39 protein-coding genes and 1 tRNA gene (2 of these 40 running past the window's edge) are annotated in these 57,671 nt (G+C 73.3%); 17 read left to right on the top strand and 23 right to left on the bottom strand.

Annotated features, from left to right (window positions below):
- The 5 genes in view from WME76_RS03890 to WME76_RS03870 are tightly spaced (at most 41 nt apart) and all read right to left on the bottom strand, a layout consistent with a single transcriptional unit that may run on beyond the window.
- Window positions 1–1,438 carry the 5' portion of a hypothetical protein gene (locus WME76_RS03890; protein WP_437958869.1) on the bottom strand. Its footprint begins 182 nt before the window's first position, so the window shows 1,438 of its 1,620 coding nt (coding positions 1–1,438); the start codon lies at window positions 1,436–1,438; its stop codon lies off the left edge, out of view.
- Between the two features lie 20 nt (window positions 1,439–1,458).
- Complete coding sequence (locus WME76_RS03885) at window positions 1,459–2,550, bottom strand: PEGA domain-containing protein (RefSeq protein ID WP_437958868.1); 1,092 nt, start codon at window positions 2,548–2,550, stop codon at window positions 1,459–1,461.
- A gap of 41 nt (window positions 2,551–2,591) precedes the next feature.
- A complete protein-coding gene (locus WME76_RS03880) occupies window positions 2,592–3,683 on the bottom strand; it encodes a hypothetical protein (protein ID WP_437958867.1) in 1,092 nt (363 codons plus the stop codon).
- 23 nt (window positions 3,684–3,706) lie between these two features.
- Window positions 3,707–6,100 (bottom strand): protein kinase domain-containing protein, encoded by a 2,394-nt coding sequence (locus WME76_RS03875; RefSeq protein WP_437962069.1) that lies wholly within the window; start codon window positions 6,098–6,100, stop codon window positions 3,707–3,709.
- On the bottom strand, window positions 6,100–7,299 hold the full coding sequence (locus WME76_RS03870; RefSeq protein WP_437958866.1) for a serine/threonine-protein kinase: 1,200 nt from the start codon (window positions 7,297–7,299) through the stop codon (window positions 6,100–6,102). Before WME76_RS03870 ends, WME76_RS03875 begins: the two co-directional genes overlap by 1 nt.
- A 295-nt stretch (window positions 7,300–7,594) precedes the next feature.
- Between WME76_RS03870 and WME76_RS03865 the strand changes: the two genes are divergently transcribed.
- Together WME76_RS03865 and WME76_RS03860 are read left to right on the top strand one after the other, a co-directional pair.
- Entirely contained in the window at window positions 7,595–7,897 is a 303-nt protein-coding gene (locus WME76_RS03865; protein ID WP_437958865.1) for a hypothetical protein, read from the top strand.
- A gap of 62 nt (window positions 7,898–7,959) precedes the next feature.
- Window positions 7,960–8,583 (top strand): sigma-70 family RNA polymerase sigma factor, encoded by a 624-nt coding sequence (locus WME76_RS03860; RefSeq protein WP_437958864.1) that lies wholly within the window; start codon window positions 7,960–7,962, stop codon window positions 8,581–8,583.
- A gap of 7 nt (window positions 8,584–8,590) precedes the next feature.
- On the opposite strand, the gene WME76_RS03855 is transcribed toward WME76_RS03860, so the two are convergent.
- Window positions 8,591–10,534, bottom strand: coding sequence for an ATP-dependent nuclease (locus tag WME76_RS03855; protein WP_437958863.1), 1,944 nt, complete (start codon window positions 10,532–10,534; stop codon window positions 8,591–8,593).
- Between the two features lie 477 nt (window positions 10,535–11,011).
- Between WME76_RS03855 and WME76_RS03850 the strand changes: the two genes are divergently transcribed.
- The 4 genes from WME76_RS03850 (at window position 11,012) to WME76_RS03835 (ending at window position 17,261) form a co-directional block, all read left to right on the top strand.
- Entirely contained in the window at window positions 11,012–11,836 is an 825-nt protein-coding gene (locus tag WME76_RS03850) for a hypothetical protein (RefSeq protein WP_437958862.1), read from the top strand.
- Window positions 11,837–12,426: 590 nt separating this feature from the next.
- A complete protein-coding gene (locus WME76_RS03845; protein WP_437958861.1) occupies window positions 12,427–13,254 on the top strand; it encodes an electron transfer flavoprotein subunit beta/FixA family protein in 828 nt (275 codons plus the stop codon).
- Window positions 13,255–13,346: 92 nt separating this feature from the next.
- Window positions 13,347–14,318 (top strand): electron transfer flavoprotein subunit alpha/FixB family protein, encoded by a 972-nt coding sequence (locus WME76_RS03840; protein ID WP_437958860.1) that lies wholly within the window; start codon window positions 13,347–13,349, stop codon window positions 14,316–14,318.
- A 195-nt stretch (window positions 14,319–14,513) separates the two neighbouring features.
- Complete coding sequence (locus tag WME76_RS03835; RefSeq protein WP_437958859.1) at window positions 14,514–17,261, top strand: ATP-binding protein; 2,748 nt, start codon at window positions 14,514–14,516, stop codon at window positions 17,259–17,261.
- A gap of 372 nt (window positions 17,262–17,633) precedes the next feature.
- Here the strand turns inward: WME76_RS03835 and WME76_RS03830 are convergent.
- Window positions 17,634–17,707 (bottom strand) — tRNA-Pro (locus WME76_RS03830).
- A gap of 446 nt (window positions 17,708–18,153) precedes the next feature.
- Between WME76_RS03830 and WME76_RS03825 the strand changes: the two genes are divergently transcribed.
- A complete protein-coding gene (locus WME76_RS03825) occupies window positions 18,154–18,762 on the top strand; it encodes a response regulator (protein ID WP_020732843.1) in 609 nt (202 codons plus the stop codon).
- Window positions 18,763–18,865: 103 nt separating this feature from the next.
- On the opposite strand, the gene WME76_RS03820 is transcribed toward WME76_RS03825, so the two are convergent.
- Window positions 18,866–19,540 carry a TlpA family protein disulfide reductase gene (locus WME76_RS03820; RefSeq protein WP_437958858.1) on the bottom strand — a complete coding sequence of 225 codons (675 nt, stop codon included), beginning with the start codon at window positions 19,538–19,540 and terminating at the stop codon, window positions 18,866–18,868.
- Between the two features lie 77 nt (window positions 19,541–19,617).
- Here WME76_RS03820 and WME76_RS03815 point away from each other — a divergent pair, with 77 nt between their 5' ends.
- Entirely contained in the window at window positions 19,618–20,868 is a 1,251-nt protein-coding gene (locus WME76_RS03815) for a chorismate-binding protein (protein ID WP_437958857.1), read from the top strand.
- A gap of 82 nt (window positions 20,869–20,950) precedes the next feature.
- Here the strand turns inward: WME76_RS03815 and WME76_RS03810 are convergent, their stop codons facing one another.
- The 4 genes from WME76_RS03810 to cysS all read right to left on the bottom strand — a co-directional run bounded on the left by WME76_RS03810 (window position 20,951) and on the right by cysS (window position 26,543).
- Window positions 20,951–22,417, bottom strand: coding sequence for a protein kinase domain-containing protein (locus tag WME76_RS03810; protein WP_437958856.1), 1,467 nt, complete (start codon window positions 22,415–22,417; stop codon window positions 20,951–20,953).
- A gap of 155 nt (window positions 22,418–22,572) precedes the next feature.
- Complete coding sequence (locus WME76_RS03805; protein ID WP_437958855.1) at window positions 22,573–23,541, bottom strand: AgmX/PglI C-terminal domain-containing protein; 969 nt, start codon at window positions 23,539–23,541, stop codon at window positions 22,573–22,575.
- Window positions 23,542–23,861: 320 nt separating this feature from the next.
- Window positions 23,862–24,836, bottom strand: coding sequence for a DnaJ C-terminal domain-containing protein (locus WME76_RS03800; RefSeq protein ID WP_437958854.1), 975 nt, complete (start codon window positions 24,834–24,836; stop codon window positions 23,862–23,864).
- 150 nt (window positions 24,837–24,986) lie between these two features.
- On the bottom strand, window positions 24,987–26,543 hold the full coding sequence (gene cysS / locus WME76_RS03795; RefSeq protein WP_437958853.1) for a cysteine--tRNA ligase: 1,557 nt from the start codon (window positions 26,541–26,543) through the stop codon (window positions 24,987–24,989).
- 62 nt (window positions 26,544–26,605) lie between these two features.
- On the opposite strand from cysS, the gene WME76_RS03790 reads away from it, so the two are divergent.
- The 5 genes from WME76_RS03790 to WME76_RS03770 all read left to right on the top strand — a co-directional run bounded on the left by WME76_RS03790 (window position 26,606) and on the right by WME76_RS03770 (window position 31,230).
- Complete coding sequence (locus WME76_RS03790) at window positions 26,606–27,388, top strand: rhomboid family intramembrane serine protease (protein WP_437958852.1); 783 nt, start codon at window positions 26,606–26,608, stop codon at window positions 27,386–27,388.
- 136 nt (window positions 27,389–27,524) lie between these two features.
- The gene (locus WME76_RS03785; protein ID WP_437958851.1) at window positions 27,525–28,085 is read left to right on the top strand and encodes a hypothetical protein; all 561 of its coding nucleotides are present in this window, start codon (window positions 27,525–27,527) and stop codon (window positions 28,083–28,085) included.
- Window positions 28,075–28,974: an MlaE family ABC transporter permease gene (locus tag WME76_RS03780; protein ID WP_437958850.1), complete on the top strand. Its 900-nt coding sequence runs from the start codon at window positions 28,075–28,077 to the stop codon at window positions 28,972–28,974. The genes WME76_RS03785 and WME76_RS03780 overlap by 11 nt, the downstream gene beginning before the upstream one ends.
- A gap of 26 nt (window positions 28,975–29,000) precedes the next feature.
- Window positions 29,001–29,438 carry a hypothetical protein gene (locus WME76_RS03775; RefSeq protein ID WP_437958849.1) on the top strand — a complete coding sequence of 146 codons (438 nt, stop codon included), beginning with the start codon at window positions 29,001–29,003 and terminating at the stop codon, window positions 29,436–29,438.
- A 127-nt stretch (window positions 29,439–29,565) separates the two neighbouring features.
- Window positions 29,566–31,230, top strand: coding sequence for a phytoene desaturase family protein (locus tag WME76_RS03770; RefSeq protein WP_437958848.1), 1,665 nt, complete (start codon window positions 29,566–29,568; stop codon window positions 31,228–31,230).
- A 19-nt stretch (window positions 31,231–31,249) separates the two neighbouring features.
- Here the strand turns inward: WME76_RS03770 and WME76_RS03765 are convergent, their stop codons facing one another.
- The 5 genes from WME76_RS03765 to WME76_RS03745 all read right to left on the bottom strand — a co-directional run bounded on the left by WME76_RS03765 (window position 31,250) and on the right by WME76_RS03745 (window position 43,792).
- On the bottom strand, window positions 31,250–31,666 hold the full coding sequence (locus WME76_RS03765) for a YkgJ family cysteine cluster protein (protein WP_433933364.1): 417 nt from the start codon (window positions 31,664–31,666) through the stop codon (window positions 31,250–31,252).
- 164 nt (window positions 31,667–31,830) lie between these two features.
- Window positions 31,831–37,674: a hypothetical protein gene (locus tag WME76_RS03760; protein ID WP_437958847.1), complete on the bottom strand. Its 5,844-nt coding sequence runs from the start codon at window positions 37,672–37,674 to the stop codon at window positions 31,831–31,833.
- The gene (locus tag WME76_RS03755; RefSeq protein ID WP_437958846.1) at window positions 37,671–42,404 is read right to left on the bottom strand and encodes a hypothetical protein; all 4,734 of its coding nucleotides are present in this window, start codon (window positions 42,402–42,404) and stop codon (window positions 37,671–37,673) included. Before WME76_RS03755 ends, WME76_RS03760 begins: the two co-directional genes overlap by 4 nt.
- A gap of 436 nt (window positions 42,405–42,840) precedes the next feature.
- Window positions 42,841–43,137, bottom strand: coding sequence for a polyhydroxyalkanoic acid system family protein (locus WME76_RS03750; RefSeq protein ID WP_061616980.1), 297 nt, complete (start codon window positions 43,135–43,137; stop codon window positions 42,841–42,843).
- 55 nt (window positions 43,138–43,192) lie between these two features.
- A complete protein-coding gene (locus WME76_RS03745) occupies window positions 43,193–43,792 on the bottom strand; it encodes a peptidyl-prolyl cis-trans isomerase (protein ID WP_437958845.1) in 600 nt (199 codons plus the stop codon).
- A gap of 385 nt (window positions 43,793–44,177) precedes the next feature.
- Here WME76_RS03745 and WME76_RS03740 point away from each other — a divergent pair, with 385 nt between their 5' ends.
- Window positions 44,178–48,533 (top strand): tetratricopeptide repeat protein, encoded by a 4,356-nt coding sequence (locus WME76_RS03740; protein ID WP_437958844.1) that lies wholly within the window; start codon window positions 44,178–44,180, stop codon window positions 48,531–48,533.
- Window positions 48,534–48,617: 84 nt separating this feature from the next.
- Window positions 48,618–49,106, top strand: coding sequence for an N-acetyltransferase family protein (locus tag WME76_RS03735; protein WP_437958843.1), 489 nt, complete (start codon window positions 48,618–48,620; stop codon window positions 49,104–49,106).
- 147 nt (window positions 49,107–49,253) lie between these two features.
- Here the strand turns inward: WME76_RS03735 and WME76_RS03730 are convergent, their stop codons facing one another.
- The 6 genes from WME76_RS03730 to WME76_RS03705 form a co-directional block, all read right to left on the bottom strand.
- Window positions 49,254–51,386 (bottom strand): DUF4082 domain-containing protein, encoded by a 2,133-nt coding sequence (locus tag WME76_RS03730; RefSeq protein WP_437958842.1) that lies wholly within the window; start codon window positions 51,384–51,386, stop codon window positions 49,254–49,256.
- A gap of 113 nt (window positions 51,387–51,499) precedes the next feature.
- Window positions 51,500–52,546 (bottom strand): glycoside hydrolase family 26 protein, encoded by a 1,047-nt coding sequence (locus WME76_RS03725; RefSeq protein ID WP_437958841.1) that lies wholly within the window; start codon window positions 52,544–52,546, stop codon window positions 51,500–51,502.
- Window positions 52,543–53,418 (bottom strand): hypothetical protein, encoded by an 876-nt coding sequence (locus WME76_RS03720; protein ID WP_437958840.1) that lies wholly within the window; start codon window positions 53,416–53,418, stop codon window positions 52,543–52,545. The genes WME76_RS03725 and WME76_RS03720 overlap by 4 nt, the downstream gene beginning before the upstream one ends.
- On the bottom strand, window positions 53,415–54,005 hold the full coding sequence (locus WME76_RS03715; protein WP_437958839.1) for an RNA polymerase sigma factor: 591 nt from the start codon (window positions 54,003–54,005) through the stop codon (window positions 53,415–53,417). Before WME76_RS03715 ends, WME76_RS03720 begins: the two co-directional genes overlap by 4 nt.
- A 160-nt stretch (window positions 54,006–54,165) precedes the next feature.
- Entirely contained in the window at window positions 54,166–55,203 is a 1,038-nt protein-coding gene (locus tag WME76_RS03710) for a hypothetical protein (protein WP_437958838.1), read from the bottom strand.
- Window positions 55,204–55,269: 66 nt separating this feature from the next.
- Entirely contained in the window at window positions 55,270–55,845 is a 576-nt protein-coding gene (locus WME76_RS03705; RefSeq protein WP_437958837.1) for a GNAT family N-acetyltransferase, read from the bottom strand.
- A gap of 978 nt (window positions 55,846–56,823) precedes the next feature.
- On the opposite strand from WME76_RS03705, the gene WME76_RS03700 reads away from it, so the two are divergent.
- A complete protein-coding gene (locus WME76_RS03700) occupies window positions 56,824–57,492 on the top strand; it encodes a glutathione S-transferase family protein (protein WP_437958836.1) in 669 nt (222 codons plus the stop codon).
- A 23-nt stretch (window positions 57,493–57,515) separates the two neighbouring features.
- Window positions 57,516–57,671, top strand: partial view of a glutathione S-transferase family protein gene (locus WME76_RS03695; RefSeq protein ID WP_061616136.1) — the beginning only. The gene runs 465 nt beyond the window's last position; 156 of the gene's 621 nt are visible here — the first part of the coding sequence; it begins with the start codon at window positions 57,516–57,518; its stop codon lies beyond the right edge, outside the window.

Raw genomic sequence — 57,671 nt, 5'->3', positions numbered from 1 at the left:
CCGCCGCGTACGCGAGCCCCACCGCATGACCGCCTCGGCCGCCGGCTCCGGGGCCGCCCATGCCTCCTTGACCCCCTCGTCCGCCATCGCAGCCGGCCGAGCCGCCATTGGGCGACGGCGTTCCGCCCGTCGCGCCGCTGCCGCCGAGCGCTCCGCCTCGACCGCCGGCTCCGTTGCCCCCCTTGCCCGCCTTGCCCACTGCGACGGTCACCTCCGTCAGCACAAGCTTCGTCCCAAGGCTCACGATCCCGATGCTCGACCCGCCGGCCTTCCCGCCTCCGCCTCCCTTGCCGCCGCACCCGCCCGCACCGCCTCCGCCTCCGCTCGCGCCGGGGCCCGCCACGGTGTTCGCGCCCGCCACGCAGAACAGGCCAGCCTTCGCACCGCCGCCGCCACCTCCCCCTTGACCTCGCTTCCCGGTTGTGCCGCTGCCTCCGTCGCCGCCCTCGATACCGGCCAGTGTCAGCAGCGTACCATTGCCGGGGTCACCGGCTTTACCAGCATCGCCGCTCTTGCCGTTCGCACCGGCCTCGCATTCGCCAGCGGCATCCGTTTGCCCCGTGCCTCCGATCCCCCTGTTGTTCGGGTTCGGCTCCGGCATCGGCGCACCATCTGCTCCCTTCAGCCCGTTGCCCTCCTCAGTCCCCGTGATCCCGCCGAGCCCTCCGGCGCCCCCGCGTGTCTCGCCGTCCTCGCACGCCGTCACGCCGGGATCGCCACCGTATACGAGCTCGTCCCGTGCACACGCCGCCGATGCACTCGTCATCGGCGCGCCCGCCCCGACCTGCGGTGCCTCCGTCGGCGTCTCGCCGTTCACGCCGGCCATTCCATCGCCCGCGGTCACATCCACCTGCGTCAGCTCCGCCTCGACGTCCGCGACTGCCACGCCGATCGACGACCCGCCCGGGTCCGTTGCGCTCGCCGCGGTCACCGCGAAGCTCCTCACCTTCGCTCCGCTCGCAGCTTCGCCTAGCGTGAGCGCGATCTGGTTCGCGGGCGCCTCGATCCCGCTCCGCGCCTCCTCGCTCCACGTCCACTCCGCCCCGCAGTCGAAGCCGCCGATCACCTCGATTCCCGCGGCAATCGTCACGCTCTCCGCGAACGGCTCGGTCGCGCACGCAAGCACCCTCTTACCGTTCGCGTTCGCCACCGCCTCCCCGAGCGACGCGTACGGCTTCGCCTTCGTCCCGTCTCCCCCCGCTTCCGCCGTCGCGCTCGCGAACACCGCGCACTCGTCCGTCACCGTGCTCGCGTTCTTCGTCGGATCTGCCTCGCATGCGGGGTTCGGCGTGCTGCCACCTGTACCGTCGAGAAAATGAGGACACGTGAGCAGGAACTCGCAGTCGTTGTCGAGCCCGATCGATAGATAGTCGCAGCCGCTCGCAATCACCGATGCGGCGCTCCAGCTCATCAACCACGTCAGCCGCCTGTTCTTCATTGTGCTCACCATCACCCCGCTCACCACGCTCCCACAACGACGACACCGCCCCCGCCGACGTTCGTCTGGGGCAACACGCGCACCCCGTGCGCCGCCGGAGCGGCACGTCGAGGCCAGAGCGCATAGGTGACCGCAGCGACCGCCAGCGCCCCCGACGCCGCGTAGCCGACAACCGACACGGTGCCGAATCGCGCTGCGCTCACCGCCTCGCTCTCCACGTCGCGGCACGTGCCGATCAATTCGATCGGCGGCTCGATGCACCGTCCGTTCGCCTGCCGGATCTGCTCTCGATATCCCTCCGCGTCGCTCCGCGCATTTCTCGACAGCACCGTCGACGTGATGCCCACCGCCAACCCCACCGCGCTCGCCGCCCCCAGCGCGATCACAGGCACCCAGCTCCTCTTCTCCGGCAGCGGCTGCGGCTCAACCGGCCCCTCAGGCGGCTGCCCCACCACCGGCCCACCGGCACCCGCCCCCGCCGCGCTCCCGCCCCCCTCCGCCGTCGTTCCTGCCGCCGTCGGCCCCTCGCTCTTCGCCAGCGCCAGCGCCAGCTTCACCTCCACCGCCCCGCCCTTCGCCACCGTCACCGTCTGGCTCGCCGGTGCATACCCCGCCTGCCGCGCCTCCAGCTCGTGCTCGCCTGGCTCCACGAACACCTCTCCTCCCAGCGGCGCCCGGCCCACCGACTTGCCGTCCACCAGCACCTCCGCTCCCGCGACTCCCACCGTCACCGCAACGCCACCCACCTGCGCTCGCGACTCCGCAAACCGCTGCTCTGCTGTCGGCTTCAGCTTCGCCACCGTCTTCACGAGCGGCCAGTTCCTCAGCGCGAACGAAAGGTACGTCGCTGCTTCCCGGTGCTTCTTCAGCTGGTACTTCGTGTTCCCCAGGTTGTACGCCACGTCGAACGTCGGGTTCAGCTCCCACGCCGACTCGAGCTCCTTCTCCGCCTCCACGTACTTCTTGTCCGAGTAGAGGCGCAGCCCGTGTCGATAGAACGCATCAGCGCGCGTCACCGCATCGCCGGCGCTGGCGGGCGCTTCCTGCGGCGCGGCGGGCTGCGCGCTGGCGACATCCGCGGCGGCCATCACGGTCGCGGCAGTGAACAACACAGCAAGGCTTCGGCAGTTCATCATCATGGCTCCACGCGGTTTCACTCCATCACGTCATCGGCGAGCTGATTCTGGTGGGTGGGCGCAGGCGCCACCGGCGTCTGCGGTCGATGCGGCGCAGGGCGTGCCGGCCGCGCGGGCGCCTGCGGCGCCGGGGCATGCGGCGCCGTGGCCTCGGGCGCGGGCGGCTCTCTCTCGGCCGCGGTGTCGTCGAGGCTCGGCTCGACCGCCTCCGGCGGCGCCGGCGCCACCGGCGGCAACCGCTCCGAGGCCTCCGGCGGCGCCTGCGTGCTCCCTGTCGGCGTCCCGCTCGACGGCGGCGCCGGCTCCGGCGCTTTCGGCGGCGTCTCTCGCCGCAGGATCGTCGACAGCACGAACGGGCTGCTCACCGCGACGAGCGCGAGCAGCACGATCAGCCACGTCGGCATCCACGGCCGGCGCTGTCCAGTCGCCGGCGTGGCTGCCGGCGCCTTCGGCACGGCGACCGGCGGCGGCGTCACCGGCAGCAGCGACGACGGCAGCAGCGCCTTGTCGATCGGCGGCAGCGCACGGTCCGCCCACTGGCTCGGCGCCATCGCCCCCGGCTGCGCCGGCGCGCCCTGCTGCTCGACCGGCGCGCGCTGCGGCGCCGCCGCGCCCGCGTACACCGGCACACGCTGCGTCGTCGTCGCGCCCGGATGCACCGGCGCGGCTGGATGCCGCGGCGCGCCCTGCTGCTGCACCGGCGCCCCCGGCGGCGCCGCCTCGCCCGCGTACACCGGCACTCGCTGCGTCGCCATCGCGCCGTGTTGCTGCGCCGCCGCCCCCGGCGGCGCCACCGCGCCGTGCTGCGCCGCCGTCCCCGGATACGGCGGCGGCGCCGCTTGCGCCGGATACGGCGGCGGCACCGCCTGCGCCGGATACGGCGGCGGTCCCGTTCGCTCCTTGGCCAGCGCCGGCACCACCGGGAACTGGAACAGCGGCTGCCCCGTCGGCTTTTGCTGCTGCATCTCCGACAGCGCACGGTCCAGCTCCGGGTTGTTCTGCGCCTGCCGCAGCTTCCGCTCCGCCACCTCCGGGTCCGCCTCGCGCCGGATGCTCTCAAGGTCCGGCAGGTACTGCCGGATGTCGTCGCTGTCCTTGTTGCTGCCCATCGGAAGACCTCTCTCCTCAGCGACTAGAACGGCCTGCATCCCGCCGCAGGGCACGGCTTGGCTGGCTTCGCGGCCCCTTGTTGCGCTGGCGCTGCCGTCTTCGCCGGCCCCGCCTTCTTCCGCTCCTCGAGCACCCTCACAAACGACGGCTTCTGCCGCTTCGGCGTCGCGTAGATATCCTCGTCGTCCTCCGCCGCCGCCGGCGCTGCCTTCGCCGGCGCTGCCTTCGCCGCTGCCGGCGCCTTCGTCGCCTGCTCCCTCGCCGCCGCCGGTTGCTCCTTCGGAGCAGGCGCCGCGGCCTCCTCTGCCGCCGCCCCCTTCTCCGCTGCTCCGGCTTCCGCCGCCGCCTCGGCCGTGCTCGCCGCCGCGGCGCTCGCCGTCGTCGCCGGCGCGGGCGCCGCCGGGATCGCCTCGGGCGGCGGTGCCGGCGCGACCGCTGCCGGCACCGCGCTCGCCGCCGCGCCCTCGGCCGGCGCCGCCGTTGCCACCGGCTCTCCGCTCACCGCCGCCGGCGCCGTCTCGCGCGCCAAGCGGAGCCCCAGCACCGCGCCCACGCCCCCCAACGTCAGCGCCAGCGCCACCAGCGGCGCCAGCACGTACGCTCTCGGCGCGCGCCGCGGCTGCGTCAGCAGCGCCGCCGGCGCCGCCGTCCTCGGCGTCTCGTTCCGCGACGACGCCACCGGTCCGGCGCTCGGCGCCGTCACCGAGCTCGGCGCCGCTGGCCGCGCCGCCACCGGCGGCGCCGCTCCCGCTCGCTGCGTCTCCATCAACGCCAGCGGCGGCGTCGCGTACGGCACCGAAACCTCCGGCCGCGCCGGCGGCGGCGGCGCTGCTGGCGGCAGCGCCATCACCGGCCGCGGCGGCGGCGCTGCTGGCGGTGGCGGCGCTTCGGCAAACGGCGGCGTCACGTAGGGCGGCTCGACCTCTGGCCGCGACGGCGCCGCCGCGCGGTGCACCTCTCTCCACGACGGCTGCGGCGGCGCGACGTGCTGCGACTCCATCGGCCGCACCGGCAGCGGCCCCGCATACCCCTGCGCCCTCACCTCTGCCGGCGGCGGCGGCCCCGCATACCCCTGCGCCCTCACCTCTGCCGGCGGCGGCGGCCCCGCATACCCCTGCGGCATCGCCGGCGGCCCCGTCCGCTGCGCCATCTTCTCCGCCCACTTCCCTGACAGCTTCGCGGTCGACTCCAGCGGCTTCAGCGCCGGCAGCGGCTCCGTGTACCCCACCCCCCGCCCCCGCGGCACACGCGACGCCGGCGCGAACGGCAGCGCGCTCGCCGGCGCCACGAACTGCTCCAGCGGCGCCGTCTCCCCGTGCACCACCCGCCGCGCCCTCTCCTCCCCCTCCGCGCCCGCTCGCTCCATCCCGCCCTCCGGCCGCGCCTCCTCCGTCTCCTCCTCCCCCGCCACCGGCGCGCTGTCCTCCAGCTCCACCCCCGCGAACGCCGCCTGACGCTCCGCCTTCATCCGCTCCTGCGCCAGCCGCCGCGCCAGCACGTGCCCCGCCGGCACCGTGTCCCTCAGCAGCGCGCGCAGGTCGCTCGCCACATCATCGAACCTCGAATACCGCTCTTCCCGGTCGATCGCGATGCACCGCGACACGACAGGCCACACGAACTCAGGACAATCCGGCACGATCTCGTGCACAGGCTCCGGCGCCGCCACGAGGTGCCCCGTCAGCGTCTCCTCTGCCGTCGCTGCCTCGCCGTCGTCCAGGAACAGGTGCTTCCCCGTCAGCACCTCGTAAAAAATCGCTCCGAACGCGTAGATGTCCGTCCGACCGTCCGGCCTCGCCCGCTCCCCGCGCTCGGCCTTCTTCGACGTCGCGTACAGCATCTTCACCTGCTCCGGCGAGATGTACCTCACCGTCCCCACGTCCGGCAGATCATCGGTGTTCATCCCCCCGTCCGCGAACTTCGCTATCCCGAAGTCCAGCAGCCACACGTGACCCTTCGCGTCCTCCTTCGCACCCACCATGATGTTCTCGGGCTTCAGGTCACGGTGCCATATCCCCTTCGAGTGCACGAACGTCATCGCGTCCGCCACCTGCAGCATCACGTGCATCGCGCTCAAAAAATCCAGCCGGTAGGCCTTGTTCAGTAGCTTCCTCAGCGTCCTCCCCTCGAGGTAGTCCATCACGATGTACGCCACGTGCTCCGGCGACACACCCGCCTTCCTCATCCTCACGATGTTCGGGTGCTTCAGCTTCGGATAGAACTTGCACTCCTGACGGAACCGCCTCGCGAAGTCTTCTCTCTTCAGGTGTCGTGGCAGCATGCACTTGATCGCCACCACATCCTCAGAGTACTCCTCCACCGCCTTGTACACTTCGCCCATCCCGCCCGCGTCGATCACCTCCGTGATCCGGTAGTCCAGGAACACGTCCCCGGCCTTCAGCGCCTCCCGCCCCATCATCACCACGCCCCCAGCCCGCGCAGCACGAGCGCCGCGATCGCCGAGAACACCACCGTGCTCGCAAGCGTCAGCCCCGCGAACAGCCGCGCGTCCACCGGCACCGCCCCCGCCTCCGCCCTCTCGCCCCCGCCGGCTCCCGCCCCGCTGCTCCCCTCCGGCGTCGCCTCGAACCACGCCCTGCTCTGCGGCCCCCGCCCCGCCTCCGTCTCCGGCACCCGCGCCGTTCCCCACGCCCCCGCCCCGCCCGGCCCTTCCGCAAACGCCAGCTCCGCCCCGATCCGCCCGAGCTCCTCCCCGAACGCCTCCGCGCTCTGGAACCGCTCCTCCGGCCGTTTCGCCAGCGCCTTCAACACAGCGCGATCCAGCGCTGCCGGGATCCGCTGCGCCGCGCACCGCGACGGCAGGGCCGGCGTCTCCATGACGTGCGCCCGCAGCACCCCCAGCGCGTCCTCGACATGGGCGAACGGACCGTGCCCCACGACCAGCGTATACATCAGCAGCCCGACGGCATACACGTCCGCCCGCCCGTCGACCGGCTGGCACCGCGCCTGCTCCGGCGACGCCGTCCGAGGGGTCCCGACGAGCAAGCCGGCCTCGGTCGGATACGCTGGCCCGTCCAAGGGAAGGGGCGTCGGCACCCCCGCGGCGGCGCCGCCATCGAGCACCTTCGCGACCCCGAAGTCGAGCAGCTTCACGACGCGGCCGCCGCCCGGCGCCGCCCCCGGCGCGCACAGGAACACGTTGTCGAGCTTCACGTCGCGGTGAACGAGCCCGACCCGGTGCGCCGCCGACAGCCCGGCCAGCACCTGCCGCACCACGTCGATCGCCTCGGCCACCGGCAACGCGCCGCGCCGCCCGAGCTCCTCGCCGAGCGTCCTCCCTTCGAGCCGCTCCATCACGAAGTAGGGGCGGCCCGCCGGCGTCTGCCCGAGATCGAGGACCGCCACCACGTGCGGCGACGACACCGCCGCCAGCGCCTGCGCCTCGACCCGCAGCCGATCGGCGAACCGCGGGTCGTGCGCGAACGCGCGGCGGACCAGCTTCACCACGACCCGCTTCCGGAGGGCAAGGTGCTCCGCCTCGATCACCTCCCCCATGCCCCCGCGCCCGAGCGCCCGGAGCGCCCGGTACGGCGTTCCTTCCAGCGCGTCCCCGGCGACGGCGGAGGGCCCTGAGCTGTCTGACGTGCGGCGTGCCACCGGCGCGGTCTCCTGAAGTGGAAATCACGAGCGCGGGGCCGGTTCGGACAGGGAAAATGCACCGACGCTGTCGATTGTTGAAAAGCGGCGTCGATTCACGTAGTTGCCTGGCCACGAGGGCCCGGATCTCCGCCCCGGCCCGCGCCCGCCGCGGCCGCGGCCGCGGCCGCCCGGGCGGCGCAGAAAACGGCGGGGGCGTCGCTTTCCCTGTCCGAACCGGTCCGCCGATGGTGATTTGAGAAGAGGAAGGACGAAGGGCGCCGCACCGCACGCGGGGCCCGCCACGCGAGGCCCCATGACGCACGAAGCTCCCGAGCACGACCTGGACAGGACGGGCGACGTCGATCCCCTCGTCGATGCCTGTGTCGCCGACGCGCTGAGCCCCTACCTCGGGGCGCTCTCGCCCGAGGAGATCGAGGACTACCGCAGGCTCCTCGCGGTCTTCATCACGACGCACCCGGCAGCGGCGCCGCTCCACGATCGCTTGCGAGCGAGGCCTCCTGTCCTGTCCGAGAGCGGCACGGTGGCCCGTGACGGAGCGGGCGAGGGCCAGCCGGCGGCGGAGCCCGGCGACGGCACCTTCGGTGGGCGGCGGTGACAGGCAGCCAGCGTCCGCCTCCATCTCCTCCGGATCATGAGCGCGTGCTCGAGGCGCTGCCCATGGCCCGCCACGTCGCGCGGACGACCGCGCGGGTCTACGGCGTGCGCACGCGACAGGGCCTGGAGGACTGCGAGCAGGCGGCCTATCAGGCGCTCCTCGAGGCGAGCCCTGGATACGACCCGGCGCGCGGCGTCCCCTTCGGCGTCTATGCCTGGAAGAGGGTCGCGGGCGCCGTCATCCGGCTGGTCACCCGCGAGGCGTCGTTCCGGCGCGCCGGCCTCGACGCCGCGCTCGATGCGGCCGAGTCGATGCGCGACGCGAGCGACCCGTTCGGCGACGACGATACCGACGCACTGAACCAGCTCAAGGACCAGTGTCGCGCGCTCGTCTTCGCGCGCTTCGTCGCGGATACGGGCGAGCGGCTCAGGGCGCACCCGGAGGACGCCCTGACGCGCACCCGTGCCCTCGAGGCGCTCAGGACGGCGCTGCGCGGCCTCGACGAGCGGGAGGCGCGCCTCATCGAGCTCCGGTACTGGCAGGACCTCTCCTGGGCCAAGGTCGCCGCGGCGCTCGGCGTGCACGAGAAGTACGCCCTGCGCATGGACGAGCAGCTACGGAGGCGGCTCCGGTGCGATCTGCGGGCCAGCGAGGTCGATGAGCCGCCGCCGAGCGAGGAGGCCTGATCGGCGCTCAGGCCGAGCGCCCCCCGCCGGGGGCGATCATGTGCTCGAGCAAATCGCGGATTTCCGGTGGAATCAACACCTCGGGATCGCCCAGCTTATCCACCGAGGCGGCATCGATCAGGCTGGTGATGCTCCCCCGGACCTGGTTCTTGAGCGAGTTTGTCGTCAGCCGCTCGCGCACCTCCCGGAGCACGACGCGCGCGCGATCCCGGCCCTTCTGCCAGATCTCTGGCTCCGCCCGAGCCTGCGCCTTTGCGGCGTCGATGGCGTCGGCGAGCTTCATCTGATCGATCCGGATCTTGGCGAGCTGCAGGTTCTTCTCCGCGTCGTCGAGCAGCTTTTGATCCTGGTTCGCCACCTTGATGGCCTCGCTCACGTGCCGCTCGAGCTCGTCCCTGGCGACCGCCCCCTGCGCCAGCACAGCCGCGATCCATGCCGCCAGGCGCGCAGGCTCGATGAACATCGACTCGATGCTGTAGCGCGGCCAGACCAGCTCGTAGGCCTCGAAGTGGCCGCGGGTGAGCGCGTCGATCTGCCGGAACCCAGATTCTCGCTCCGTATCCCGATCCAGCACGCAGATCGCGCGCACTGGCTCCTTGGCGTCGAGAGCAGGGAACAGCGAGGGCGTGAGCACGGCCTTCAGCACCCCTTGGGCCTTCACATTGCCCACGCCCCCCAGCGATACGAGCGTCCAGCGCTTGAAGGCGGCGAGGTCCGCAGGCCGGTTCCGGAAGTAGATGGCCGCGCAGCCGGTGAGGATCTCGGCGTCGCTTGGACCCTCGTGGAACAGGATCCGGCGTGAGGCGAGGAAGTTCAGGCTGGTGAACGGCGTGAGATCGCACCACGCGGAGAGCTCCCGCACGAGCGCCGCCTCCGAGGCCAGCTCGACGGCGCGGGACGATGCCCTGTCCACCGCGAGCAGCAGCGCATCCCGCCGCTGGCCGAGCCGGTTGATCATCTCGATCGAGTGTGTGGCGATGACGAGCTGCGCCCCGAACTCGGCCGCGAGCGCGGCGAGCGCCTCGCCGATGTCTCCCTGCAGCTTCGGGTGAAGGTGAGCTTCCGGCTCGTCGAGGAGATACACGACCGGCCGGCTCCCGAGCTCGCCCTGACGCCTGTCGGAGCGGAAGTGGTACATGATCGCATAGAGCGCGATCATGTTGACCAGCCCCGCCCCTGCGGACCCGAGCTCCAGCTCGCCGTTCGTATCCTGGAAGTACACCGCGAGGTGCCGGGCGTCGTCCGCATCCTGTGCCGTCGTCCTGCGGACCAGCGTCGCGCCGATGCTGTAGCGAAGGAAGTCGCTCAGCCGGTTGAACGCATCGCTGCTCAGCCGGGCGATGAAATTGCGCACGATCCGGCTCTGGTCTCCGCCGCCGAGCAGGCGGCTGACGACCGCGCTCGTCCGGTATTCCTCCCCGTTGGTGACGCCGTAGAACGCCGGCACGAAGACCGCCTTGGGCGCGCCGCGCCGCAGCACCTCGGCGAGGCGCACGCTTCGGAATTTGGATTTCTTCGGTAGCTCCGCCGCCTCCTCGGCGGCTCGATCGCTCCGCACGCGCACGCGCAGCCTGAGCTGGTCATTGCGCGCGTACGATAGCGTCACTCCGAGCGCCTGGATCAGGTCGCTCTCCTCAAAACCGAGCTCGATCGTCATGGAGATCCCCTCCCCGACCTCCTTGTCGGTGAACAGCTCGGTCCAGTCGTCCACCGGGTGCAGCCGCGCGTGATCCCACACCAGGCCCTCGAAGACGGTGATCCACAGATCGCTGTCCAGGTGCGGCCCGCCCTCCTCGAGGCCGATGGCGAGCCCCTCCAGCGCCATCCGGATGGCGTGGAGCACCGAGGTCTTGCCCGAGCTGTTGCGCCCCACGATCGCCGTGATCTGTCGGGCGTCTACCGTGAGGCTGCGGAAGCCGCGGAAGCGGTCGAGGGTCACCTTGGTCAGCATCGGACGTTGCGAGGCTACCCAAAGCGCTCCCCGCGCGCACGCCGGATGTGAGGCGCACACGGCGCCGCCCATCCCTGCCGCGAGCGGCCGGGCGCCCCCGGCGAAGCGCGGTCCTTCCCAGCCCCCCGGCTCGCCCGTTCCCGCGCCAGCGCGAGCCCTCCGTTCATCCACGCGCGCCTGCCTGCCGCAGCGTCTCGTAGACGCCCCCGCCACGACCCCTGCTCGGTGACTCGTGCGCCGTACGCACGTCCAGGCGTGTCATGGAAGCCAGCGCTGCCTCGGCGTCGCTGCACAGCGCCGCGCCGCCCCTGCTTCGACGACCGTGGCCGGCGCGAGCGCAATGGCGCCGCAGGATCGCTGGCGTAGAAACTGTGCTCTCCCCACGAGGAGGCCTTTACGACGACTCGCCTCCTCTGAGAGCCTGCCCGGTGGTGCATTCCCCGGCGACCGTCGCCGGAGGACAACCAAGGAGGCACCATGGCGCTCAAAGACCTCTCTCCTCGTCAGATGGTTCAGATCACGGCCGCGTGGCTCGACCCGGAGCGCGAAAGACCGCGCCTCCTGTCGCTGAAGCGGTGCGCCCCGCTCCTCGACGACATCGAGGCCGCGCACGACGGTATCTTGAAGTCGCACCGCAGGCAGAAGAAGTCGAACGACGAGCTCTCCGAGATCCAGCAAAAGCAGGTAGCGACAGACCAGCTCCACGACCGCAAGGCGCGCGGCGCCCACGCCGTGCTGACCGGCTTCGCCGACCTCGCCGACGATCCCGACGACGCGGCGATCTACCTCGAGATCCGCGATCAGCTCTTCGCGGATGGACTCAAGTTCATCTCGGCGAGCTACAGCGATGAGGCGGGCGAGGTGAAGCTCGCGCGCGATCGGCTGACGCCGGAGTCGAAGGCGGCGCTCAGGGCGCTGCCGACGCCGGGAGGCAACCTGCTCAAGGCGGTGCAGGCGTGGTTCGCCGCGGGCGACGAGCTCGGCAGGCTCGACGCGCAGCGCGTCCACCTGGAGGCACAGGACAGGCCGGACATGGCCGACTCGCGCGGCGGACAGCTCCGGGCGCGCAACCGCTGGATCAAGGTGGTTCGCAGCGTCCTCCAGATGCTGGAGCTCGAGGCGGCCGACGCGGAGACGACGCGCCGCTTGCTCGCGCCGCTGCAGCGGGAGGCGGCCAAGGCCGAGCGCCGGCGCTCGAGCGGCAAGGAAGAGGCCGAGGCGGAAGGCAGCGCGCCGCCGGCCGCCGGCGGCGCGGGCGGCCCCGCCATCGAGGAGGAAGCGCCGGAGGTCGGCGTGGATTGACGTGGCAGCCTCCGCCGCCAGGCCCGCGTGACGGACTCGATCCGTCACGCCCCCCCGCCGGCAGCCCTCGTGACGGACTCGATCCGTTACGCGCCCCCCGCCGGCAGCCCTCGTGACGGACTCGATCCGTTACGCCCCCCCTCGGCCACCCCCCTCTCAACGGTTCGCATCCGTCACGGACCCCCTCGGCCACCCCCCTCTCAACGGTTCGCATCCGTCACGGACCCCCTCGGCCACCCCCCTCTCAACGGTTCGCATCCGTCACGGACCCCCTCGGCCACCCCCCTCTCAACGGTTCGCATCCGTCACGCCCCCCCGCCGCCACCCCCTCTCACACCGGATCACCCCCATCCCTCCCCTCCCGCGAGCCCCCTCACAACGCCTCGCATCTATCCCAGCAGACCCGCCGCGCCCGCTTGACGCATCACGTCGGGGCTGCCATGACCGCTTCCCTCCGCCTCGGGCGTGCTATTCCAGTCGGGCTCGCCGGGCCCCCGCTTGGGTCCGCCGGCCCGTCTGTCGCGTAGCGCGCACCCGCCTGGGCGGACTACGCTCTGCGTTACCACACAGCAACAGGAGCCAGCCGAGCCGTGAAGATCCTCGTTCCGCTCAAGCGCGTCGCCGATCCGGACAACGCGAACAAGGTGAAGATCCCCGCGTCAGGGGACAAAATCGAGACGACCGGGCTCGAGTGGAAGCCGAACCCGTTCGACGAGTACGCCCTGGAAGCAGCGCTGCGGCTGACCGAGGACGGCAAGGCGCCGAAGACGCGGGCGGGCGAGGTCGTCGTCGTCACCTTCGGGCCGAAGGAGACCGAGCAGACCCTCCGCGCCGCGCTCGCGACCGGCGCCGACCGCGCCATCCGCGTCGACGTCACCGACGACAAGCTCGACGGCGACCTCGTGGCGCGCGCGCTCAAGACGCTCGTCGAGCGCGAGAAGCCGGACGTCGTGGTCATGGGCAAGCAGGCCGTCGACGGCGACTCGAACCAGGTCGGCCAGATCCTCGCCGAGCTGCTCGAGTGGCCGCTCGCCACGTTCGCCGCGACCATCAAGGAAGAGAAGGGCGCGCTGCTCGTCGGCCGCGAGGTCGACGGCGGCGTCGCCACGCTCCGCGTCCGCCTGCCGGCCGTCGTCACGGTCGACCTCCGCATCGTCGCGCCGACCAGCGTCTACTCGGTGAAGACCGCGCCCGCGTTCAAGTACAACGACGGCGTGCGCTTCGCGGCGCTCCCCGCGATCATGGCCGCCAAGAAGAAGCCGCTCGTCGAGGTGAAGCTCGCCGATCTCGCCGCGGACCAGGGGCTCAAGGTCCAGTACCACGCGTTCCAGCCGCCCCCGGCGCGCAAGGCGGGCATCAAGGTGAAGGACGTCGGTGAGCTCGTCACCCGCCTCAAGAACGAGGCGAAGGTCCTCTGACGGGACCGCGAGGGCAGTGGTGGAGACATCGAGGGGGCCGCGGACGCGGACCCCGACACATGTCGACGGGTTGAGGAGGTCCAGGAGGGATCATGGCTGACGTTCTCGTGGTGGCCGAGGCCGCCGAAGGAAAGCTGAAGAAGACGACCCACTCCGCCGTGACGTTCGCCAGGCAGGCGGCGGCGGCGCTCGGCGGGACGTACTCGATCCTCGTGATCGGCGACGCGCTCGGCGAGGCGGCCGCCGAGGCGGCGGCGCTCGGCGCGGCCAAGGTGCTCGTCGCCGAGTCGAGCGCGCTGAAGGACTACGTCGCGGAGCGCTACGTTCCGACCGTCGTCGCGGCCGCGAAGGGCTATACGGTCGTCGTGGGCACCGCGAGCGCCTACGGCAAGGACCTGCTCCCGCGCGTCGCTGCGCGGCTCTCGGCAGGGTTCGCGAGCGACATCTCGGAGCTGATCGCCGAGGGCTCGACCCTCAAGTACAAGCGCCCGATGTACGCCGGCAACGCGTACGGGATCTGCACCGTCTCGACCCCCGTCCAGGTCGTGAGCGTCCGGCAGAGCGCGTTCGCCGCCGCGGAGCCCGCCGGCGGGAAGGCGGCGATCGAGCAGGTCGCCGTCGTGCCGCCGAGCGCCGCCGCGGAGCGCGTGGAGTTCATCTCGTTCGACCAGGTGAAGAGCGAGCGCCCGGAGCTCGCCGAGGCGAAGGTCGTCGTCTCCGGCGGCCGCGCCCTGAAGGAGCGCTTCAACGAGATCCTCGACCCGCTCGCCGACCTCCTCGGCGCCGCCGTCGGCGCGAGCCGCGCCGCGTGCGACGCCGGCTACGCCGCCAGCGACCTGCAGGTCGGCCAGACCGGCAAGGTCGTCGCGCCGTCGCTCTACGTCGCCGTCGGCATCTCGGGGGCGATCCAGCACCTCGCCGGCATGAAGGGGTCGAAGGTCATCGTCGCCATCAACAAGGACGCCGACGCGCCGATCTTCCAGGTCGCCGACTACGGCCTGGTCGCGGACCTCTTCACGACCGTGCCCGAGCTCGTGAAGCAGATCCAGGCGGCCCGGAGCTGATCGCCCCGCGATCTTCCCCCGGGGCGCGCCCACGGCGCCCCCGGGGGGCGCGGGTCCCCGGGCGACCCGGGGTACCCCGGCCCACTGGAAGAGTCCGTCCAACAAGAAGTCCACGTCGTTCGACGTAATTTCCGTGTCAGTTCGCTCGCATAGCATCTTGTTCGCGTCCGGCGGCCGTGGGATCCCTTGAGAGCCATGCCCGAACGTTCGGACATCCCGATCGTCACGGCGCTCGCTCAGGCCCGGGCATTGCTGTACGAGGCGGCCAGCACCGCCGAGCAGCGACGGCTCATCGGCCCGGCGGTCGTCGAGATCGATCGCGTCATCGCGAGCCTCGATCCGACCGCGAGCGCCTCCTTCGAGCTCACGCCGCTCGCGGCGTCGGTGCCTCCCATCGACACCGAGGTCGAGGCGCTGCGCCGCGAGGTCGAGCGGCTGCGCGCGATCACGCGGCACGAGCGCGGGCTGCTCGACGCGCTCCTCAGCGAGAGCCCGCACGGCATCATCGTCTCCGACGCCCAGGGCAAGCTGATCCTCCAGAACCGCGCGTCCGAGCGGATCTGGGCCGGCAGCTCCACCGCCGAGAACGTCGAGGGCTGGGGGCGCTACCGCGCGTTCCACGCCGACGGGCGGCCGTTCGCCGCCGAGGACTGGTCGATGGCGCGGTGCCTCACGCGCAGGGAGACCGTGCCCGCGGAGGAGCTCCACTTCCAGCGGTTCGACGGCACCCACGGGATGATGCTCGGGAGCTGCGCGCCGCTCCTCTCGCCGGAGGGCGAGCTGCTCGGCGCGGTCTCCATCTTCGCCGACATCACCCAGTTCAAGCAGCTCGAGGCGGACCTGCGGGTCAGCAGGACAAAGTTCTCCACGACGCTGAAGAGCATCGGCGACGCGGTGATCTCGACCGACGGCTCGGGGCGGATCGACTTCATGAACGCCGTGGCCGAGAAGCTGACCGGCTGGGCGCTCGAGGAGGCGCGGGACCGCCGGCTGTCGGAGGTGTTCCGGGTCATCTCCGAGCAGACGCGCGACGACCTCGACAACCCGGTCACCGAGGTGCTGCGCCACGGCGGCATCATCGGGCTCGACGACACCACGCTGCTGCTGCGCCGCGACGGCTCGGAGCTCGCGATCGACTCGAGCGGGGCGCCGATCCGGAGCGACGAGGGCGATCTCGTCGGGCTCGTGCTGGTCTTCCGCGACGTCACCGAGAAGCGGCTCGCCGACAAGCGGCGGTACTTCATCGGCGAGGCGAGCCGGCAGCTCGCGCTGTCGGGCCTCGAGTACGACACCACCCTGGCCAACGTCGCGCGCCTCGCGGTGCCGCACATCGCCGACGCGACCGTGGTGGACATCGTCGAGCCCGACGGATCGCTGACGCGGCTCGCGGCCGTGCACGCGAGCAACGCGAAGCAGACGCTGGGGAAGGACCTGTCGGTCCGCTACCCGACCGAGCCGGAGGTGCCGCGCGCGGTGCACGCGGTGCTCCGGCGCGGCGAGTCGCTCCTCGTCTCGGAGGTCGAGAGCATGGCGTGGCAGCGCGCCGCGTCGCCGGAGCCCGACAGCGAGAGCTGGTCCGGCGCGCACGACCCGGCCTACCTCGCGCTGCTGCGCGAGCTCGGCGTCCGCTCGGCCATGATCGTGCCGCTGCGCGCCCGCGGCCGGACGCGCGGCGCGATCACGCTGCTCACGACCGAGTCGGGCCGGCGCTACGGCGTCGACGATCTCGCGCTCGCCGAGGAGCTCTGCAACTTCGCCGCGCTCGCGCTCGACAACGCCCAGCTCTACCGCGAGTCGCAGCAGGTGAACCGCGCGAAGGACGAGTTCCTCGCCACGCTCTCCCACGAGCTCAGGACGCCGCTCACCGCGATCCTCGGCTGGGCGCGCATGCTCCGGCAGGGCTCGCTGAAGCCGGACACGCACGTCCGCGCGCTCGAGGCGATCGAGCGCAACGGCACGCTCCAGGCGCAGCTCGTCGAGGATCTGCTCGACGCGTCGCGCATCATCACCGGCAAGCTGCGGCTCGACGTGATGCTGATCGACCTGCCGCCGATCATCAACGCCGCGATCGACGCGGTCCGCCACGGCGCGGACGCGAAGGGGATCGAGCTCGGGGTGCAGCTCGACGCGGGCGCGGGGCCGATCTCGGGCGACCAGACGCGGCTGCAGCAGGTGGTGTGGAACCTCCTGTCGAACGCGATCAAGTTCACGCCGCGCGGCGGCAAGGTGGCGATCCAGCTCAGCCGGGTCGAGGGCGTGGCCCGCATCCAGGTGACGGACAACGGCCAGGGCATCGTCCCGGAGTTCCTGCCGTACGTGTTCGATCGCTTCCGGCAGGCCGACAGCACGAGCACGCGGCCGCACAGCGGGCTCGGGCTGGGCCTCGCGATCGCGCGCCACCTCGTCGAGCTCCACGGGGGCACGGTGAAGGCGGAGAGCGCGGGGGAGGGCAAGGGAGCGACCTTCTCGGTGGACATCCCGCTGGCGCCGCGCGGCGCGATCGCGGCGCTGCGGAAGGTCGACGGGCTCAGCAACCTGGCGGCCGACTCGGAGCCGACGCTGCAGGGCGTGCGCGTGCTGATGGTCGACGACGAGCCGGACGCGCGGGAGCTCGTGACGACGGTGCTGGAGCGCAAGGGGGCGACCATCACCGCGGTCGCCACCGTCGAGGAGGCGCTGTCGGCGATCGCGCGCGAGAAGCCCGACGTGATCCTGAGCGATCTCGGGATGCCCGGAGAGGACGGCTACAGCCTGATCCGGCGGCTGCGCGCGCAGAGCCCGGAGCACGGGGGGCGGATCCCGGCGGCGGCGCTGACGGCGTACGCGAGCGCGCAGGACCGGACGCGCGCGCTCCTGGCGGGGTTCCAGTCGCACGTGCCCAAGCCGATCGAGGCGTCGGAGCTCGCGGCGGTGATCGCCAACCTGGCGGGGCGCACGGGGTAATCCCGCGCCGTCCAGGCTGGTCCCAGGTGGCGCGGGAGGCGGTGCCGAGCTGCACAGCCCCCGCGCTCGCGTGAGGTCCTGCCGAGCTGCACGGCCCGCTCGGCGCGAGCGCCCCAGCGCGAACGCGTACCGGGCAGCCCACGGCTGCCCCGACGCCAGCCAGCAGGCGCCTACGCCCTGGCAGCCGGTACGTCTCCGAGCAGGTCATGGCGCATGCGCCAGAGGCCTGCAGCGGCAGCGAGGCGGCCGTTCCCGGCGGCGCCCGTCCATGGCGTGGACTGGCCGAAGTGTCGTTCAGGTGACCAGGAGGTCACCGGGGACGGCAGCGGCCGTCCGGCGACGGCTCCACCTGCCTGCGTGTCGAAGAAGTAGTCGGGGCGAGAGGATTTGAACCTCCGACTCCTCGGTCCCGAACCGAGTGCGCTACCAGGCTGCGCTACGCCCCGTACGCTGCTGCGAAAGCAACGCCCGCTGAACAGCGGGCGCGCAACATCGCCAAGAGCGAGCCTCTTGTCAATACGAATTTGCGAACGGTGCGCCGGAACACCCCGCGTTCGCCCCGCACCTACACGCCCCCCAGGTCACCGCACGTCGATAAACCGCGGGAATTCGACGACATCTGCCTCCGGCTGACCCCGGCGCCCCGGACGTTTCACGAAGCCAAGAATCGGTGGAGCGCAAGAAAAAACTCCCGCGACGACCTTGCCCGAGCCGTGTTAAAGTGTCACTGGAATCCCGATGTTGCCGAGACATTACAGAGAGCGAGGCTGCTGTGGCGCCGGTGAGGACCTCGCCCCCTGCTCGCGCAACGTTGAGCAAGGGACCGCCTGTGCGGCCCCTTCCAGAACGGATCAGGACGAACCGGCTCGGCCGGTCGTGAGAGGAGGAACAGGTGGCAATTGAGCTTCCCGCTGTACGCATCCTGATCGTCGACGACGACCGGGCGATCTGTGACTACATGCAGACGCTGCTCGAGCGCGACGGCTATCAGGTCAAGACGCTGGGCGACCCAACGACGGTCGAGGAGGAGGTGCGCGCGGGCGGCTACCACCTCATCATCCTCGACCTGATGATGCCGAAGCTCGACGGCATCGAGGTCCTCAAGCGCATCCGCAAGGTCGACAACGACATCGCGGTCGTCATCTTCACCGGCTTCCCCAACCTCGAGAGCGCCGTCGCGTCTATGAAGCTCGACGCGGTCGATTACATCAAGAAGCCGTTCAACGTCGACGAGTTCCGCGAGGTGCTCGCCCGCGTGATGCGCAAGAAGGGCCTCGCGCGGACGCCGGAGGAGCAGCTCCACCGCGTCATCGGCGACACGATCCGGAACCTCCGCAAGGACAAGGACCTCACCCTCAAGCAGATGGCGCGCCGCACCGGGCTCAGCGTGTCGCTGCTCTCGCAGATCGAGCGCGCCGAGTCCTCAGCGTCCATCTCGTCGCTCTACAAGATCGCGGTCGCGCTCGAGTCGCGCATCCAGGATCTCTTCGGCCACTACTGACCCGATCGGCGCGTCGGCCGAGCGGCGCGTCGCCCGATCGGCGCGTCGGCCGATCGGCGCGTCGCCCGATCGGCGCGTCGATCGAGCGCGCGGGCCGCCGGGCTCAGCGGCGCGCGCCGCGCTCGATCGCCGCGTCGAGCCGCTCGATCTCGAGGCCCGCGAACGCGTCCACCTGCGCGCCGCTCGTGTCGTAGACGATCACGTAAGGCAGCTTCGAGACCTGCTTCAGGTAACGCCGGGCGAGCGGCGTGTCCCAGTCGCCGACGTCGAGCCGGCGGTACGCGACGTCCCGCCGGGCCTCGAGCACCGCGGCCATGTGCGCGTCCATCTTGCGGCACGGCAGGCACCAGCTCGCGGCGAAATCGAGCACCGTGACCTTGCCGGGGACGACCTGCGCGCGGAGATCGGGGACGTCCGCGCCGCCCTCCGCGATCGTCCGGGCGTCCGCGCCCTCGGGGAACGTGGCCCAGCCGAGGTACTGCCCCTTGCCGCCGCCGAGCACCGCCTCGAACCCCTCGTCGGCGGCGAGCTGCTTGACCGTCCCGGTGACGTCGAACGACGGCGACGCGGTCACGGCGAGCTCGGCGCGGCGCCTGTCGAACGACGCCGCGTAGACGCCGGGGCGCTCGCGGAGATCGGTGACGAGCTCGGCGCCGCACTCCTCGCAGTCGATCTTCCGCAGCGAGATGACCGTGGTGCGCGCGCCCTCCGGGACAGGCTCGGCGCCGCCGCAGGCGGCCAGGCACAGGAGAGACGAGAGAGCCAGCGCGCTTCGCATCGTGATCTCCCGCGTACCTTGGCCTCCTTCGCCGGGGGGCGCAACGTCGTGTAGGCTGGGCCGCGATGAGCCCCCTCGTGATCCGTACTCTCCCGGCCGATCACATCACGCCGGTCCGCGCGTACGCGGCGCTCCGCGCCCAGTCGCCGGGCCGCTCGTCGTTCATGTTCGAGTCCGCCGTCTCCGGCGAGCGCTGGGGTCGCCACGCGATCCTCGGCTACCGGGCGCGCTCCGAGAGCATCCTCCCGAGCGGGTTCGACCCGTTCGCGACGCTGAACGAGGGGCTCGGGCAGCCAGCGCCGGCGGACACATCGAGAGAGCTGGCGGCCCGCGTCTGCCAGTCGTGGGTCGGCTTCCTCTCCTACGATACGGTGCACCAGCTCCTGGGAATCGAGCCATGGCCCGAGGAGATGTACCTCGGGCGCGTCATGAAGGACGCGACGGTGGTCGTGTTCGACAGCGTGGCGCAGACGATGACCATCGCCGGCCGGTCGCAGGGCGCCGTGAACCGCTGCGCCTGGGAGCTGTCGCACGGGCCGGAGCAGCAGAGCCTGCCCGCGCTCGATCCGGAGGCGATGCCCGAGCACCTCGAGACGCCGGTGAGCGACGAGGACTACGCCGCGAAGGTGGCCGCGGCGCGCCAGCGCATCGCCGCCGGCGAGGCGGAGGAGGTCGTGCTCGCGCGCAGGTTCAGGGCCCCGCTGCGGGGCGCGGATCCCTTCGACGTGTACCGCGCGCTGCGGCTGCTCGCGCCGTCGACGCACCACTACTTCCTCGACTTCGCGGAGTCGCCGTTCGCGCCGGGGCTCGCGATCGCGGGCGCGTCGGGCGAGACGCTCGTCCGCGTCGAGCAGGATCCGTCGGCAGCGCCGCGCGCCGGCGACGCGTCGCCGGTCGAGGCGCTGCGCGCCGCCTTCTCGATCGGCAGCGCCGTCGGCGCGCCCGCGGCGCGCGCGAGCGAGATCAGCCGCGCGCTCGAGGTCGGGCCGCGGCGCGTCTACGGCGGCGCGATCGGGTACTTCGGGCCGGAGGACGCGGAGATCGCGCACGCGCTCGGCGCCGTGTGGATCGAGGCGGGGCACTTCGAGCTGATGACCGGCGCGCGCGTCGGGAACGGAAGCGAGCCCCACGCCGAAGCCGCACGGACGCACCGCGATGCGCGCGGCCCGCTGTCGGCGATCCGCGCGGCGCAGGAGGCGCGCAAGGCGCACGACCTCGCCGAGGAGAAGAGGGCGGCCGCCGAGAAGGCCGCCGCCGAGAAGGCCGCCGCCGAGAAGGCCGCCGCCGAGAAGGCCGCCGCCGAGGACGACGCGTCCCGCGGAGCGTAGAGCGGCCGGCCGCCGGGCAGGACGACGGACACGCGAGCGCGCGCCGCGCCCGCTCGATCGCGCGCGAGGCGCTCGCGCTCTCTCAGTCGCGCACGAGGCCCTGGCGCACGCGGCCGCTCGCGGCGGCGGGCTCCGCGGGAGCGCCCACGCGCACAGGACGAGGCTGCACCGCGGAGGCCGGCGAGGAGCCCGGCGGCGCGGCCACCGTCGCGCGCGCGCTGCGCTGGGGAGGCGCGAGGGGCGCTCGCCGGAAGGGCGCCGAGGACGCAGCGCCGGGCGCGGGCTGCGGCGCCTCGACGCGGCCGGCGACGACGGCGGCCGAGAGCACGGCGGCGCGGGCGCCGGTCGCGGCCGTCGCCGCGAGCGTCGGGCGCTCGATCCGCGACGTCGTCACGAGCATCGCCAGGCCGAGCACCGCGAGCAGGGCGGCCAGGAGGGTCCACCGCCCGCGCGCGGGCGGCGCGTCGCTCCCGCGCGGAAAGGCGGAGCTCGCCGCGCTGAGCAGCGTGTCGGGCGGCATCCTGCGGTCCGCGCCCGGCGGATCGAAAACGGGCTCGGGCGGCGGAGGAGGGCCGGCAGCCGCGGCCTTTGCGCGCGCGAACGCCGCGACGAGCGCGCGCGCCGGAGCAGCGCGCGCCACGCGCGCAGCGGCGGGCGGGCGCAGCAGACCGGACGACGGCGGCGGCGCGAGATCCGCGATGCAGACGAACGACTCGACGAGCTCCTCCACCGACCGGAAGCGCCGGGCACGATCGCGCGCGAACGCCTTCTCGAAGAAGCCGTCGAGCGCGGGCGGCAGGCTCGGCACGAGCTGCGTCGCCGCGGGGGCCGGGGCGAGCAGGATCTTCGAGGCGACGACGCTGGCGATGTCGCCAGGGAACGGGAGGTGGCCGGTCACCGCGTGGAAGAGGACCGCGGCCAGCGACCAGAGATCGGTCTGCGCATCGAGGGACCGTTCCGACCGGATCTGCTCGGGGCTGAGGTAGTGGAGCGAGCTCGCGCTCGTATCGGCCGTGACCTCGCAGACGAGCCGCGGCGTGACCGTCCTCGGCAGCGCGAAGTCGAGCACCTTCACGATCTCCTCGCCGCCTTCCTGCGCGAGGAAGAAGCTCTCCGGACGGAGGCACTGGTGGAGGAGGCCCGCGGCGTGTGCGCGCCGCAGCGCCTCTCCGCCGTGCGCGGCGATGCGCGCGGCTTCCTGGAGCGACAGCCGGCTGCGCCGCTGCAGGCGCGCCGCGAGATCCTCGCCGGAGAGCAGGTCCATCGCCAGGTAGACCGCGCCGTCCTCGACGCCGTGATCGCGCACGCGCGCGACGTGCCGCGACGAGAGCCCGGCGGCAGCGCCGAGCCAGCGCTCGATGCGGAGGAGCTCCCCCGTGGCGCCCACCTGGTCGGGGTAGAAGAGCTTGAGCGCGACGCGCGCGCCGAGCTGCCGATCACGCGCGACCCAGACCGAACCTCGGTCGCGCGTGACCCGCGCGCCAGGACGCACGAGCTGCCGCTCCAGCAGATAATTCCCCCCAATGATGGTGCCCGGTGAGAGATCCATGTACCTGAGCCTCCTCCCCCATAGAAAAGTTGCACAACCACCCGGGCGCGCAATTTCTCGCTGCACAGTTCGCTTGCGCGGCCGCCTTGGCCATGCTTGCGCTGTGAGCGTTCGCACGCGGGGAGCGCGCCGGACGAGCGGGGCCTGTGAGGCAGCTAGCGTCCAGGGCTCTGCGGGTCGGGCGAAAGCCGGAGCGGCACGACGACCCGCAGGTCGCCGCCCTCCGGCGCCGGGAACGTGAGCGCGCGCGCGCGCCGGAGCACGCAGCGCGTGAGCCGTTCGTCCGGGAAGCGCGACTCGACCTCGAAGGCCTCGTCGACGGCGCCGCTGTCCGTCACGTGGAAGCGGATCGCGAGGCGGCCCCAGAGCGCCGGCGCGCCCGCGAGCGCCGCCTCGTAGCAGCTCCGCCACGCGGGCAACGCCTCGGCTGCAGCGGCCGCGATCGCCTCGGGCTGGAGCTCGCCGGTGCCAGGAGCGAGGACGGACGGCGGGGGCTCGACCGGGTCGTCGCCCGGATAGACCTGCAGCGTGGCCACCACCGTGGAGCCCGCCTTGGCCCTGGGCAGCGAGAGCGATCGCGCCCGCTCGGCGAGGCACGAGACGACGTCCGGCGCGGAGAGCGTGGAGGCCGTCGCGCGCGCGCCCGTCACCTTGCCGCTGCGGCTCACCGTGAGCCGCACGGTCGTCTTGCCGTGCAGCGACGGGTCCCGGTACGCGCGCAGCCGGTAGCACGAGTACACGTGGATCCAGAGCTGCCGCCGCGCGGCGCGCTCCACCTCGCGCGCCTTGAGCGGCCCCTTCACCTTGTCGATGTCCACGATGATCCGCGGCAGCGGGTGCCCCTCGGCCGGAGGCGGCGGCGCCGGAGGATCTCCCCTGCCCCCGGCGTTCCAGCGATCGCGCTCGGCAGCCTCGGCCTGGCCGCGAGGCACGGGGTGGCGGCCGAGCTTGTAGGGCGGCTCGATGGCGATCGAGGGCCCCTGCGAGTCGGCGCGCGCGTCGCCCTCGGCGGCCGCCGCGGACGGGTCCTCGAGGGAGGCGCCCGGCGCCGCAGGCGAGACCGCCGGAGGCGCGGCCGGGGCGGGCGGCTCAGTGGAGGAGGCGGCAGGCGCCAGGGCGTCCACCCGCCCGAGCGGACCGGCGGCCGGGGCGGAGAGGCCAGCGGCGCGCGGGGCTGGGCGCGGCGGCGCCGGCGAGGCGCACGCGGCGAGCGCCAAGACCGCCGCGAGGGATCCGGAGAGAGAGCTCAACGCAAAGACGCAAAGACGCAAAGGCGCAAAAATGCACGACATTTGTTCTCTCTTGCGCCTTTGCGCCTTTGCGTTGAAGTCTCCACCCGCGAGGCAGATCCCTGGCAGAATTTCTGACCCGCGATACCAGCACCGCGCTCACCCGGGACAATGCGCGCCGTGTGCGAGGCCCGCGCCGCGCCGGGAGGCCGCGCTCAGAACCTGAGGTCGCCGCGCGGCGCCTCGACCTTGCCGTCGAGCGCGTCGATCGCCTTCGCGACCTCGGGGTCGTCGACGGTGGGGACGTGCACCACGAACTTCACGTAGAGATCCCCGGGCTCCTTCGCCTTGCGGGCGATGCCCTTGCCGCGCAGCCGGATCACCTGGCCGGTCTGGGTGCGCGGCGGGATCTTGAGCGTGACCTCGCCGTCGGGCGTGGGGATGCGGATCTTCTCCCCCCGGTACGCCTCGCCGAGGGTGACGGGCACGTCGAGGTGGAGGTCGTCGCCCTCGCGCTTGAAGAACGGGTGCGGCGTGACGTGGATGTTGAGCAGCAGATCGCCGGGCTCGCCGCCGCCCACGCCCGGTCCGCCCTGACCGCGGATGCGCAGGCGGCTCCCCTCGGCGGCGCCGGGCGGGACGCGCACCGTCACCGGCTCCGGGTCGTCGGCGCGCTGGAGCTGGAGCGTCGTGCCCCGCACCGCGGAGACGAAATCGATGGTGAGGTCCTGCTCGACGTCGCCGCCGCGGCTGCGCATCGGGTGGGCGCGGCGGCCCGCGCCGGCGCCGCCGGCGCGGGCGCGGCCGAAGAGGTCGCCGAGGATGTCGCTGAAATCGCCGCCGCCGCCGCCGGGGTTGTTGCCGAAGATCTCCTGCACGTCGAAGCCGCCGGGGCCGCCGCGGCCGCCGCCCGCCGCCCGGGCGTTGGCGTAGCGGCGGTAGGCGCGGGCGCGCTCGGGATCGAAGTTCTGCGAGAGGCTCTCCTCGCCGAACTCGTCGTAGAGCGCGCGCTTCGTCTTGTCGCTCAGCACCTCGTGCGCCTGGTTGATCTCCTTGAACTTCTGCTCGTTGGCCTTCCCCGGGCTCTTGTCCGGGTGGTACTTCATCGCGAGCTTGCGGAACGCCTTCTTGATGGTGTCCTCGTCCGCATCGCGCGAGACGCCGAGCACGGAGTAGAGATCACGAGCCATGGTCGTCCGTCATCGTTCCTGGCTGCAGGAGCTGCAGGGGACGCGGGCCGCAGCCGGCCCGCATCGGGCGGAAACCTAGATCCCCCTGCCGTTTTCGTCCACTGGTGCAGAGTCCAGCGGCGGCCGGGGAGCGCGTCGCGGCAGGGAGCCTCAAACGCCCACCCGGAATGTCGTACCGGTAGGAGAGTCGGCAACCTCGATGCCGTCGCTCTCGAGCTCCCGCCGGAGGGCGTCGCTCCGCGCGAAGTCCTTCGCGGCGCGCGCCTCGGCGCGCTCGGCGAGCTTCGCCTCGATCGCCTGCCGGGTCTTGCCGAGGAGCCCGAGGCGCCGCTCCTGCGTGCGGGCCTGGTAGACCGACGGCGGCGTCTGCAGCAGGCCGAGGGCGTCGAGCGACGACCGCAGCGCCGCGTGGAGGCGGCGCGCGAGCGGCGGCGCGGCGCGGGCGACGTCCTGGTCCTTCCGCCGCCGCTGCGCGACGTCGGCGAGCTCGTTGGCCGCCTTGGCGACCTCGGCGATGACCGAGAGCGCGACGGGGGTGTTGAGGTCGTCGTCCAGCGCCGCAGCGGCGCGGCCCGGGGCGCTGTCCGCGATCGCGAGGAGCGCCGCGAACCCCTTGGGGAGCCTCTCCGGGACTCCCGGCGAGGCGCCCTCGCCGGACGGGCCGATGAGCGCGGAGAGTCGATCGAGCGTCGCGTAGAGGTAGTCGACGCGGCGCTCGGCCTCGACCACGCCGGGGAAGACGACGCGGCCGTCGTCGCGCCGCTCGGTGTCGAACTCGATCGGGCCCCGGTAGTGGACCGTGAGCAGGAAGTAGCGGAGCGCCTCCGGGTCGTTGCGGGCGTAGACGTCGCGGAGCTTGACGAAGTTGCCGAGCGACTTCGCCATCTTCTCCTTGTCGACGTTGACGAAGCCGTTGTGGATCCAGATCGAGGCGAGCGGCGCCTCGTCCGGATGGGCGGCCTCGCTCTGGGCGATCTCGTTCTCGTGGTGGGGAAAGACGAGATCCATGCCGCCGCAGTGGACGTCGAAGCCGGCCCCGAGGTAGCGGCTCGACATGGCGGAGCACTCGATGTGCCACCCGGGTCGCCCCTTGCCCCACGGGCTGTCCCAGCCCCACCCGCCGGAGGCGACGCCCTTCCAGAGCGCGAAGTCGAGCGGATCGCGCTTGTCCTCGCACGGCCCGACGCGGGCGCCGACCCGGAGATCATCGAGGTTGCGCTTCGAGAGCTTGCCGTACGAGGGGAAGCTGCGGACGGCGTAGTAGACGTCGCGCACGTCCCCGGGCCGCTCGACCACGTAGGCCGCGCCCCGCTCGATCAGCCGCTCGATGAGCGCGACGACCTCCGGGATGTGCTCCGAGACCTTCGGCTCGACGTCGGGCTCGAGGCAGCCGAGGGCGGCGACGTCGTCGCGGTAGAGGCAAGCCATGCGGGCCGACAGATCCATCGGGGGCTCGCCGGACTCGGCCGCTCGCTGGAGGATCTTGTCGTCGACGTCCGTGATATTGCGGACGTAGACGACGCGGAGGCCGCGGGCCCTCAGGTGGCGGACGAGGACGTCCGGGGTGAGCGCGGCGCGGCCGTGACCGACGTGCGCGACGTCGTAGGTCGTCGGGCCGCAGCAGTACATGCGGACCTCGCCGGGCCGCCGCGGGACGAGCGGGGCGAGCTTCTGGGTCAGCGAGTCGTGGAGGCGCAGCTCGGACATCGCCCCGGGTCTATCAAGGCAGACGGATGCTGTCACGGGCCCGCGTGCTTAAGTAAAACGCGATGCTGCCCGTCCGAGACCAACTGCCGACCCGCAAGGTGCCGGTCGTCAACTACCTGCTGATCGCGCTGAACCTCCTCGGCTTCTTCTGGATGCGGTCGATGATCGCGGCCGGGCTCTCGCCCGAGCGGGTGCTCTCCGTGTGGGGCCTCGTGCCGCTGCACCTGCTCCGGGAGCCGACCGACACGTGGTGGACGGTCTTCAGCAGCATGTTCATGCACGATCCGACGGGGTGGGCGCACCTCGGGGGGAACATGCTGTTCCTCTGGATCTTCGGCGACAACGTCGAGGACGCGCTCGGCAGCCTCCGCTACGCGGCGTTCTATGTGCTGTCGGGCATCGCCGCCGCGGGCGCGCAGATCTGGATCGATCCCGGCTCGCTGATCCCGATGGTGGGGGCCTCGGGCGCCATCTCGGGCGTGCTGGCGGCGTACGCGTCGCTGTACCCGCGCTCGCCGATCACGGTGCTGAACCCGATCTTCCTCCTGTGGTTCATCTTCGGCCTGTTCCTGGAGCTCCCGGCGTGGCTGGTCATCCTCGAGTACTTCGTGGTGAACCTGCTGAACGGGCTCGGCTCGATCGGCGTGCGCGGCGGCGGGGTGGCGTTCTTCGCGCACCTCGGGGGGTTCGTCGCCGGGCTCTTCCTCGTGCGCCTCTTCATGGTGGGGCGCGCCCCGCGCCAGCACGAGCGCTGGCAGCACTGGCGCGCGACACCCCGCCGCGCCGCGCCGCGCCGCGACGCGCCGTGGGACGCGCCGCGACGGCGAGATCCCTGGGGCTGGTAAGGGGCGCGCCGACACGGCGCGCGGCGCGCGCCGGACGGCCGGGGATGGGCGAGCGATCCGGAGGACCGCGCCGGAACGGCCAGGGCGCTCGCGGTTCGCCCATGATGCAAAAGCGTGATAGCGTCGGCCCGCAGCGATGCGACGACCCCTCCGAAGGCGCCCCACCGCCGCCGGCCCTGCGACCGCGACAGCGGCCCCCGGGGCCATGCTCCTCGCGCTCGCGCTCGCGCTCGCCGGCTGCGGAGGCCCGTCGTTCGACGGGACGATCTACCGCGGCCCGGACGTGGCGTTCCGCGTGCCGCCGGCGCCGGCGAGCTGGCGGCAGATCTCGGTGTCGGACGCGGCGGTGGCGTACCGCGACGACGCGAACGGGGCGACGATCGCGCTGAACGGGCGCTGCAAGAACGAGGAGGACGTCCCGCTCATCTCGCTCACCAACCACCTGTTCCTGCACTTCACCGAGCGCGAGGTGCTGAAGCAGGAGGTCGTCCCGTTCGACGGGCGCGAGGCGCTGCACACCGTGATCTCGGCGAAGCTCGACGGGGTGCCGAAGGTGTTCGACGTCTGGGTGCTCAAGAAGAACGGGTGCGTGTACGACATGCTCCTCATTGCAGATCCCGCCCGCTACGCCGCGGGCGAACCTGCGTTCACGCGGATGGTCCGCGGCTTCTCGACCCTGCCCGCCGATGACGACTGAGCCCAAACGGACCACGGAGGCGCCGCCCTCCTCGATCAACCCGGCTCCCTCCAGCGTGGGCCCGAGCAGCCTGCCGCCGAACAGCCTGGCTCCGCCGCCCCTCCCTCCCCTGCTGGCCAAGATCAACGATACGGCCGTCGGGTTCGTGGAGCACCTCGGGCAGTTCGGGCGGATGACCTGGGGGGCGATCAAGGCCATCTTCGATCGGCCGCTCGAGATCCGCTCGACCATCTATCAGATGGAATCGCTGGGCGTACGCTCGGCCGCCATCGCGTCCGTGACGGCGCTGTTCGTCGGGATGGTCATGGCGGTCCAGTTCGCCATCGGCCTCCAGAAGTTCGGCGGCATGGAGTACACGGGGCGCATCATCGGCCTGTCCTTCTCGCGCGAGCTCGCGCCGACGCTGACGGCCGTCATCGTCGGCGGCCGCATCGGCGCCGGCATCGCGGCCGAGGTCGGGTCGATGGCCGTCACCGAGCAGATCGACGCCATCCGGGCCCTCGGCGCCAACCCGCTGAAGAAGCTCGTGCTGCCCCGGCTCCTCGCGAGCATCGTGGTGATGCCCGTGCTCGGCGCGTTCGCGCTCGTGATGGGCTTCGGCGGCGCGATGCTGATCTCCGCGACCGAGTTCGGCATCCCCGCCGGCTTCTTCCTGAGGACGGCGCTCAGCTCCGTCACGTTCATGGATTACTTCAGCGGGATGTACAAGACGCCCGTCTTCGGGGCGATCATCGCGCTCGTCGGGTGCCACTTCGGGCTGATCACGCGGGGTGGGACCGAGGGCGTCGGCCACTCGACGACCCGCACGGTCGTGGTGACGTCGATCACCATCCTGATCGCCGACTTCTTCCTCACGAAGATGGCCATCATGTTCTTCCCGAGCCGCTGATCGCGGCCGGTCCGGAGGGCGCTCCCATGCCGCCGCCGACATCGCAGCGCCGACCGGGCCGGATGCTCGTGGCCGCGCTCCTCGCCGGGACCGCGGCGTGCCAGGGCGACGCGGGGAGCCAGGGCGCGGGGACGCCGAGCAGCGATGCGGGCGCGGCGCTCGCGGCAGAAGGCACGCCCGCGCCGCGGCGACCGACGCGGTACTACCACCTGCGGCGGACGGACGACGGGTGCGAGCTGTTCTGGATCGACGGCGACCTCGTCTCGGCCTCCCAGGCGATCGTGTGCCCGCCCGACCTCCAGGTGGGCGAGCGCGTCCGCCTGACGGGCAAGACGTGCATGCGCGAGTCGGCGCAGACGCCCGCGCGCGCCGTGCCGGTCGTGTGCCCGCTGCCGCTCATGAACATGGAGAAGGCAGACAGGACGCCGCCGGACGCCGGGGCGCCGACGGACGGCGGCAAGTGAGCTGAACCGCGGGCGCAGCTGGACAGGAGTCCTGGCGGCGCGGGGGATGGATGCCATGGCGCGCAGCCGGGATCCTCCCCGGAGCATCGGAGTCCCAGGGGGACGCAGGATGCACGCGGATACCGTCGTGATCGGATCAGGCCCCGGCGGGCTCACCGCCGCGCTCGCGCTCGCGCGTGCGGGGCAGAAGGTGATCGTCGTCGAGCAACATTACCTCCCCGGGGGGTGGACCCACAGCTTCTCGCTGAATGGATATCTGTTCAGCCCGGGCGTGCACTACATCGGCGAGCTGGGGCCCGGAGGCGCCGTGAGGCGGCTCTACGAGGGGCTCGGCCTCTCGCGAGATCTGGAGTTCTGCGAGCTCAACCCGGACGGGCTCGATCACCTGATCATCGGCGACGAGCGGTTCGACGTGCCGAAGGGGTTCGAGCGGCTGCTCGCCCGGCTCACGGCGCGGTTCCCCCACGAGGCCGCGGGGCTGGAGAGGTACTTCCGCGTCGTCCGCGGGCTGAGCGGCGACCTCGCGCGGCTCGACACGATGCTCGAGTTCCCGAAGGCGCTGCTCCTGCCGTTCAAGGCGCCGAACCTCGTGCGCTGGGGGCTCCGCACCCAGGAGGACCTGCTGGACGCGACGATCCGCGATCCGCTGCTGCGCGCGATCCTGGCCGCGCAGGGGGGCGACCACGGCCTCGCGCCGTCGCGCGTGGCGCTGCCGATCCACGCGAGCATCGTTTGCCATTATCTCAACGGTGGGTATTACCCGCGCGGCGGCGCCAAGCGCATCCCGCTCGCGATGGTCAGGGCGCTGCGGCGGCTCGGGGGGCAGGTCCGGATGCGCGCGCGGGTGAGGCGCATCCTCGTCGAGCGGGGGCGCGCGGCGGGCGTGGAGCTGGAAGGCGGCGAGATCCTCCGGGCGGCGAGCGTCGTCTCGAACGCGGACCCGGCGATCACCTACGGGGAGCTGCTCCCGCCGGAGCTGACCGCCCGAGAGCGCCGCAAGATCCGGCGGATGGAGTACTCCACCAGCCTGCTCAGCGTGTTCTGCGCCGTCGACATGGACCTCAGGGGCATGGGCTACGACTCAGGCAACTACTGGTGGTACCGCGGTAAGGACGTGGGCCGGATCTACGAGCGGATGGAGTACCAGCTCCCGCGCGGCGAGGTGGACGGCCTGTTCCTGACCATCACGACGCTGAAGGACCCGGGCCACCCGACGCGGGGAGATCACCACACGGTCGAGATGTTCACGTTCGTGCCCCACGGCCCCTTCACGCGCTGGAAGGAGACGCGCACGGGCGAGCGGGGGGCAGACTACGAGGCGCTGAAGGAGTCGCTCGGAGATCAGGTGATCGCCGCGGCGGAGAACATCATCCCCGGCATCTCCCGCGCGATCGTGTTTCGCTCGGTGGCGACGCCGCTGACGAACGACTTCTACTGCGCCTCGCACCGGGGCGCCGCCTACGGCACCGCCAAGACGCCGTGGCAGCTCGGGCCGCTGTCGTTCTCGATCGGGACGAGGATCCCGGGGCTGTACCAGTGCGGCGCGAGCACCCTGAGCCACGGGGTGGCCGGCGCCTCGATCTCTGGCCTGATGGCGGCGCAGCGGATCACGGGCGTGGCGCGCATGGACGATCTGCTCGGCCCGGCGGACGGGTCGCTGCGGGTCTACCCCGCCGACCGGCCGGAAGAGTGGCTGCACGAGCGAGCGACGGCGGGCGTCGCGGCGCAAGCGGACGTAACGGACATGGCCGACATGGCCGACGTGGCCGACGAGCTCAACGAGATGGCGTGAAGCCCGCGTCCTGAACGAGCTAGCCCGCCGGCGTCCTCGAGCGGAACGTGATCTGCACGAGCGGCATCACGTTGGGGTCGTCCTGCGTCTCCCGTTCGAACTGGAGCATGTCGTAGTAGCCGCACCGCGGCCTGCCGGGGTAATCGCGGCAGACCTCGGGGCGCGCCTCGTAGATCGTGCAGCCGCGCGTCGTGAGGTCGAGGAAACGGCAAACACGGCCGAGCAGCGGATCGGACTGCCGCCGGAGGATGCGCTCGTCGTTGTAGCGCTTCGTGAAGCGCTTCTCGGCGGCCTCGACCGTGAGGCCGAAATAGCGGGCGAGCCGCCGCAGGTCGCGGGGCGTCACCTCGACCCGCTCGTAGATGGAGCAGCAGTAGGCCGGGCACTTCGAGCAGTCGTAGGAGACGCGGCGCTTGGCCTTGAGGGTCGTGGTCATGGGTCGTGAGGAGTGGACAGCCGACGCTGGATGAGAGCGGCGAAGCGCTCGCTGGCGGGCGGCGGAGCATACGCGGCCAAGCGAGCCCCCGCGACGGCGAAGTGATCGCGAGACGCGCGCTCAACATAGCGCGACGGCGCCCGACGAGGAGCGCCCGCGCCGCGTCACTCGTTGAACCCGAGATGCTCCCGCGCCTCGGCCAGGCCGTCGCTCACGGCGAAGACGATGAGGTCGCGCGCCTCCGCGTTGCGCCCGATCCAGGTGATGCGGTCCTTGCCCGCGGCGGGCGGGGCGTTCGCGTGGCCGCCCGCCCAGGCGATGCCCGTGAGCGCAATGTTGAGATCGCCCACCGCGAGGAAGGCGGCTCGGTTGCCCCAGCCGTTGATCGCCGTGTTGAGGGTCGAGGCGCGGTTGCCGATCGAGCCGATGACGTCCGCGGCGAGGATGCCCAGCTTCGGATCCGCGCCGCCCGACATCGCGCGATCGATGCGGCCCTGGTACTCGCGGAGGCGCCCGGCGTCCGCGCCCTGCGGCGACCACGACGGGGAGAAGGCCTTCAGGTAGGCCGCGAGCAGCGGCCAGAGATCGATCGGCGCCGTCCGCGAGAAGGCCGAGGCGTTGGTCTGGAGGATCTTGACCGCGCGGTGGATGAGGAAGAGCCGGACGTCCTCGCGCGGCGAGGTGACGAGCGACTGGCCGAGGACGATCCTGGGCGGGCTCGTGGACGCCGGCACGCAGACGGCGCCGAGCGCGGCCGTCATGTAGACCTGCAGGTTGGGGAGGCCGTACGCCGCCCCGACGCCGCGGGCCAGGTCGGTGATGTCGGCGTGCTGCGGCGGCAGCGGCGTCGCGCGGATCGAGTCGAGATCGAACGCCACCGCGGTGTCGAGCAGCGGGCCCGTCTTCAGCAGGAGCTCGCGGAACGCCGGGGTCATGAGCTCCGGCGCGAGGTGGGCGTCGAGGCGGGCGGCGCCGGCGGCGTTGCCCGCGCCGCCCATCGCGGCGTCGCGGCCGTCGAGCGCGGCGACCGTCGCGCGCGCGATCCGCGACGCGCCGGCGCGGCCGCGGAGCTCGGCGACCGTGGCGACCGTCGAGAACAGGTACGGCTCGAAGCGGCCGGTGTTGAGCGCGCGCCGCGCGTCGGCGAGGGCGCGGTCGAGCAGGACGTTCGCCGCGGCGGTCTGCTCGGTGCGCTGGTAGAAGCGGGCCAGCGCGCCGAGCGCGAAGTCGTCCTTCGGCCACGTCTTGCGCGCGGTGAGCAGCGTGGCCTCGGCCTTCTTCATCTCGCCCATCGACTCGTGGATCTCGGCGAGCTCCGCGGTGCGGCGGCACTTCAGCTCGGGCGCCTCCGCGGCGTTGATGAGGAGGTTCTGCTGCTCCAGCGCGCGGGCGCCGTCGCCGGCGCGCTTGTAGAGCGCGACGAGGCGCTCGCGCGCGCCCACGTCGCCCGGCGCGCGCTTCAGGATCTCCTGGTACGCGAGCTCGGCGCGCTCGGCGTTCGGGAGGTGCTCGTCGTAGAGCTCGCCGAGGCGGAGGTAGATCGCGGCCTGCTTCTCGGGATCGGGGACGAGGCGCGCGAGGCGGATCCACGCCTGCTCGGCGCCGGTCCAGTCGCCCTCGCCGGCGCAGACGTCGGCGAACGCGGACAGGGCCTCCACGTGGTCGGGGTTCGCGTCGAGCGCGGCGGCGAGCGCCCGCTTGGCGGCGGCCGCGTCGCCCACGTCGGCGAGCGCCCGGCCGCGGAGGACCTCCATCTCGACGCGCTCCGTCGGATCGGTCACCGCGTCGAGGCGGCGCTCGAGCAGCGCGGCCAGCTCGGCGCGCGCGCCCTCGGCGACGTAGATCGCCTTGAGCCGCGAGAAGACGTCGGCGTACGACGGGTCGACCGTGGCGACCGCCTCGAGGACGTCGCGGGCCCGCGCGGCGTTCTGGACCTTGTCCTGCCAGAGCACGGCCGCGGCGTAGAGCGAGTGCGCGCGCCCCTCGGAGCCGACGCTGGCGCCCGCCGCGGACTCGAGCGCCGCGGCGGCGGCCGCCGCGTCGCCGCCGCGCTCGAGCGCGTCGGCGAGATCGAGGTGCGCGACGAGGTAGTGCGGGACGAGCGTGATCGCGTGCCGGAAGAAGGCGACGGCGTCCTCGATCGAGCCGGCGAGGAGGGCGTCCTTGGCGGCGCGCACCGACAGGGCGGCGGCCTCGGACGGGCGATCGGTGCGCTCGATGAGCTGGCGCTCCGCCTCGATCGCGAGGGCGTGATCCGCCTTCGCGCGGGCGTGGGCGGCCATCTGGCGCAGCGCCCAGATGCCCCGCGGCTCGTTCCGGTACGCGATCTGGACCGGCTCGAACGTCTCCTCCCACGGGAGCACGCGCATCCGCAGCCGCGCCGACAGGAGCGCGTGCGCGATCGCCTCCGGGCCGTCGAGGACGCGCGCGACCTCGAGGGCGATCGGCTCGAGCTCCTCGTCGCGCCCCTCGCCGATGAGGTAGGAGGCGACCTTGCGGAGCGTCGGGAGGTGGTGCGGCGTCTCCTCGAGGATCGAGCGGCGCCAGAGCAGCGCGCTGCCGGCGTCCCTGCGCCCGAGCTCGTCGAGCTCCGCGAGCCGCTCGTAGATCTCGAGGCGCTCGGCGACGTCCGTCGCCTCGCGGGCGCGCGGGATCAGCGCGTCGACGAGCTCGCCGGTGCCGTGGCCGGCGGCGGCGGCGCGGTGGAGGGCGATCGGCGCCAGCGCCTCGTCGCCCGCGGTGATCGCCTGGCGGGCGCACGCGGCGGCCTGGCCGAGATCGCCGGCGCGCTCGTACTCGAGGGCGGCCTCGAGCGCGAGGCGGGCGGCCTCGATGCCGGCCGCGGCGATGTCGTCGCCGCCGGCGTGGAGCGCGCGCATCAGCTCGGTCGCGCGCTCGGCGCGCCAGGCGGCGCGGTCGGCCGGGGGCTCCGGCGCGAGCCGCTCGAAGAGCTCGCGCAGGCCGATGTCCTGCGGGCGCGAGCGGTGCGCCGACTCGAGGAGCGACGCGGCCGACGCGGGATCCGCCTCGGCGACGAGGAGCGCCTCGCGGACGAGGTCGTGGGACCGCTCCAGCGGATCGGCCGCGCTCTCGCGGCGGGTCCTGAGCCACTCGAGGAGGCCGTCGCGATCGACGCGGGCGCGCGCGCTGCGCTCGCCGAGGTGGAGCGCGACGGGGAGCTTCGCGTCGATCTGCGCGGCGCGCGAGAGCAGGCGCTCGCCCTCCTCGTTGTCGCCGCCGTCGAGCAGGCGGATCGCGGCCTCGGTGACGAGCACCGCGGCCCGCGGGCCCTCCTCGAGCGTGAGCGCGTGCTCCGCGAGGATGCGCGCCGCGCCGACGCCGCTCTCCTGCGCGGCGCGGGCGCGCGCGGCGCCCTCGTGCTGCGGATCCGCGGCGCGGGCGCGATCGAGGTCGCTCATCGCGGCGCGCTGGTCCCCCGCGAGCTCGGCGATGACGGCGGCGGCGAGCGCGCTGTCGCGATCGGACGCGACCTCGCGGAGCGCGGCCACGCTCCTGGCGACGCGGGCGCCCCGGTCGCCGTCGAGGTCGAGCTCGAGCGCGAGGGCGCGGAAGAGCGGGCTCTCGGGCGCGTTGTCGCCGTAGGTGAGCACCGCGCGGGAGAAGGCGTCGCTCGCGTCGATGCCCTCGGAGGCGATCGCCTCGCGCGAGAGCGCGCGGCCGAGGATCGCGGCGGCGCGGGCGCTCGCGCCGCCGATGGCGCGCACGCCCCTCGACGCGGGGGCGCCGTCCGCGAGCGCCCCGTCGGCCGCGGCGCTCGGGTCGCTCAGGGCGGCGCTCGCGGCGGCGCAGAGCGGCGCGAACTCGGGATCGCCGGCGAGGGCGTCGAGCCACGGCTCGATCTCGCCGGCGGATCCGCCGGCGAGCGCCGAGAGGACGACGTGATCGGCCGGCGAGAACGCGCCGCCGGCGCCGCCGTCCTCGAGCGTGGCGCCGCGGGCCGCGGCGGCGTCGCCGAGCTCGATCGCCTGGGCGGCGAGGGCGCGGCGCGCCTGGCCGCCGTGGGAGCCCGACGTGACGCTGCGGAGCGCGGCGAGCGCCGCCGGGCGGGTCTCCGTGCGCGCGGCGCCCAGCGCCGCGGTGAGCCATGCGACCGCGGGCGCGAGCGAGGTGTCCCCCAGCGGCTCGAGGCTCGCGAGGCCCTCGGCGAGATCGCCGGCGCGCAGCAGGGCGCGGGCGCGGAGCAGCGCCTCGTACGGGGTGGCCGGCGCGGTGCGGGCGCGGCGCGGCGCGCCTCGGTGCGCGGCGACCTGGGCGCACGCCGCGGCGAGCGGAGCGAGCTCGGGCGCGTCGGGGAGGCGGAACTTGGCGAGGGTGGCGGAGGCCGCCGCGTCCGTGTCCGGCGCCGCGAGCGCCTCGCAGAAGCGCTGCACGTGCGCGCGCGGGTCGACGGGGTGGATCCGGGCCGCGAGCTCCAGGCGCTTGTGCGCGCCCTCGGGGTCGGCGAGCGAGATGCGGGAGAGCTCGGCGCCGAGCACCAGGTTGTGGCAGCGCGCGGCCGGCGTGCCGAGGATGCGGGTCTCGGCCTCGAGCGCGTCGAGCGCGCCGGGCAGATCCCCCTCGCGCATCAGGAGCCCGCGGTGCTGCCGGTGCGCGAAGACGAGGCCCGGGGAGAGGTCGCGCGCCTCGGCGGCGACGGCGCGGGCGGTCGCGTCCTCGCCGGCCATCACGTAGAGCTCGGCGACCGGCAGGAGGGCGCGCGACCTGGCCGTCGGGTCCTCGATGAGCTCGGCCTCGGCGCGGAGCCACGCGGCGCGCGCCGCCCAGACGTCGCGCTGCTGCGACTGGACGAGGATCGCGCTCGCGTCCTGCTCGCCGGGGAACACGGACGCGGGCGGCGGGATGGAGGGCAGCGGCGGCAGGCTCTCGGGCTCGCGTGCAGGCGCGACCGAGCGCGGCGGCTCGAACGCCGCGCGGAACGACGGCCGCCGGTCCGCGACGCGCGTCTTCGCGAGATCGTCGTCGGCGTCGGCGTCGACCTGCCCGTGGATCAGGCTCGACTCGTCGACGAGCTCGCCGGGATCGCTCTCGATCGCGGCCTTGTCCCAGAGGTCGGCGGGGGCAGACGGCTCGCCGGCGTACGGCCGGGTCGTCGGCCCGGGCTCGTCGAGGGCCTTGGTCTCCTCGTCGTCGAAGCCCGTCGTGTCCTCGTCCTCGATGCCGGCCGCGAGATCGTCCTCGAAGCCCCTCGTCGGCGCGGGGCGCCTGCTGCTGACGACGCTGGGCGGCGCGAACTCGAACGGGGGATCGCCGCCGTCGGGGATCGGCGTCGCGCGGTCGCCCGGCTCGGCGGTGTCCTCGTCGTGCACGGGCTCCGATCGCCTGGACGGCGGAGGCAGCGGCGGCGGCGCGACGGCGGCGGACGGCGGCCGCGGCGCCGTGAACCGCGCGGACGCGGCGGGCGGCGGGACCCTCGGCGTGCGATCGCTGGGCGTGAGATCGCCGCCGAGCGACGCCTTCACGTCGCCCGGCCTGCCCGAGCGGGGTGGGACCGCGGGGCGGGGCAGCGACGCGGGGCGCGGCGGCGCGGACGACGTCGGCCGCGGCGGCGTGGGCGTCGACACGGGCGGACGCGGCGGCGCGGGCGGCGCGGGCGGCGGCGCGGCGTTGCGGCGCGCGCCGGTCAGCGCGGGCGCCGAGGTCACGACGCCGTCGTCGGCGTCGTCCACGCGCTGGTCCTCGAAGAGCATGTCGATCAGCGCGTCGCTCTCTCCGGCGCTCTGCGGGGGCCGCGCGGGCACCGGCACCGGCTCGCGGGAGAAGAGCTGCTTCAGGCCGCCCTCGCCGACGCGCTCCCCCTCCTCGGCGGCGCGGATCGATTTGATGAGCTCGTCGGGGATCTTGGCGAGGAGCGTGGCCTCCTCGACGTCGCCCTCGGACACCGCCGCGCCGTACATCGCCGGCGGCGGTACGGTGATCTTCTCCTGCGACGGGGTGCCCTCCTCGCCGCCGTTGCCAGAGGAGCTCTTGGATTGCGGATTCTTGCTCACCGGACCCCCATCCCGAGCTTCTTCCGGAGCTCGAGGTAGCTCTGCGACAGGACGAACGCGACGAGCTGGCGCGCCCGCTCGCTCTCGGCGACGACGCCGCCGAGCTGCTCGCGCGGGGTACCGAGGATGTCCGAGAGCACCAGCGAGACGTCGCCGGCGGCGATGACGGCCATGCGATCGATGCTCCTGCGGGCAGCCTGCGCCCAGCGGTGCGGGTCCTGCTGGCTCGAGACGATGCGCTGGCACACCTCGGCGATGACCTTCCGGGTCGCGCGCGACATCTCCCTGTGGATGGCCCGCGAGACCTCGCCGAAGACGGCGTAGGGCGGGTGCGGGACCGCGAGGCCCGACTCGATGCAGGCGGCCGCGACGAGCGAGGCGACGGTGTTGTCGTCCCGGGTCCTGAGCGACGTGATGCCCCGGCGCAGCGCGAACGCCTCGCGCGCGATCGCCGAGCGCGAGGCGGCGTCGAGCGGCGTCGTGATCTCGGGGCCGAGCACGAGCGCGGGGAGCTGGCCATAGACGCCGGTGGCGCCGCGCGGGCTCGGGCCGCCGACGTAGAGCTCGAAGTCGGTCTCGAAGCTCAGCGCGCCCATCCACTCGGCGACCGCGACGCGCAGCGGATGACCGCCGCGCGAGTCGATGCGGTCCTTCTTGCCCACGCCGAGCGACACGAGCGAGGGGCCGAGCGCCATGGTGATCGTCTCGGCCATCTTCGCGAACAGCTCGCCGACCGGCCCGGTGTCGAGGGGATCGGCGATCTCGGCCATGGCCTTGGCGTCGAGGGCGATCTGCGGGCGCGCCGGGACGCGGGCGTCGATCTTCCTGAGCTCCGCGCTGATCCCCTCGTCGACCCGGCCGAGCGCGACGAGCGCGCCCAGCGTGGCCTGCCGGAGCGCCGCGTCCTGGCCGGCGCCCGCGATCTTCGCGAGGAGCGCGACCCGGTCGGCGTCGATCGGGTCGGACGCGAGCGCGTGGATCAGCGTCGACTTGGCGCGGCCGAGCACGCGGGTGCGGAACGCGGGCTCGTAGTCCGTCGTGAGGACGAGATCGATCGCCTCGCCGTCGTCCGGCGCCTCCTCGAGGAGCTTCGCGGCCGCCTTCTCGGCGCGGCGCGGGGCGCGGAGCTGGTCGCGGTAGATCGCCATCGCGAGCCGCGCCGCCTCGACGCGGCCGGCGGGGGTGTCGCGCTCGACCATGAGCTCCTCGAGCAGGCGCGTGGCCTCGTCCCAGGAGCCGACCCGGGCGGCGACCCGGACGAGGCGCTCGCGGACGGGGAGCGTCGACAGGCCGGCCCGGTGCAGGCCGACCAGCACCTCGAGCGCCCTGTCGTGTTCGCCCAGCTTCTCGTACGCGTCGACCGCGGTGATGCCGGACATGAGGCGCTGCTCCCCCGGCGCCTTCGCGACACGCGAGAGCTCGGCGTAGAAGGCCGCCGCCTGGCCGAGATCGCCCTGCGCCTTGGAGATGTCGGCCGAGAGCGCCAGCGCGCCGATGTGGTCCGGCTCGAGCAGCGTCACGTTCTCGAGCGCGGCGAGCGCCTCGTCGAGCTTGCCCTTCTTGCGGAGCACGCGCGCGCGCTCCCAGAACAGCTTGCAGATCTCGAGGTCGCTCTCCGCCACGCCGAGCCGCCGCTCGATGATGTCGAGCAGGCGGTCGTCCTCGTTGCGCGCGCGGACCCGGCGGAACAGCCGATCGAAGGCGACGCCGCGCCGCGGGTCGCGCCCGAAGGCGCGATCGAACGCGATCTCCGCGTCGTCGTGGGCGTCGGTGTGCTCGAGGAGCAGGAGCCCGGCGCTCTCCCAGAACTCCGCGCCGCGCGCGTCGTCCTTGCAGAGCGCGCCGAGCTGCGCCGCGGCGAGCGCCGTCGACACGGGGTCGCGGAGCGCCTCCGACGTGGCGCGGACGCCCTCCCAGGCGGCGATGTCGTCGGGCCGCCGCTCGACCACGGTGCGGAACGCGGCGAGCGCCCGCTCGTGATCGCCGGCGGCGAAGTCCGACCAGCCCGCGAGGCCGAGCGCGGTGAGCTGCGCGTCCTCGCCGAGCGCGTCGCCGAGCCCGTGCAGCGCCGCCGCGCGGCGCCGCGGATCGCAGCCGGGGAGCGCGAGCTCGAGGTTGGCGAGCTGCGCCGGCGCGTGCTCGCCCGAGAGGAACGGCCGCGGCAGGTTCGGCTGGTCGAGCGCGCCGACGATCGCGGCCGAGGCCTCCATCGCGGCGCGGGCCTCGCCCTCCAGGTGCCGCGCGAGGGCGCTGCGCGCGGCGACCTCCGCCTCGCGGTCCTCGGCGCCGAGCGCCGCGCCGAGCCACTCGAGGTCGGCGTGCGGGCTCGGGTCGGCCGCGGCCCACGCGGCGGCGCGCGCCGCGGTGCGCGCGCGGTCCTGGTCGAGGGTGCGCGTGAGGCGGAAGCGCTCGGCGTGCGCGATGGACGCGGCGCCGTCGCCCCGCTCCTCGATGTAGTCGAGCGCGCGCTCGACGGCGCTCCGCTGCTCGAGGGCGGGCTGCCAGAGGAGCCTCCCGAGCGCGGCCGCCAGGGCGAGATCGTCGCTCGCCTGCGACTCCAGCGCCTCGAGCGTCGCGAGCGCCTCGTCCGGGTCGCCGCCCTCGGCGGCGCCGACCTCGAGGCCGAACCGCGAGAGCGCGAGCGCCGCGGGGTCCTCGCCCGCCTCGCCCGCGACCTCGAGGGCGCGGCGCCGGCTCTGGAGGTCGTTCGCCTCGTGGCCGCGGAGCGCCCAGGTGAGCATCGTCGCGCCCGCCCGCGCCGCCTTGCCGCGCGCCGCCTCGAGCTCGTCGACAGCGCGGCCGCGCTCGCCGGCGCGCCAGAGCAGGATGCCCGCCTCGATGTGCAGCGCCGCGGAGAGATCGGCGTCGTCGATCGCCGCGGCGCAGGTCGAGAGCGTGGCGGCCGCGGAGGCGGGGCTGCCGGCGCGCCGGTCCAGCTCGGCCAGGAACACCGCGACGACCTGGTCGTCCGCGGAGCGCTCGAAGAGCGCGCGGAGCCGGGTGCGCGCGCGATCCAGCTCGCCGTCGCGGGCGCTGCGCAGGGCCGCGACGAGCCAGAGCCCGCGCGCGGTGTCCTCGCCCTCGACCTCGGCGAGCGCCTCGATCACCGTCGGCGAGCGCCGCGGGGCGGCGCCGACCTCGTCGCCGGGCTCGCGCCGGCTGCGCACGAGGTCGACGGCGAAGGCGCCGAGCGCCCTCCCGAGCCACGCGTTCGGGGCGGCGCCGTCGTCCGCGCCGGCGGCGGCGAGCTCGGCGAAGGCGCCCTCGGCGCCGTCCGCGTCGCCCCGGAGCAGGCGGCTCCGGCCGATCTCGAACCACAGGCTCGCCTTCTCCGCCGGGTCGACGCCGGTCGAGAGCAGCCGCTTCGTCGACTCCTCGTACCAGGCCGCGTCGCCGCGCAGCGCCGCGAACGACCGCCCGAAGCGCGCGAGCACGCCCGGGTGGACGCCGGCCATGCCGGCCTGCGACAGCGCCGCCTTCGCCGCGCCGACGTCGTCGGTCCGCACCGCCCAGACGTACGCCGCGAGGAGCAGCGCGCGCCCGCGCGCCTCGTCGCTGCCGTACGACGCCGCGGTCGCCTCGAGCGACGCGGCGAACGCGGACGGATCCTGGCCGTCGCCGAGCAGGTCGATCTCCAGCGCGCGCGCCGGGATGCACTGCGGGTCGGCCGCGAGCGCGCTCCGGAGCGCCGCGAGCGCGGCCTCGCGATCGCTCGCGAGCGCCGCCGCCTCGGCGATGCGCAGCCACAGCGCCGCGGCGCCGGGCCCGCTCGCGCCGCGCGCGATCTCCTGCTTCGCCAGGCCGGCGGCGGCCTCCGCCTCGCCGGCGGCCTCGAGCGCGGCGATGCGCGCCCGCCCGAGCAGCGCCGACTGGGGCAGCCGCTCGGCGGCGCGCTCGAGGAGCGACGCGAAGCCGCCCGTCCCCGCGCGCTGCGTCAGCTCGGCGGCGCGGAGCCACGCGTCGGCCGCGTACTCCGGCCTGCGCATGTGGCGCGGGACGCCGTTGGCCTCGCCGCTCGCCTCGTCGTCGAGCGCGTCGGCGATGAGCTCGGCCTGCCCCTCGAGGGCGCGCGCGAGCGCGCCGAGGTCCTCCTCGCGGCGCGCGATGGCCTCGAGGGCGAGCTGCGACCTGAAGCGCGCCCGGCCCTCGAGCGCCGCGGCCGCGTCGAGCAGCTCGTAGGCGCGCTCGACGTTCTCGGTCGCCGCGGCGAGGTCGGCGAGCTCGATGAAGAGCAGCCCCTTCCACGTCGGGTCGGTCGCGAGCTCGGCGCGGGCCTCGATCGCGCGCATCCGGCCGGCGAGGTCGCCCTCCTTGGCCGCGATGAGCTCGAGCTCGAGCCACGGCGTCGCGTCCTCCGGGTTGCTGAGCGCCGCCTCCTCGAGCGCCTCCTTGGCCGCCGAGAGGTTCTGCTCGTGGTCCTGGAGGTACGCGGCGCGCTCCCAGAACGCGCGCGCCCGCTCCTCGGGCGTGGCCGCGGCGCGCGTGAGCGCGTCGAGCAGCTTGCCGAGGTTCTTGATCGATTTGCGCCGCGTGAGGATGCGGACGAGCGCCTCGAGCGGCTCGCGGAACTGCGGATCCGCGTTGAACGCAGCGAGGTAGTCGCGCGCCGCCGTGGGCTCCTCGCCGAGCGCCTCCTCGAGCGCGCCGAGCTCATGCAGCAGCAGCGCCTGGAGCTGTCGCTCCGGTTGGTCGCCTTGCTCCGCGCGAAGACGCGCGATCAGGGCCGTCATGCTTTCCACCTGCCCTTCGGGTGCCTGAACCGTCATCTCGCCTGCGACGCCTCCGAAGGGGGTCTCATCTGTGCGCAACGCATGACGATGGCGGAGAGTAGCGAACCGAAGCGCGCGGAGTAAAGCGCGCCGGGCAGGGGGTGGGCTCGGGCAGCGCCATGCGGCGCTCGCGCGCCCGCGGTCGAGGCGCGGCCGGCGCGCGCGCGGAGCGCGCTTCCTCGGAACCTTCGGAAGACGAGGAACGCGGTGCGCTGCCGCGCGCAGGTGCGCGAGGCGATCGAGGTGGAGGTCGCTCGCTGGCGAGCGGAGGGCGTCGAGATGAGGAGGAGGGAGCGCGGGACGACGGTGCGCGGCGAGCGGCCAGGCGGCTCGCCGCCGAGGCGCCGGTCCATCGAGGCGCCCGGCGCGCCCGGGACGCTGAGGCCGGCTGTCCTCGCTAGGCTTTGCCGAGGACGGCCTCGAGCTTCTCGTTGACCTTCGACTCGATCGTGCCCTTCATCGCCTTCAACAGGAACGGGAGATCGATCTCGACCTGCACCGCCGACGCCTCGACGCGCACGAGGCCCTTCGTTCCCTTGGCGGCGCCGCCCGGGGCCTCGAAGCGGATGAGATCGCCATCCCATCGCCACTGGAGGCCGAGCTTGTCCTCCATGCCCCGCGCGAGCACCTCCGCGCGCTGCCGGGCCTCTTCCTTGGTGAGCGAGTGCTGCCGGCGGATGTCGATCGTCGCCATACGGTATCTCCCCTCGTTCGCGCCTGCGGCGACGCGCCGCGCGCGGTACGCTTTCTTACTCGATCCGCCGCGTGATCCAAAAGCCGCGCGGCGTGTCGACCGGGCCGCTCACCCCCCCCTTGGGGAGGCTGAAGAGCTCGTACTCGGGCGCGGGCTCGAGCACGCCGCGCGGGATGAAGCCGAGGTCGTCGGTCGATCCCTTGTCGCCCTTGTCGACGGCGGCCTTGAAGTCCGTCTTGGCGACCTCGGCGAGCTCCCTGGCGAGCGCCAGCGCGGCGTCCTTCGACCGCGCGTTCGGCGTCGCGCCCTGCGCGCCGCGGTACTGGACCAGCACAACGCCGAAGCGCACCTTCTTCGGGGCCTCGGTGGGCAGGCCGGGCGGAGCCTCTCCCGAGAGGAGCGTGATGCCCGCGTCGGATCGCGCCGCCTGCTCCGGACCGCTCCCCGGGGCGCCCTCGACGCCGGCGTCGGTGCCTGCGTCGCCGTCGTCCGCCGCCGTCGGCGCCGTCGCCATGGGCGAGCCGGCGTCGACGCTCGCGCCGGCGTCGGCGGGCGCGCTGGCCGCCCCGCGGCCCTTGGGGCCGCTCTGCGCGATGACGAACGCCACGGCGCCCGCGAAGAAGAGCGTGTAGATGACCGCCGTCGACCGCTGCATGGGCGGCAGCGCGTTAGCACAGGTGGAGGACGCTTGGCGAGGCCGCGTTGTCGGCACGCCCCGCGTCGCCGGCCCCTCGCGCCCCCTCCGGCGCCCTCTGGTCGCGGCCGTCTCGCCGCCGCTGGCGTTCCGGCTCTGCTCCGGGCGTAGGGCGCGCGGCCTGCCGCGCGACGCGGAGCGAGGTGAGGACGAGGCGCGCGCGGGATCCGCGCGGGACGCGGACGCCGGGGCCGATTTGAGGAGGGCCCGTAGAAGAGGCGATCCAAGGACCACAAGCCCTGCTAGTAAGGAGAGCGGATGTCGGGGCATCCCGGCCTGTCGCAGGCCGAACGAGCGTGACGGGGCCTGCGGAGGCAGTCGCAGCGCCCGCATCGGGTCGGGGAGCATGATCAAGGTCGAGTGCGACGGATGTAAATCGCCGTACCAGGTCGACGAGAAGCGCGTTCCCCCAGCGGGGCTCAAAATGCGCTGTCCGAAGTGCGGCACGAGCCTGCTGGTAACGAAGGGGGGCGCTGCGCCCGCGGCGACACCTGCGCCGACGCCCGCGCCTGCGCCGCCGCCCACGCCCGCGCCGCGGGCTGGCGCGGGGGGCCTTCAGCTCTCGGAGCGGAGCGCACCGGCGATGCACGACGACGCCGATCTGCCCGTGGCAGCGCCGGAGGACGTCGCGTTCCCCGCGGTCGCGCCGCCCCGGCGCCCCGGGCCAGCGCCGGTGCCGACCCCGCCGCGCCGCGGGGCGCAGACGGCGCCCGCCGCGCCGGCGCCGATCGCCGCCGCAGCGCCCGCGCCGCGCGCCGAGCCGCCGGGACCGGAGGTCTTCGGCGAGATCGGCCTGCCCGACGTGCCGGATCGCCCGGCGCCCTCCGATCGCCGCAACGCCAAGACGGTGCCGCAGCGCCGCGGCTTCGGCGAGATCGACCTGATGGTCGAGCTCCCGAGCCCGGCGGACGTCGAGGCGCAAGGGCTCGACCCCGACGACCTGCCGGTCGTGTACGGCAACATGCCCGCCGCGCCGGCGCCGCTCCCGGCGCGATCGCGCGCGGAGTCGCGCACCGCCCCGGCGACGCCCACGGCGTTCGCCGACACCGATCTGCCAGCGCGGGTCGATCCGCTTCCCCCGAGCAGCCGGCGGACGCTCGGGTTCGGCCCGCGCGACTCGGCGTTCGGCGCGCGCGACTCGGCGCCCGGCTCCCGCGACCCGGCGTTCGGCGCGCGCGACTCGGCGCCCGGCTCCCGCGACCCGGCGTTCGGCGCGCGCGACTCGGCGCCCGGCGCGCGCGACTCGGGTCCCGGCGGCCGCGCCGGGGCCGCCACGCAGCCGCTCGGCCGCGGGCGCACCCGCGGCATGGGAGAGGCCGCGCCCCCGCGCGTGGCGCCGGAGTACGACTTCGGAGACCTCGACGACGACGTGCCCCCGGCTCCGCCGGCGCGCTCCAGCAGCGGCTCGATGTCGTTCGGCTTCGGTGAGCTCGAGCTGCCCCTCGAGGGCGACAGCGACCCCGAGCTGCCCTCGCCGGCGTCGGGCGATCTGCCGATCGTCTCCGGCGATCTTCCCAGCTCGGTCCCGGGCGTCATCGGCATGCCCGCGCCGTTCCCGGGCGCGGGCCTGCCCGTGCCGGCCTCCGCGCCGCTCCCGTCGCCGGTCCGCGCCGGGCTCCCGGCCCCGACCGCGGCAGGCCTCCCCGCCCCCGCATCCGCGGGCTTCCCCGCCACGGCGCCCGTGGGCTACCCCGTCGCCGCGTCCGCGGGCTTCCCCGCCACGGCGCCCGCAGGCTACCCCGCGCCGGCCACCGCGGGCTTCCCCGCCCATGCGCCCGTCGGCGTCCCCGCGAAGGCCACCGGCCCCGCGCTTCCCACGAAGGCCACCGGACCCGGCTTGCCCGCCGGACCGGGCACCATCGTCGGCGCCGAGCTCTTCGATGAGGCCCCGCCGGACTACGACGACTCGCGCGTCGGCGCCGCGTTCCAGGCGCCCGGGCCGCGCCCGCTCCCGCCGACGGCGCCCGAGCCCCCCAGCGGCGGCGGGATGCCGCCGGCGGACTTCGGCGACGAGATCGCGCTCGGCGAGAGCGTCGCGAGCCTCCCCACGGGCGCCGCGCCCGCCGCGTACGATCCGTCCGACCGCTCCGCGAACTTCACGCAGACCCCGGTGGACGACGACGATCGCGGCATCGAGCTCAGCGAGCCGCACCCCAGCGTCGGCGACGAGGTCGATCTCACGGGCGCCGGCACGGAGATCGGCGACCTGAGCGCCGGGCCGGAGGCGCAGGTCGAGAAGGCCGCGCCCGCCCAGGAAGCCCCGCAGCAGAAGACGAAGATCAAGCGCTACGTCGTCGCGGCCCTCGCCGTCGCCGCCGTCGGCGGCGGCGCGCTCGCGCTCGTGCCGGACGTCGGCGCCTTCGGCGTGAACCTGATCAGCGACCGGCTCAACGCCTCCGCGCACGAGGCCGCGCTCGCCGACCTGAGGAAGCGCACCCAGGCCGCCCTCGCCCAGGACACCGCCTCGGCCGCGAACGGCGCGCTGAACGACGCGAAGACCGTGCGCGGCGGCGCGCCGCGACACCGGGCGACCATGGCCTACGCCGGGTACGTCGCCTTCGCGCGCAGCGTCCGCTTCGGGCACCGGACCGTCGACGACGCCTTCGGCAAGGAGATGGTCGCGCTCGCGAGCTCCGAGCCGAGCGACCTGCTCGCGCTGGCGGTCGCGGCGCAGGACGCGGCCACCGGCCAGCTCCCGCGCGCGCGAGAGGGCGCGCAGGCGCTCGGCGCCCGGCTCAAGGACGACATCGACGTCGCCGTCCTCGCCGCCGAGCTCGAGCTCCTCGCGAACGACGCGCCCAGGGCCGTCGCGGCGTGGCAGCGCGCGAACGATCTCCAGAAGAGCGCGCGCACGCTGTTCGGCCTGGCGCGGGCGCAGCGCCTCGCGGGCGACGCCGCGGCCGCCGAGGCGAGCGCCAGGGCCGCGCTGGAGGCCTCGCCGAACCACGTCGGGGCCCGCACCCTGATCGCGTCGCTCCTCTGGCAGACGCCGGCGCGCGAGCAGGAGGCGCTCGATCTGCTGGGCAAGGTCACGGGCGACGGCCCGGTGCGGGCCGCCGCGAGCGACCCCGAGATCGTCGAGGCGTACACGCTGCTCGGCACCGTCCACCTCACGAAGTCCCGCATGAGCGCGGCCGAGCAGGCGTTCGCCGCCGCGGTGAAGATCGATCCGCAGGCGGTGCGCGCGCTGATCGGCAACGGCGAGGTCCTCTACCGGTCGGGCCGCTACTCCGAGGCGCAGGCGCGCTTCGAGGCCGCGGCCCGCGCCGACGCGCAGAAGCTCGCCGCGCACATCGGCAAGGCGAAGACGTGGCTGGCCCAGGAGCGCATGAAGGAGGCGAAGGACCTCCTCAAGGGGCTGCAGAAGACGCACGCGGCGGACCCGCAGGTCGCCTACTGGCTCGGGCGCACCGAGCTCGCGCTCGGCAACAAGAAGGAAGCGGAGCAGGCGTACCTCGACGCCGTGAAGTCGAGCGAGAACCGCCCCGAGGTCGTCGACGCCTACGTCGCGCTGGCCTCGCTGCTCTCGAGCCTGGGCCGCAACGAGGAGGCGGCGGCGAGGCTGTCGGAGGCGACCGCGAAGTTCCCGGACCTGCCCGCGCTCCACAAGGCCAAGGCCGAGGTCGCGCTCCAGACCGGGAGGTACGACGAGGCGCGGCAGGAGCTCGAGCTGGCGCTCGCCAAGGAGGACGATCTCGGCAGCCAGTTCAAGCTGGGCGAGGCCTACCGCCGCCTGCGCCGCTTCGACGACGCGGCGAGGGTCTTCGACAAGGTCACGGCGGCCGACAAGGACTACCCGGGCCTCGCCCTGGAGCGCGGGCTCCTGTTCGAGGAGACGGGCCAGAGCGAGCGCGCGCTGGAGATGTACGCGGACGCGCTCCGCAAGGCGCCGAACGACATCGATCTGAAGCTGCGCGTCGGCTCGACGCAGGTCATGGCGGGCCACGCGAGCCAGGCCGAGCCGATGCTGCGCGACGTGCTCAAGGATCGCCCGAACTCCGCCGAGGCTCACCACTTCCTCGGCCGCGCGCTCCTCGTGCGCGGCACGAACATGGCCGAGGCGCTGCGCTTGCTGGAGCGCGCAGCGGAGCTCGACCCGAACCGCGCGGAGTACCACCTCTACGTCGGCTGGGGCGCCAACGAGACGGGCCAGACGGCGCGCGCGGAGGTGGCGTTGCGGCGCGCGCTGGAGCTCGACGCGGAGCTCGGCGACGCGTACTGGCAGCGCGGCGTCCTCCTGCAGAAGCAGGGGGCGAGCCGCGACGCGCTGGCGGATCTGCAGATCGCGCTGGAGAAGCGGCCGTCCCGCTACGAGGCCTACGCCACGATGGCGCTCTGCTACCAGGACCAGGGCAACTGGGCGGCCGCGGAGGAGGCCTGGCGCAAGGCGATCGCGTCGAACGACAAGGTCCCCGAGTGGCACTACCGCCTCGGCAAGATCTACGCGTCGCGCGGCAACCGCGCCGGGGCCGCGGCCGAGCTGGAGCAGGCGGTCGCCCTCGGCGAGGCGCCGGAGCGCTCGGCGCCCCCGTGGCTGTTCGACGCGCACTTCCTCCTGGCCGAGGCGCTCCGCGCGACGAACGACCGCGAGAAGGCGATCCGCCACTACCAGCGCTTCCTGGAGACGGCGCCGACCGACAACGCTTACCGGCGGGACGCGCAGCAGGCGCTGGAGAGCCTCGGGGCGGGCAAGGGGCGGTGAGCGCCGAGGCCGAGCGCTGAGCGCAGAGGTCCATCGCGGAGCGCCGCGGCCGGGCGAGCGGCGTTCGCTCGGCTATCCTGGCGGATGCCCCCCACCCTCAAGGCCCGCCCGGCGGAGCGCGCCGACATGCCCGCGGTGGCGCGCTTCGCGGCGCAGCTCGTCCGCCTGCACCACGCCCTGGATCCGCACCGCTTCCTGTGCCTGGAGCCGATCGAGCCCGGGTACGAGCGGTGGCTCACCAGCGAGCTCGCCAACCCCGACGCGGCGATCGTCGTCGCCGAGCGGGGCGGCGCCGAGCCGGCGCTGGTCGGCTACGCCTACGGGCGCCGGGAGCCGCGCGACTGGAACAGCCTGCTCGACGCGTGCGGCGTGCTCCACGACGTCTACGTGGCCGAGCCTGCGCGCCGGCTCGGCGCGGGCGCCGTCCTGCTCGACGCCGTGATCGCGCGCCTCCGGGCCCTCGGGGCGCCGCGCGTCGTGCTCCACACCGCGACGCAGAACGCCGCCGCGCAGCGCCTGTTCGAGCGGTTCGGCTTCCGCCGCACGATGATCGAGATGACGCGCGAGCTCTGATCGGCGCACCTCGTGCCCGCCGGTCGCTGGCCCCCTCCCGCAGGCGCACCGGGCCGCGCGGCCACGATGCCCCCGGGTCGAGCGCGTGGGCGGTCGGAGGGGCGAGCGCTGGCGGAACCGGGCAGCGCACGACGCTGCCCATCCGGCTCACGGCGTGATCTTGTAGATGTGGTACGTGTACTCGGCCGCGAACGAGTCCGTGAACACGCCGCCGTCGATGGCGATGGTGCGGTTCTCGTAGAGCACCTGGACGGTGGAGCCCGTGAGGCCGGGCGGCAGCGTCAGCGTGTAGCTCCCGGTCGGCTTCGCGCGCCCGAGCATCGCGAAGAGGTAATAGGAGCCGTTGTGCTCCTTGAGCATCGTGTCGAGGTTCGCGTTGAAGGAGTACGCGTACGACTGCGTGTTGAGCACGGGCGCGAGGTCCTTGATGCGCAGGTTGGTCTCCTTGACCTTGGCGCGCTGCGCGGCGTAGCAGGGCTCGCGGAGCGCGTGCTGGGTCTCGCACGGGCCTCCGAAGCTGTGGTTGAAGTAGATGATCCCCCGGGCCTCGTGGATCAGGGACGACATCACCGCGCCGGCGATCTGGTCCGGCGTGATGCTCGGAGCCCAGTCCTCCGTGAACGGGTGACCGACCTCGATGAACGCCCAGATCGGCTGGCGCCTGCCGTCCATCCCGTCGAGGTGTCGCATCCTGTCCATGGTCACCCCGTAGTTCGCGGCGAGCCGGCACGTGGACGACGGGAGGCCGAGGAACGTCTGCATCTCGCCGCAGATGTTGGGATCGGTGTACCAGTAGAGGTCATTGGACACGACGTGCGTATAAGCATTGACGAACTGCTGCGCCTCGCTGTCGCTCTGCCAGAGCATCACGCCCTTGCCGAAGTTCGCATAACGCGCGCGCCCGTCCGATGGCGTGTTGTTCACCAGCGTCTGCATGACGGTATAGCCGCACGATGCGCTCGAGGGGTTGCAGATGGAGCCCTCGCCTGGATAGTTGCCCGTCCACGCGGCGGAGCCCGCCCCGGCCCACATGTCCGCCTCGTCCGTCAGCATATGGCCGACCGTCTCGCTGCTCTTTCCGCTGACCCCCGCGATGGCGAACATCCCGTTCTGCTGGATCAGCGGCATGTTACTCGCGCTGGTCAGCTCGACATAGGTGTTGATCCCGGCGTCCTTGTCGAGATCGATGTCGCTCTGGCCGTAGACGCCCTCGAACCAGACGCCGAGCGGGAAGAACACCGCGTTGTCCCAGGCCGCGGCATCGGTGTACGAATACGCGCTGTAGTAGGAGGGCCCGCCCTCCCACGCCACGCGCGGCAGGTTCAGGCTCCCGCCCTCGCCGGAGGGGTTGTTGACCGTCACGGCGCGCGAGACGCTCGTGGTGTTGCCTGACGTGTCCGTGGCGCGCACGGTCAGCGTGTGGCCCCCGTTGGTCAGCGGCAGGGTGTTCAGCGTATACGTCCAGCTGCTCGTGCCGGTGACCGTGGTGAAGCTCCCGGCGTCCACCTGGAGCTCGACCTTCGAGAGCCCCGCGTTGTCGGAGGCGGTGCCCGTGACCTGCGCCGTGCCGGTGAGCGTGGCGTTCGCCGCCGGGGAGGAGATGGCGACGGCCGGCAGCGTCGCGTCGCTCGAGGCCTGGAAGAGCACGTCGACCCAGTAGTTCGAGCCTCGCCACGTGCTCGTCGGGAACCCGGAGGTGCCGTATTTGTAGACGCCGTTGCCGCCGGCCTCGCCGTCCCTGAAGGCGTAGAGAGGGCCGCTCGCGCGGCCGGCGCTGGAGAAGTAGCTGTTGCTCGCCGAGTATCGCCCGTTCGGCGCGTGATAGCTCACGACGTAGGTCTGGTTCGCCTGGATCGGGACGGGCGCGTCGAAATAGGCCACCTGCCAGCCGGTCGCGCTCTCGTTCATGAACGTGACGGACCCGAGCTCCTGCCCCGCTGCGCTCCAGAGGCGCCCGGTGTGCGTCCCGGTGTTGCTGCTGCTCTTGTAGAAGCGAACCCCGGTGACCTGACCGGCGACGCTCGAGCGGAACTTCACGCCGAGCTCGACGGCCTGGGTGTCGCTGTCTGCCAGGATGGCCGGCACGTCCGCGTCCGACCACAGGCTGATCACCGAGCCGAGCACCTGCGCGGCGGCCGTCTTGTCGGCCGGATCGAGCGTGGTCTCGGCGCGGTCATCCCCGACGACGCAGCCGCTGGACATCAAGAGCAGCGCCATCATCGAGGCTCCCAGTGCGGTGGTCAGCCTGTTTCGCGCGAACAGATCGATACGTCGAGCCATGATGAGCTCCTTCCGGTTTGGTTGCGTGGTCTCGCCCTGGCAGGCAGAGCTCCGCCTGGAGCGCAGCGCCGGCGCTTTGCGGTTACTTCACGAGCTCGGGGCCGACCTCGGGGTCAGGGCCCCCAGAGCTTCTGGTAAAGGGCCGAAGCCATGGGCGCTTCGACCGGATCGTGCAGGGACGTGCAGAACTCGCCCGCGTTCGGGTCGTTGTAGTACGTCTCGTACGCCATCACGTCGGCGTTGGCCGCCAACGTGTCGTGCATCTTCTGGATGAAGAATGGGTTATCGCCGCCGGCGTCGCCGAAGCCGTTGCACGTGACGACCGCCCACTGGCCCACGCCCACGCGCTTCCCGTGAGCGCGCGCGAACTCGATGACCGCGCACAGGCCGTCAGGGCCGTTGCACTGCTGGGTCCATGCAGCCTCGTCGGGTGACGAGGGCGTCATGTCGAAGGTGTCGATGCCGATGACGTCGACGTACTCGTCGCCCGGGTACGCCTCGGAAGCGTCGCCGCTCGCGGGGTTCCGCGTGCCGTGCGCGCTCCTCGACCAGTCGAAGAGCGCCTCGGGGGCCGCCTCGCGGACGGCCGTGACGACATGCTGATAGCAGGACACCCACGCGACCGGGTCGCTCGCGCTCCACTCGACGTCGTTCCCGTTGAACTGCCAGGCAAGGCGGATGATCGAGCCAGCGCGATCGTGAGCGACCAGCGTCGCTCCGAGGGTGCGCCAGTGTTCGTCGTACTCGCCTTGCGCGCACGCCGCGAGGCTCCCGCCGGTGCCGATCGGCCAGAAAGGGAGCGCGATGACGAGCTTGCCCGTGAAGCCTGCGAGCCCCTCGAGGACGCCGTCCGGCTGGGTGATGCCCGGCCAGCTCGTGTAATCGGTGATCACGAGCGCGACGTCCGCGGGGCGACCGCGGTACGACGCCCACGCGGCGATCCGATCAAGGTCTTGCGCGTTGGTGCCCGAGGGCCAGGGCAAGCCGGAGAGCGCGCCTCCCGGCTGTGCGCCGGGCTCATTCCCATCGAGGCCCACGCCGTTCTTGCCGAGCGACGAGGTTCCTCCCGCTTCACACCCGAGGCCGAGCAAGAGCGACGCCGCTGCCCCGAACAGGGGGCGGAGGTCGGCGGGCCGCGTGGAAGCTCGCCGCCGGTTCATTCGCGCTCCCCCTTTGCCTGCGCCGGGGCCGGTGGGGCATCCCCCGCGCACGCGCGCCGGATCCGTTCACCGAGCGGAGAGCGCGGGTGCTGGCGCAGAAAGCGCTCGGACGCGGCCCGCGCCTCGGCCGTGCGGCCGAGCCGGCACAGGGTGAGGATGCGCGCCGCCGCCCGCTCCTGGCCGAGGATGCCCTCGGTCGGGTTCGCGCGGCGCGCCTCGAGCATCTTGAGGGCCTCCTCGTCCTTGCCTGCTCCCAGCGCGGCACGCACGTCGCGCAGGAGCTTCGCGTCCTCCTGGAAGCCGTTGTCCAGCGCTCCGGAGGCCGGGCTCGCGCTCCTCGAGGGCGCGGCCGCCCTGGGCGAGGGCGCCGGCCGCTCCTCGCGCTCCTCCGCGGGCCCGGGCGCGACGGGCGCCTCGTGCGTCGCGCGCTCGGCCTCGGCGAGCGAGTCCTTCATCTGCGCCACGATCGCGGCGCTCGTGGTCACGACGGCGCTCGTGGACAGGCGCGCCTCCAGCGTGTCGCGCTGCGCGGAGCCGCGCGTGAAGAGGTGCGCTGTCGCGGCGACGGCCGCGAGGGTCACCCCCATCACGATCTTGCCGCCGAGCGTCCCCAGCCCGAAGCTCACGCCCGCCTTCACGGCGGTCGCGGCGATCGCAGGCGCGGCCGCGCCTGCGCTGGCCGACGTCGCGGCGGCGTCCGCCGTCGCAGCGGCCTTGGCCGGGGCCAGGGAGGCGGCGCCCGCGACCCCCGCGGCGATGCCCAGCCGCTGGAGGAGCTGCGCGCGGTATCGCGCGTGCTCTTCCGGCGTGAGGCCCTCTTCGTGGCGGGCCGACGCGATCAACGAACGCGCCTCGCGGCTCAGCTCGCTCATCGGGGTCTCCCCATGTTCTGCTGCGCGCGGCAGCGCGAGAGGGCACGCTCGAAGGCCTGGCGCGCGGCGCGCAGGCGCGAATAGACCGTGTTCACGTTCAGCGAGAGCGTGTCGGCGATCTCCGGCACGCTCATCTGCTCGAGCTCGGCGAGCACGAAGACCTCGCGCTTGTCGTCGTCGAGCGTCTCGAGCAGGGAGTAGAAGAGGCGGATCTCCTCGGCCTGCGCGGCGCGCTCGAACGGCCCGTCCGAGCGCTCGGCGGCGAGGCTGTCCGGATCCACGCCCGCCGCGAGGGCCTCGCGCTCCGGCTTCCTGCGGACGAGCGTGCGCCGGTAGTTCCGGGCGATGCGGAGCGCGATCACGAAGAGCCACTGCTTGACGTACGCATGCGCGTGGAACTCGCCGAGCCGCCGGTGGACGACGACGAAGACCTCTTGCAGCGCGTCAGGGAGGTTCGCCTCGACGACGCCGAGGCGGCGCAGCGACCGGTACACGTAGTCGGCGTAGGCGTCGTAGAGCGCCTCGACCGTGAGCTCGCCCGGGGCCCGCTCGCTCACCGGCGGCGGGCTCGATGAAGCGCGAGACACGGGCGCCTCCGCGGGTTGACCGGCAGCGAACGAGAAGACCACGTGGAGCTAACTGTCCGCCCCCGTCCGGATCCGTGACGAAAAGGCGAGGGGGAGGGAAACATCGTTCGGGCTTCTCGTGCTGTCGCAAGAATGCAGCGAGCGTGAGAGGCTGTTCGGCTCAGAACGAAAGTTCCAGCCCCAGGCTCGCGCGCCCTGCGACCGCCGAGGGTCGGTGCACGAGGCCCACGTCGTCGATGCCGAAGCGCTCTCGCCGCGTCGGGATCAGGAGCGCGGCGTGGGCGGCCACGCCGAGCGGGCCGAGGATCGAGAAGCGCGCGTCGAGCCCTGGGGAGAAGGACAGCCACGTCGCCGATGCGCTCGCGGGGAAGCGCACGCCGAGCCCGGTGCCTGTGAGGTGATCGAGCTCGAGGCCGCCGCAGAGCGCGACGGGGAGCGCCGCTGGCTCGCCGCAGCCCTCGACGCCGACGACGGTGAGCCCGAAGGAGCCCCCGATGGGCGTGCCCTCGGGGCCCGACGCGATCGTCGTCGAACGACCCGGCCAGAGCGCTCCATGGAGGCCGAGGCGCACGCGGCGATAACCGAGCGCGACGCGGGCGCCCACGCCGAGCGACGCGCCGGGCAACGTGCCCAGGTCGCCGGCGGCCGCGAGGCGCGCCGTGAGGGTGATGCGATCGCCGGGGTCCGCCTCGCTTCGCTTCCTGGAAGGCGCCGGGACGGGAGCAGGCGAGGCGCTGGCTGCGGCTGCGTCGGGGGCTCGGGGCGGAGGAGGTGGTCCGGGCGTCGCAGGGCCGGCGCCCGTCGCGCTCTCGCGAGCGGCCATGGCTTCGGGGTCGATCATCCACGCGAGGATCACCACCGTCGCCTCGGCCATCGCGCGGCACGATCGCTCCTCGATGACACGGACGCCCTGGGAGGAGCCCATCCAGGTGACGAGCTCGACACGCCAGCGCCCGTCCGCGTCGCGATGGACCTCGGCGCTCGCGCGGACAGGCGCTTGCTCTCGCGTGGGGGCGGGCCCCACGAGGCGCTGCACCTGCGCGATCACCTCGTCCCTGGACGGGCAGTCGCTGCCCTCCGGCGTGCGCCAGACCAGCGACACGCGCGCGCCATCGTCCCCGGCGCTCGCCGCCGCGGGCGCGGCGAGCACGGCGAGGGCGATGCAGGGGTGCGCCACACGGCTCCACGAGCGGCTCATCGTGGCGGCTACGCTTCGATCAGGGGCTCGGGCTCGTCCAGCGCATTCGTCAGCGAGCGCCTCCGCTCAACTCCGGCCTTCCCCGCCGCGCCCCGCGGTCTGCGCCCACACCATGGTGTCGCGCGGCTCGCCCGCGGGCGTGAGGGCGTTGGCCTCGAGCGTCTCCACGTGTCGATACCCGAGCCGCCGGGGCACGGCGGCGCTCGCGCTGTTGCGGGGATCGCAGCGGATCTCGACGCGGCTCAGCCCGAGATCCTCGAGCGCGACCCGGGTCAGCGCCTCCACCGCCTCCGTGGCGTACCCGCGTCGCGTCGCCGTCTCCCGGAGCCAGTATCCGATCTCGATCGCGTCCGGGCCGATCCGCGGGTGCAGCCCCGTGCCCCCGAGCACCTCGCGCGCGTCGCGCGTGAAGATGCCGTAATGAAAGTCGCGTCCTGCCGCGAAATCGTCCCGGAACCTCTCCAGCAGCGCGATCGTGGCCTCCAGCGCCAATGGCTCGTGCACGGCCCACGGCATCCAGGGGCGCAGGTGCGCAAGGCTTTCGTCGATCGCCTCCCTCATCAAAGAGGCATCCTCGGGCTGCCACGCGCGCAGCACCAGCCGAGCGGTCACGAGCTGGGCCGGAGGGCGCTCACCCGCCATGGCCCCGCTCCATGCCTGCCGCCGTCGCGCATCGGGCAACGATGTCAATCCCCTGTCGAGCGCAGCAGACCACGCGATCGCGATGTCCGGAGCCACCGAGATCTCCGCAGCCGACGCGAGCGATCATCACGCTGCAGAGCTTACGACGAAAGCCTCTCCTGAACATCCTTGCTCCTCCGGCGCGATGCCCTCCCGGCAGCGCTGTCCCGCCGCAGACGCGTTGCGCACCCCCGATCGAGCTCGTCGCCGACCCGAGGAGCGGCTTGACATATCCACTATAACAGACTAACGTCCGTCATAGAAGAGTAAGACGGAAAACAGCGGCGGTCCCCCGGTGCGTCGGGAGGAGACCCGCGTGTGGACGATCCGCGCGCGCAGAGGTGCCGCTCGACGGGGTGGCGGACTGCGGCGCTGTCTGTCGCATCCGCGACCAGCAATCCACGAGGAGGAAGTCAGGATGAAGATCTGAACAACCCCATCCCGCGAGGCGCGACGTCTCCCGGGTATCTGCCGCATTGACCCTTCGATCAGCAGCGACCCCTCCCGGCGCCCGGCGCTCAGCGGAGCGCCGGGCGAGCAAACCGACCCGCAGACACCGCCGCGACGCGCCCACCGGGCCAGCCAGGGAGCCCGCGCAGCATCGCCGGCCTCCGACACGATCACCACCGCACGCCGGATTGACTGCTGCCGCAGCAGCACATCGCCAGCAATCGCTGCTCCGGTCGCAGCAAGTTCATGTCCGTCATGACGGATCGCGATCCGTTCCCGCGACAGCGCTCTGGCACGTTATCTGCTCGACCTGCAACGCGTGAGCTGACGCGAACGCGATCGACGACCGCCGCCGACGCCGGCGCGCGCTCCGAGCCTGGACCAGCGCGGCGCAACCTGGAGGGAGTTCCGATGGATCCGGGTGCTCGTCCTTCTGCTCCGCGCGGCAAGAAAGCATCTGGCGTGGCCGGAGCCACGAAGGAGAACAGGATGACGAAGCTGCGACTCTACAGCGCGAAGGCGTGCCCCTTCGCTCACCGCACCCGGCTCGTGCTTCAGGAGAAGGCGATCGATCACGAGCTGACGGAGGTCGATCTTCAGAACAAGCCGCGGGCGTTCGTCGACGCCTCGCTCTACGGCAAGGTCCCGGCCATCGAGCACGACGGCCACCGCATCTGGGAGTCGGCGATCATCAACGAGTACCTGGAGGAGGTCTTCCCCGATCCCCCGCTCCTGCCCCGGGAGCCCGGCAGGCGCGCCCTGGCGAGGATCTGGATCGATCATGCGAACACGCGCCTCGTGCCCGCGTTCGGTCAGCTCCTCAGGGCCGAGACGCCGGAACAGGAGGCGGAGGGGCGCAAGACGCTCGGCGACGTGCTCGCGTTCATCGAGCGCGAGGCGCTGGCGAAGTCGAGCGGGCCTTACTGGCTGGGCGCCGAGATCAGCCTCGTCGATCTCGCCTTCTATCCGTGGTTCGAGCGGCTGCCGGCGGTGGGCCGCCTGCGCGGGTTCTCCATCCCGGCGGAGCTCACCCGGCTCCAGGCGTGGCTCGACGCCGTGCAGGCGCGCGACGCGGTCCGCGCCCACCTGAACCCGGTCGATTTCTACGTGGAGCGTTACGCGAAGTTCGTGAAGCCGGCCGCGGCGACGGCCGCCTGAGCGGCACCGAAGACGAGGACATCATGCTGAAGCTCTGGGGTCACAAGAACTCTTCCAACGTACAGAAGGTCCTCTGGGCGCTCGACGAGCTCAGGCTCGATTTCGAGCGCGTCGACGCCGGCGGGCCGTTCGGCCGCGTCAAGGACGCGGACTATCTCACCCTCAACCCGAACGGGCTG

Origin of the sequence: Sorangium sp. So ce119 (assembly GCF_051524405.1) — a bacterium.
In the GTDB taxonomy this organism is placed as follows: domain Bacteria; phylum Myxococcota_A; class Polyangia; order Polyangiales; family Polyangiaceae; genus Sorangium; species Sorangium cellulosum_G.
The sequence above is the reverse complement of the archived record's forward strand: the minus strand, read 5'-3'. Positions and strand labels throughout refer to the sequence as shown.

Bases quoted from the DNA above. Each gene is read 5' to 3' on its own strand.
- WME76_RS03880 (WP_437958867.1), bottom strand. From the start codon at position 3,683: ATGGGCAGCAACAAGGACAGCGACGACATCCGGCAGTACCTGCCGGAC.
- WME76_RS03875 (WP_437962069.1), bottom strand. From the start codon at position 6,100: ATGATGGGGCGGGAGGCGCTGAAGGCCGGGGACGTGTTCCTGGACTAC.
- WME76_RS03865 (WP_437958865.1), top strand. From the start codon at position 7,595: ATGACGCACGAAGCTCCCGAGCACGACCTGGACAGGACGGGCGACGTC.
- WME76_RS03860 (WP_437958864.1), top strand. From the start codon at position 7,960: ATGGCCCGCCACGTCGCGCGGACGACCGCGCGGGTCTACGGCGTGCGC.
- WME76_RS03855 (WP_437958863.1), bottom strand. From the start codon at position 10,534: ATGCTGACCAAGGTGACCCTCGACCGCTTCCGCGGCTTCCGCAGCCTC.
- WME76_RS03850 (WP_437958862.1), top strand. From the start codon at position 11,012: ATGGCGCTCAAAGACCTCTCTCCTCGTCAGATGGTTCAGATCACGGCC.
- WME76_RS03840 (WP_437958860.1), top strand. From the start codon at position 13,347: ATGGCTGACGTTCTCGTGGTGGCCGAGGCCGCCGAAGGAAAGCTGAAG.
- WME76_RS03835 (WP_437958859.1), top strand. From the start codon at position 14,514: ATGCCCGAACGTTCGGACATCCCGATCGTCACGGCGCTCGCTCAGGCC.
- WME76_RS03820 (WP_437958858.1), bottom strand. From the start codon at position 19,540: ATGCGAAGCGCGCTGGCTCTCTCGTCTCTCCTGTGCCTGGCCGCCTGC.
- WME76_RS03810 (WP_437958856.1), bottom strand. From the start codon at position 22,417: ATGGATCTCTCACCGGGCACCATCATTGGGGGGAATTATCTGCTGGAG.
- WME76_RS03800 (WP_437958854.1), bottom strand. From the start codon at position 24,836: ATGGCTCGTGATCTCTACTCCGTGCTCGGCGTCTCGCGCGATGCGGAC.
- cysS (WP_437958853.1), bottom strand. From the start codon at position 26,543: ATGTCCGAGCTGCGCCTCCACGACTCGCTGACCCAGAAGCTCGCCCCG.
- WME76_RS03790 (WP_437958852.1), top strand. From the start codon at position 26,606: ATGCTGCCCGTCCGAGACCAACTGCCGACCCGCAAGGTGCCGGTCGTC.
- WME76_RS03785 (WP_437958851.1), top strand. From the start codon at position 27,525: ATGCGACGACCCCTCCGAAGGCGCCCCACCGCCGCCGGCCCTGCGACC.
- WME76_RS03780 (WP_437958850.1), top strand. From the start codon at position 28,075: ATGACGACTGAGCCCAAACGGACCACGGAGGCGCCGCCCTCCTCGATC.
- WME76_RS03775 (WP_437958849.1), top strand. From the start codon at position 29,001: ATGCCGCCGCCGACATCGCAGCGCCGACCGGGCCGGATGCTCGTGGCC.
- WME76_RS03765 (WP_433933364.1), bottom strand. From the start codon at position 31,666: ATGACCACGACCCTCAAGGCCAAGCGCCGCGTCTCCTACGACTGCTCG.
- WME76_RS03755 (WP_437958846.1), bottom strand. From the start codon at position 42,404: ATGACGGCCCTGATCGCGCGTCTTCGCGCGGAGCAAGGCGACCAACCG.
- WME76_RS03750 (WP_061616980.1), bottom strand. From the start codon at position 43,137: ATGGCGACGATCGACATCCGCCGGCAGCACTCGCTCACCAAGGAAGAG.
- WME76_RS03745 (WP_437958845.1), bottom strand. From the start codon at position 43,792: ATGCAGCGGTCGACGGCGGTCATCTACACGCTCTTCTTCGCGGGCGCC.
- WME76_RS03740 (WP_437958844.1), top strand. From the start codon at position 44,178: ATGATCAAGGTCGAGTGCGACGGATGTAAATCGCCGTACCAGGTCGAC.
- WME76_RS03735 (WP_437958843.1), top strand. From the start codon at position 48,618: ATGCCCCCCACCCTCAAGGCCCGCCCGGCGGAGCGCGCCGACATGCCC.
- WME76_RS03730 (WP_437958842.1), bottom strand. From the start codon at position 51,386: ATGGCTCGACGTATCGATCTGTTCGCGCGAAACAGGCTGACCACCGCA.
- WME76_RS03725 (WP_437958841.1), bottom strand. From the start codon at position 52,546: ATGAACCGGCGGCGAGCTTCCACGCGGCCCGCCGACCTCCGCCCCCTG.
- WME76_RS03720 (WP_437958840.1), bottom strand. From the start codon at position 53,418: ATGAGCGAGCTGAGCCGCGAGGCGCGTTCGTTGATCGCGTCGGCCCGC.
- WME76_RS03710 (WP_437958838.1), bottom strand. From the start codon at position 55,203: ATGAGCCGCTCGTGGAGCCGTGTGGCGCACCCCTGCATCGCCCTCGCC.
- WME76_RS03705 (WP_437958837.1), bottom strand. From the start codon at position 55,845: ATGGCGGGTGAGCGCCCTCCGGCCCAGCTCGTGACCGCTCGGCTGGTG.
- WME76_RS03700 (WP_437958836.1), top strand. From the start codon at position 56,824: ATGACGAAGCTGCGACTCTACAGCGCGAAGGCGTGCCCCTTCGCTCAC.